This window comes from Saccharopolyspora hattusasensis, assembly GCF_050972075.1.
Lineage (GTDB): Bacteria > Actinomycetota > Actinomycetes > Mycobacteriales > Pseudonocardiaceae > Saccharopolyspora > Saccharopolyspora hattusasensis.
In genome coordinates, this window is the sequence record NZ_JBPCDC010000001.1 from 223,877 (window position 1) to 279,691 (window position 55,815).

The following is a 55,815-nucleotide window of genomic DNA, read 5'->3' on the forward strand; positions in this document are numbered from 1 at the left end:
TGGTCTCCGGCGAAACCGTGCATCGAGCCACGCCGCAGACGTTGGTGGTGCTGACCGCGCAGGAGGCGCAGATCGCCCGGTTGGCCCGCGACGGCCACACGAACCCGGAGATCGGCGCCCAATTGTTCCTCAGCCCCCGCACCGTCGAATGGCACCTGCGCAAGGTGTTCACCAAGGCTCGCCATCGGTTCGCGCCGGGAACTCCGCCGAGCTCTGCCCAATGCGGCACTGGTCAACTCACCTGGCTAGCAAATCCGATCCGGGCCCGCCCGACGTCGCCGGAGGAGCCCGAGTACGTCCAATTAGGACGAAATCGGATCAGCCGACGTAGACGTCGAGCTGCATCCCCATCTGCCGGTGGTTGCCGACTGGGCACCAGAAATCGTATACGCCGCGACGCAATGTCACGTTGAGATCCGCCGCTTGGCCCGCCTGGACGACGGGAGTACGCGCGTTCGTGACCCCTGGCCCGCTGATCTGCAGGGCGTGCGGGGCCCGCCCGTCGTTGACGGCCCGGAACGTGTATTGCCCCGGCGGCAGGAAAGCCGGCTGCAAGAGCCGGAATTCGACCATCTTGACGACCACGAGGTGCGGCCCGCCGCCGCCCGCGTGCGCCGTCGGCGCCGGGGATGCCGCAGCCGAAGCCCCGGTGCAGACGGCCGCGACCAACACGACCACGCCGAGCAGCACGCCCAGCAATGCTCGCCTCGTTCCGCTGGATTTCCTGCCGAGAGACCTGTTCTCGTTCACCTTGATCAGCATTGCCGACCCCCCACGAGAAATTCGGCACCGGTCTGGAAAAAGCGATAATTTCGAGAAAACCATTACCAGCCCGGGTGTTCTTACGCTGCAAGCGCACCTAGGGTAAATCCGCGGTTCGTCCGTTTGGTGTCGCATGTTCCAGGTGTGCCTGGAGGAGTCGCAGTTGCTGCTTTTGCGGCCGAATGTGGAGTCGGCCGAACGTCCCGGCGACGATCGCACGGCAAATCTAGGTATGGAAGTCGGTAGTTCTTACGCCGTTTTTCGCCGCGACTTCGCGCATGGTGGATCGATCGTCCCCGATTCCCCGATGCTCGAGGTCGACATGTCCCTGTTCAACGACCACCGACAACCCGACAACGCTGCCCGCCCGCGACACCTGGCATCTGGCGCGAGAACGAGGTCAGTCCTCGGAGACCCTCGCGTGCTCGATGATCCATGTCGCGACCTGGGCGCGGGAGGTGACGCCGCGTTTGGCGAATATGCGTTCGACATGACTTTCCGCCGTGCGCACTGCGATCATCAGCTCGGCTGCGATCTCTTCGGACAACGGGGGGACGTGCATGAGCGCCTCCGCCGCGATGTTCAGCCGCTGCCGGCTCGTCGCCAGGATGCGCAGCTTCGGTGCCTCCTTCAGCAGTGCGTTTGCCATCCCGGCGCACTCCTGGGACATGGATTCGCAGTTGTCCAGCACCAGCAGCGCACGCCTGTCCCGGAAATGCTCGGCGAGCAGGACGAGCGGATTGCGGCGCGAGGATTCGCGGATCTCCACGGCCTCGGCCACGGTCCGAGTCAGCAGCTGCGGGCCAGACATCTTGGTGAGGTCGACCAGCCACACCCCGTCCGGGAAGGCCCGGGGCAGGCTGGCGGCCACCCGCAGGGCCAGCCTCGTCTTGCCGACACCACCTACGCCGATGAGCGTCACGAGCCGCGAGCGGGCCAGCATCGACTTCGCTTCGGACAGTTCACGACTCCGGCCGACGAAGCTGGTCGTGTCAACGGGAATGTTTCCAACCGCAGGTCGCGACACGTTCGCCCCCGATCGGCGAAGATCATTTCGAGCCGAGCAGCAAGCCCCCACGGGGTTGTGCATGCATTTCCGGCAGCGTATGCCACCGACTTCGCGGGCACCACCACGCGGCGAGCACCGGTTGGCAATTCCCGTGCCAGGGCCGGACGTCGGCAGAACCTTTCCACGGGAGCATGATGCGAACTTCCGAATGCGAGTTGACCAATTCGTCCTCACAGTGGCAGCTGCTGTTGGATCGTGCCGCGTCCCCGATGGCCTTGCTGGACCCGTGCGGTCACTTCGTGCACGCCAACGAGGCGCTCTGCGCGGTGCTCGGGTACGGGCGGGACAGCCTGCTCGACCGCCCGCTCGACGACTTCACCGTCGGAGAGGTTCGAGGCGACGGAGCGGTGGTCGATCGGCGCTTCAGACGGTCCGACGCGAGCACCTTGTGGATGCGCCAAAGCACCTCACCGATCCTCGATCCGGACGGCGAACCGGGTTTGCTGCTCTCGCAGTTCCACGAGATCGCAGACCATCCGGAGACCAACGTCCTCTGGTGCCGGGTGTTCGCCAACGCCCCCATCGGCATGGCGCTGCTGGACCTCGACGGCCGCTGGACCGATGTCAACGACGCATGGTGCGACCTGCTCGGGTACAGCAGGCACGAGATGCTGGGGATGCGCTACTCCGACGTCACCTACGCCCAGGACCAGAAACACGGTTCCGCGGCGCTGGCCGACCTGGTCGAAGGCAAGCTGCCCACCGTCAGCCTGAAGAAGCGCTACCGGCACAAGGATGGTCACCCGATCTGGGTGCTGGTCCGGACCAGCGTGGTCACCGGCGCCGATGACCGCCCGGCGTACCTGGTCAGCCAGTGCGAGGAGCTCAGCGAACGCTGCGTCACCGACGCCCACCTCGCCCACCTCGCGCTGCACGACCCGCTGACCGGGCTGGCCAACCGGGCCCTGCTCGCCGACCGCCTGGCGCACGTCCTCGCAGAACTCGAACGGGCCGGCGGCGTGGTCGCCGTGCTCGTCGCGGACCTCGACGAGCTGAAGCCGGTCAACGACACCTACGGGCACGCCGCAGGCGATCTGCTCCTCACCACTATCGCCGACGAGCTGCTGAACGCGGCTCGCCCAGGGGACACCGTGGCCCGGGTCGGCGGCGACGAATTCGCCGTCGTCAGCACGCATCCAGACGTCCGGGCAGCCGAGGAGTTCCGGGACCACGTCGCCCAGCGCCTGCGGACCGAACGAGAGACGCCCGACTACCGCCTGCGGATCCGGGCCAGCGTCGGGCTGGCCACAACCGCCGATCCGGCCACCCAGCCGGCGGCGCTCCTGCACGATGCGGACCAGGACATGTACCGGCGCAAGCAGGGGATGCGCGGCACCGCGGGGGAAACCCCCAGTTGCCCGAGCTGCCAATGCCGCGAGGAGGTGCACGGAACCGCCCGATGACGTACCGCAAGCCGCTCCGCGGCTTCGGTGATCAGTGCGCGAACGCCGTTCCCGGGGTTCGGACACGGTCGACCTCCGGCCGGTACAGCATCAGCACCGCGGCATCGCCGATCCAAACCGCGAACGCCACGCCGGTGACCATGGCGGCGACCATGACGAACGGGCCGGTCAGGAAGAAGGCCGTGACACCAGCGATCAACCCGATTAGCGCCACCACGAAGCCGAACCACCCGACCCACGGAGCGAGCAGCTCGCGGCGCACCATCGCGGCCCCGGTCGTCGAGGCGAACAACGCCACCAGCAGGCCGATAGGACCGAGCGACAGCCGGTGCAACTCGGAGAGCACGAACACCGACGACTGGCTCGCGGTCGTCACGTCCCGGCTCATCGAGGCCAGCGCGATCACCGGGAGCATGCTTAGCGCCGTCGTCGTCGACAGCACGACACCCGCGGCGAACACCACCGGCGAGAACGCCTCAGCGCCGCCCTCGGCGCGCTGCAACAGATGGCGCAGGTGCCCGACGAACCACAGGAACACCACCGCCGCGAGCGTCCCGAACAGAGCTGCCAGCGACACAGTCACCCAGTTCGCGGCCACGTAGAAAAAGGTCAGGACCGGTTCTTCACCGGTCGGTGCCGACGGGTTGAGGAACAAGCTGGCCAGCAGCAACACTGCCGCCGCCAAACCGCTCGTCGCTCCGACGCGCTCCCATGCACGTTCGTTCATCGCAGCCTCCTCGAGTCGGATACCGCAAGCCACCGGGTTACCCGCATGCCGAGGTGAAACCACCACCGAACGCACGTGCTCGCCGTCCGGGAAGAACCGGCGAGGCAGTTCGCTGCGATAGCGAGAAATCACCTCAGCGGTGCCAATGGGCCTCAGCGGTGCCAATGGGCTCTGCCGCCCGGCGGCGCGAGTCCGCGATGCTTGTTTTCAACGGAGTCCGACGGCTCCCGGACGAACGTGGAGAACCGGCGATGGTTGCGACGAAGCACTGGACCGTCGACGTCTACTTCGACGAGGACGTCGACCACACGCACGCCGAGGCGCGGCTGCAGGCGCCGGCCGCCGGGGACCTCCACGGCAAGGGATCGGCGCGGCGCAACCCCGAGGACCGGAGCGTCCCGGAGATCGGCGACGAGCTGGCCGCCGCCCGAGCCCTGTTCGACCTGGCCCGCCGGCTGCTCAAGACCGCCGAGCACGACGTCGAGCAGATGACGGGCCAGCCCGCCCACCTCCACACCTGATCGGGCCGATGGAGGTGCGCGAATTCCTCGAACGTCCGCTGCTTGGCAAGGGCAGCGGCCCCGCAGGGCCGCTGCCGGTGGTCAGGACGTGACGGCGCACTGACCGCGATCTTCGCGCACGGGTCCCGTCGCGTTCGGCCGGACGTCGAAGTCGAAGATCGCCGCCGGGACGTAGAGGGTGCAGCAGGCATTGGGGATGTCGACGATGCCGCTGATCCGTCCCTCGATGGGCGCCGATCCGAGCAGCAGGTACGCCTGCTCGCCGGTGTAGCCCCACTTCTTGAGGTATTCGATGCCGTTGAGGCAGGCGCGGCGGTAGGCCACGGTCGCGTCCATGTAGAGGTTCGTGTCCGTGTCGTGGTCCACCGAAATCCCGGAGAACGACAGGAACTCCGAGTACCGCGGCTCGACGTTGCCCGGCATGAACAACGGGTTGGTGCTGATGCCGAACTTGTTCATGCCGTCCTTGATCAGATCCACGTGCAGGTCGATGAAGCCGCCCATCTCGATCGCACCGCAGAAGGTGATCTCGCCGTCGCCCTGGCTGAAGTGCAGGTCGCCCATGGACAGCTTCGCACCCTCGACGAAGACCGGGAAGAAGATCCGCGACCCGCGGGTGAGGTTCTTGATGTCCTGGTTGCCTCCGTTCTCCCGGGCCGGAACCGTCCGGGCTCCTTCGCGGGCGATCCGCTGCGCCTCGCTGCCCTCGGCCTGGCCGGCCAGCGCGCCGGGCTCGGTCGGCGGCAGGGCGAGCGGGGGCACCCGGTTCGGGTCGGTGTCGATGAGCGCCTGCTCCCGCCGGTTCCACTTGGCCAGCAGATCGGCCGACGGAGCCGTACCGATCAGGCCGGGGTGGGTGATGCCGGTGTAGCGGATCCCCGGCAAGTGCCGGGAGGTGCACTGCTGCCCGTGGAAGTCCCAGATCGCCTTGTAGGCGTCCGGGAAGTAGTCGGTCAGGAATCCGCCGCCGTTGGCCTTCGCGAACACGCCGGTGTAACCCCAGCCCTGCCCCGGAGCCTCGCCGACCTCCTGCGGCACCGGACCCAACTCCAGGACGTCGACGACCAGGAGGTCACCGGGTTCGGCGCCTTCGACACCGAAGGGGCCGCTGAGCATGTGTGTGAGGTCCAGGTTGACGTCCCGGACGTCGTTGGCGGAATCGTCGTTGCCGAGTTGCGCGTCGGTCCACTCCCGGCATTCGACGCGGAACTCCTGGCCGGGACGGACCATCGCGGCCACCGGGACGTCCGGGTGCCACCGGTTGTGCCCGGGCACGGCCTGCTCCCGCATCGACTTCGACTGGTCGACGCTGAAAACCACTTCTGGCATGGGAATCCTCCTCACTGATGTGCCGTCCGGCGCGCTGCGGACATCGCCCGGGTGCCCGACCGCAGGCCCCGGACCGACCACACGCCGGTGGTGAACAACCACAGCGCGACGAATACGACGACGCCGAAGACCAGTAGCGCCAGCGCGATGGCGTTCGGGTTCTGCCAGTGGCCGGTAAGGATCAGGAACGACGGGATCGCGCCGGTGACCCAGCCTTCGATCGCCGCGACCCAGCCGGTAAAGCGGGTGAGCCGTTCGAACTTGAGGCCCAGCAACAGGAAGAACAGCAGCCACAGAAATGACCAGTACAACCAGATCACGCCGAACGGGCTGTCCCCGAGCAAGCGGAAATTCGCGTACGAGTAGCCGAGCGCCATGATCGCGACGAACAGCGAGAACCAGCCGACGCCGCTGCTGTCCAAGTCGCCGAGCAGCCCGATTCCGACGTAGAGGTAGGTGAAGCCGAACAGGTAGATGCCCGATGCGCTGAGGATGGTGACAGGATCCGCGAGGTGCGTGCCGATCAAAATCGTCGGCGTGATCACCTGGAGCCCGCCGACGAAGAGGTTGAACACGGCGATCGCCTTCGGATCCGCCTTGCCCAACAGCATGACGCCGTTGAGGAACAGCACGGCGCCGACGTAGAGCAATCCCACATATGCCACCGGTGACACCTCCACTGGTGCCCGGGATCAGTCAGGGACGTGGAAGCCGGGACAGCACCGGGTGCGGCGCAGGCCGCGGACGCCCCGGCGGCACCTCGGTGACCACCTCCGGTTCCGCGCCGCTTCGTTCCTCGCGCTCGAGCGCGGCAGCGAACTGCCTGGGCACGGTGGTGAGATGCGGCGCGGAGAGGACCCTCCGGGCGGGTCGACTGCATCCGGGACAGTCGTGCGAATCCGATGCGGTTCCGATCGGCTGATGCGTCTCGAAGCGACCGCACCGAGGGCAGTCGTACTCGTAAGTCGCCATGATTGGGCCGGTCCTTCCCCGTGGACCAACTCGTTCTCGCCCTTCGGCCGCCTACGGCGGCGATGGCACCGACTCGACTCGGCGCCCCAGAACCGAGGAGACGCCGGGTGCCGTCCGCTGTCAAGCGCGGGAACGGCGCACCGAACAAGCAGCTCCGCTCGCCGGGTGATCGGCTTCCGCGTGACACGGGGCACCATTGACTCTGAGTACGAACCTTGCCGATAATTTCCACCCATAAGTGTGAGCACCCCGTCGGAGCAGTCACAACGTGCAGGCGGCACCCGACACGATCAGAAATGGGTGGCTGCCGATGCGTCCCCAGCATGCCCCTCTCGGTCACGTAATCCTGACCGCCTGGATGTGCCCCGGCTGCGACGTCGCGGGGCGAACCTCGCCCGACAATGAACCGGAATGCTGGAATTGCGGCGGCCCGGTCGTGGTCACCGCCCGGCCCGCGGTGCCCGCAGCCGGCCGCGGTTCCGCCACCGGTTCGCCGGCCAGCGCGTGAGCCGCACTCCCGACCGCTTTCCGCGGCGGGGCACGGCATCCATCCCCCGCGCGCTCCGGCACCCGGACGATCGTTGACCGGGACAGTGCGCGAAATCGGTTTACCCGCAGTGGATATTCGACCGACTGCACAACGTGACCGGTAACTACAAAACGCACTCGGGGCGAAAGACCCGTTTTACACGCTGCCGTCGAGCCCTACCGTGGACGATGTTCCAAACAACACGGCAAACCCGACGACACGCCGACGCCTGGATCAGGGCGGAACCGATCGGGCTCTCCGCCCGAGCGTGCCACCTCGGCATTCCAGAAGTGCCCGGCCGTCCAGGGCTTCGCCACCGATCAACGGGGGACCACGATGAAGATCAGCGAAATCTTCAGCAACCGTCACGGCTGGGGCTGGGGCCACGGCTGGGGCTGGGGCTGGGGCTGGGGCTGGGGTCACGGCTGGGGCTGGGGCGGCTGGGGCCGCTGGGGCCGTCGCTGGTGATCAGGCCCTGACGTCCCGGGAGACCCTATTCCTTCCGAAAACCACATTCAACCCAACGCAGTCCTGCTGTTCGCGGTAGCTCTCGTCTTCACGGGCGGGAGCTACCGTTTTTCTGTGGACACCGCGGCTCCCCGACCGGGATGGTCCAAAGCTAAAGCTGGGAGATTCCAACCAGCGCTATTTGGGCGCTCCTTCAGACGAAGACCAGTGCAACCTGGGCGCGTAGTCGTCGAGGTGCCCAAGTTCCGAGGTGGGCCGTGCGTGTTTTTCGGTGCTATAGCGCCTGAAACCGCTCACAGAACTCATGCTGGCGGCTGGCGGCGTCGCCAATGTAAAGAGGCCGTTCGCTTCACAGCGGCTGGCGAGGCAGAGCCGGGCCACTCCCGCTGGGGAGGCGCCGATTTCGCGCGAAATCGGCGAGGGCCCTGGGGGGGAGGCGCCGATTTCGCGCGAAATCGACCGGTGGCGGAATCGTGCCCCGGCGCGGCCCACACCACCCGCCCGGTGTCATGATCCACCACGACCGTCAGCGAAACCGAACCCACCCGATAACCCCATAGCTAAAGCAAGGGGTCTGCGCACTACGTTTCCCCGATCAAGGCCGTTGCGGCGGCCGTGCTCTTCGTCCCGGCGTTCCAGTCCGGTCTCGCCCAGTGCGTGCACGCGATCTCGTCGTGGCCGACGGCCTTTGCAAAGGGAATCCCCGCGAAGAGCAGAAGCACGAATTCGTCCTAACTGGACATCACGCAGGATGAAAGTGCATGTCCTGCCTGACAGTACCCAATTCTTGTCTCGTTGTCATACCCGATCGGATATTGCCGGGGACCGGGTGGCTCGATACGTTGGAACGATCTGCGAGTAGACAACGTTGTCAACGGGAGGTCTCTTGCCACGCCCAAACGACGTCCCGATCAATCGTCGGCGCGCGCTCCTGGCAGGTGCAGGTGCTGCGATCGGAGCAGCCGCGATTCCGCCGCTTTCCGGTGAAGCCACCGCCTCTCGGGAAAACGCCGCGGCATTTCCGCTGGGGCCGTTCGAGAAGAGCCCGCACAATCCGATCCTGCGGCCGGATCCCGCCCACGAATGGGAATCCGCCTACCTCTACAATCCGTGTGCGATCCTCGTCGAGGACCAGGTCGCGCTGCTCTACCGGGCGCAGAACGCGGCGAAGACCTCTTGCATAGGTCTGGCGTTCAGCGACGACGGCGTGACCTTTCGCCGCCATCCCGAACCGGTGCTCACACCCACCGAGCCCTGGGAGATCCCGGGCGGCTGCGAGGATCCGCGAGTCGTGCGGATCAACGGCACGTACTACCTGACCTACACCGCCTACGACAGCCGGCGGGCGCTGCTCTGCATGGCCACCTCGACCGACCTGGTGCGCTGGGCGAAACATCCCCCGCTGTTCCCGAACCTGCCCGATCCCGGCCACGGGCCGGAACCCTGGAACAAGTCCGGTGCGATCGCACCGGTGCCGATCCAGGGCTGGTACCGGATGTACTTCGGCGAGTCGAACATCTTCTGGGCGCGGTCGAGGAATCTGCTCGACTGGGAGACGCCTGGCAACGACGATCCCGTTGCCACACCGGTGTTCCCGTGGGAGAAATCGCTCATCGAGCCCGGCCCGCCACCGGTGCTGACCGACGACGGCCGCCTGCTGCTGATCTACAACGGCCGGGCCGACGGCAGCGGCGGCTACCAGAAAGGGCAGTACTCCGGCGGGCAGCTGCTCATCGACCCGCAGAACCCGACCAAGGCCCTCGCCCGCCTCGAACGCCCCTTCATCTTCCCCACCGCCGACGACGAGCAGAACGGCCAGGTCAACCACGTCGTGTTCAGCGAGGGCCTGGTCCGGTTCCGGGACCGCTGGTTCCTGTACTACGGCATGGCCGACTCGGTGCTCGGCGTGGCCACGGCCCCGGCCTGATACCCCGATCCCTCCCGAAGAGGAGCATGATGAACGAATCGAGAAGGCGAATTCATCTGAGGCCGAGCAGAAAATCCCGGTTCACCGCGCTGCTCGCAATATCGGTTGTGGCGGCCGCCCTGCCGTCGGCTGCCGCAGCCGCGCCGGCCGGAACCGCGGCGATGGCCGGCGATCCGGCGCAGTACGTCAACCCGTTCGTCGGCACCAAGCCCGGCGGTCCGGACTTCGGCCACGGCGGCGGCGCGGGCAACACTTTTCCCGGTGCGGTGGCCCCGTTCGGCATGATGCAGTGGAGCCCGGACACGGAAACCTACCAGCACGGCGGATATTTCCGCGACGACAACCGGATCCGCGGCTTCAGCCTCACCCACATTTCCGGCGCGGGCTGCGGGGACTTCGGCAACATCCCGTTCATGCCCGTCCTCGGCGATCGCCCGGTGGACAACTACACCTTCTCCCACAGCAACGAATCCGCCGCACCCGGCACCTACGGGGTCACCTTCGACAACGGTCTGAAGGCGGAGCTGGCCGCCACCCAACGCTCCGGAATCGCCCGCTTCACCTATCCGCAGGGGCAGCAAGCCGCGCTGTCCATCGACGCGGCCAAGGCGTTCAACAACGCGACCGGTTCGCTGACCATCGGCACCAACACCATCAGCGGGTACAACGACAGCGGCGGGTTCTGCGGGGCGGACAACCGGTACAAGGTCTACTTCCACGCCAGCTTCGACCGCGATTTCTCGAGCACCGGAGTCGTCGAGTCTGGCGAGGTCGACCACAATCGCACCCAGATCTCCGGCGCATCAGCAGGAATCGCCGCGCAGCCGACCAAGTACGCCAGCCCGTCGTCCGCCCATTCCGGGGCCGGCGACGGGGCGCAGGCGTTCGTGAAGTTTGACACCAGCACCGATTCCCCGGTCGTCGCCCGGGTCGGAATCTCCTTCGTCAGCGCGGAGAACGCCAAGGCCAACGCGGAAGCCGAGCAGGGCACGAAGAGCTTCGACGAGATCCGCGACGGCACCCGCGCCGCGTGGAACGGGATGCTCGGCCGTATCGACGTCGGCGGTGGCACCGATGAGGACCGCCGACGCCTCTACACCGGCCTCTACCACTCGCTGCTGCACCCGAACGTCTTCAGCGACACCAACGGCCAGTACACCGGGTTCGACGGTCAGGTGCACGCGGCTACCGAAGGACATGCCCAGTACGCCAACTTCTCCGGCTGGGACGTCTACCGCTCGCAGATCCCGCTCGTCGCGCTGATCGCACCCGGCATCGCCTCCGACATCGCGCAGTCCGCGCTCAACCAGTCCGTTCAGGGCGGGTACTTCGACCGCTGGACGGTGGCCAACGGCGGCACCGGTGTCATGGTCGGAGACCCGCTGCCGATCATCATCGCCAGCTCCTACGCCTTCGGCGCCACCGACTTCGACGCAGCCGGGGCGCTCAAGAGGATGGTCGACGGCGCCGCGAACCCCAGCGAACGCGCGGGCCACAACCAGTACAACTCGCTCGGCTACGTGTCTCCGGGCGTGAACGGCGTGTGGGGATCGGCGTCCACCACTCTCGAGTACACCAGCGCGGACTTCGCCGTGGCGCAGCTGGCCGGCCGCATCGGAGCCGCGGACGTGCACGACGCGTTCATGACCCGCGCGCAGAACTGGAAAAACCTCTTCAACCCCGGCAACGAGTACCTCCAGCCGCGCAACGCCGACGGCTCCTGGCCATCGTTCGACCCCGTGCAGCACGACGAGTACGTCGAAGGCAACGGCGCGCAGTACACCTGGATGGTCCCCTACAACCACCGGGCGCTGTTCGACCTGATGGGCGGCGACGAGCGGGTCACCTCGCGGCTGGACGCCTTCTTCACCGAGCTCAACGGAGGTCCCGACGAGCCCACCGCCTACCTCGGCAACGAGCCCACGCTGAACACCCCGTGGGCGTACGCATATGCCGGGCAGCCGCACAAGACGCAGGACATCGTCCGCCGCGCGCTCGTGGAGTTGTTCAAGTCGACGCCGGACGGCGAGGTCGGCAACGACGACCTCGGCCAGATGTCGTCCTGGGCGGTCTGGGCCTCGATCGGCATGTACCCGCAGGCGCCGGGGCGGGCCGAGTTGGTGCTCGCCAGCCCGCTGTTCTCCTCGGTGGTCATCGACCGGGGCAACGGCACCAAGATCACGATCAACGCGCCAGGTGCCGCCGAGAACGCCAAGTACGTGCACGGCCTGAAAGCAAACGGAACCGAAAGCAGGAAACCGTGGCTCGGCGAGGATTTCGTCGCGGCGGGCGGGACGCTGGACTTCGCCTTGGGCGACGAGCCCGACATCACCTGGGGAAGCTCCCCGGCGGACGCGCCGCCGTCCTATGACGCGCCGCCCCCGGCGGGGCCGACGGGTGCGATCGTCGGCTTGTCCGGCAAGTGCGTGGACGTCGCCGACTCGGACACCAAGGACGGCACCCCGATCCGGCAGTGGACCTGCAACCAGACCGGAGCCCAGCGGTGGACCGACCACGGTGACGGCACCCTCCGCGCGCTCGGGAAGTGCATGGACGTCGGGAGCGGCGGCGCGGCGGCGCGACTTTGGGAGTGCAACGGCACCAAGGCTCGGCAGTGGGAACCCCAGCACCTCCCCGGCAAGTGAGGGACTTCCTAGCCGTTCACGACCGCATGATCGTGTTGAGACATTCGCATCGGCCCCGGACAGTGGTGTCCGATGTCGAGTCGGATGGCTGCGGGAATGGGGGCCGGAATGCGGGTCACAACAGCGGGGCTGGTCGTCGGAAGCGTGCTCGCCTGCGCGCTGACCTCGTGCTCGGAACCCAAGCCGTCCGTGGCGAGCGTGACGGCCTCGGTACCGGATCGGGCCGGCCAGATCGCCCCCAGCGAGCCTCTGGTCGTCTCCGCGCACGAGGGCACGCTCACCTCGGTCGCGATTACCACAGACGGGGGAACTGCGGTGCCCGGTTCGCTGAGCGACGGCGGCCGCAGGTGGCGCACGACGGTGCCGCTGGAGTTCGGCAAGACCTATCACGTGCGGGCCCAGGCCGAGGACGTGGACCGCAAGCCCTCAGTCCCGCTGAACTCGACGTTCCGCACCGCCACACCCGTGGACACCGTCACCGTGGAGAGGACCCGGCCCACCGACGGCGACACGGTCGGCATCGCGATGCCGGTGTCGATCTACTTCAGCAAGCCGGTGACCGACCGGGCCGCCGTCGAACGCCGCCTGTCGGTCGAGCCGTCGGTGCCGACCGAAGGCTCGTTCCACTGGATGAGCGACGAACAGATCAACTGGCGCCCCAAGGACTTCTGGCAACCCGGAACCAGCGTCCGGGTTCGCGCGCGGCTGTACGGCGTGGACACCGGCGGCGGCGTCATGGGAACCGCCGACCACGAGAGCAGCTTCCTCGTCGGACGGGACCAGCGTGCGGTCGGCAACGTCGAGGACCACACCTTCACCGTCTTCCAGGACGGCCAGCAGATCCGCCAGTTCCCGGCCTCCTACGGCAGGAGCGTCTACCCGACCCAGTCGGGCATCCACGTCGCCTTCGAGAAGCACACCTCGACGCGGATGCGCTCGGACACCTGGGGAGGCCCGCAGAAGGGCCAAGCCGGCTACTACGACGAGGTCCTGCCCAACGCGGTGCGAATCTCGAACAACGGCGAATTCGTGCACGTCAACGCCGCCACCGTCGGGCAACAAGGCGTCGCCAACGTCTCGCACGGATGCGTGAACCTGTCGCCGGCCAACGGAAAGTGGTACTTCGACTTCGTGCAGATCGGCGACCCGGTGGAGATCGTCGGTTCCGACCGCCCGCTGACCACGGCCGACGGGGACATCCCGGACTGGACGATCCCCTGGAACGATTACGTCAAGGGCAGCGCCCTCTACCAACCCCGCTGACCACAGCGCCAGGCTTGCCGTTTCCGCAGGTCCGGGGCCGTGCGTCTGTCGGGCTGCCATAGCTGCCCAAAACTCACGGTCCCGTGACCACCGCTGCGGTCAGCTGATCGCCGGCTTTCGGGGCGGGAAGGCCGCGATCGCGAAGGCGATGACGGCCGCTGCCGCGCCCATCGCCATGATCACCTGGAAGCCTTCCCGGGATGGCACCGTCAGTGCGCCGAACGCCGTCGTCAGCTGGGCCAGCACCGCACCCGCGACCGCGCTGGAGACCGACGTGCCGATGGCGCGCATCAGGGTGTTGAGGCTGTTGGCCGCTGCGGTCTCCCCCACCGGCACCGCCGCCATGATGAGCGCCGGCATCGCGCCGTAGGCGAGGCCGATGCCCGCCCCGATCACGCTGGAGACCAGCACGAGCTGCCAGACCCCGGACATCAGCACGATGCCCAGGCCGTAGCCGGTGGCGACCACGACGGCGCCCAGCACCAGGGTCACGTTGGGGCCCTTGGCCTTCGAAACGCGCGCGACAGCGGCGCCATCGCCATCATCACCAGTCCGGACGGCCCCATCACCAAGCCCACGACGACCATCGTCTGCCCCAGGCCGTAACCGGTGACCGCGGGCAACTGCAGGAGCTGCGGCAGGCCCAGGGACATCGCGAACATCGCGAACCCGACGAACCGGCCACCAGCAGCGCCAGGCTGGTCAGCAGCATGCGCCGTTTGCCGTACATGTCTCCCTGCCGCCCCACCACCGGGGTCGCAACGGCCCCGGCGAGCAGCGTCGTGGTGATGGCCCACGCGGAGTCGGCCGCCGACGCCCCCAGCAGCGCGGGCAGCACGGGCAGCACGGGGACCAGCGGGATCACCAGGGTCTGCATCACCGAGACCACGATCCCGCTGAAGGCCAGTACCACCACGACGCTGTTGGACCGCGGCGGGCTCGATACCGCGGTGTCGACGGGCTGGACTGGGGCGTTGGGCAGGTCGGGGGCCTCCGTAGGGCATGCGTGGGTGGTCACTCTGCGAGACCAGACATTAAATCAATTGCTTGACCTAAACCAGCGGAATCGGTTAACTGGTCGCCGACAGGCGACCGACCCGGAGGAGCATGCATGGCGGGCAACGTCGATAGCGAGCGAGCGCTGAGCTACCCGATCCCCGGCACGGCGGCGCTGGAGCCGCCGGCCGAGTGGGCGCAACTGCGGCAGGAATGCCCGGTAGCGCGGGTGACGCTGCCCAGCGGGGACGGGGCAGCGCTGCTCACCCGCTACGCGGACGTCAAACAGGTGCTGTCCGACCCGCGGTTCACCCGCCAGCTCAACGCCGACGGCGCGGCCCGGATCTCGGCCAACGAATCGGGCGGGGTGTTCAACAGCTCGATGGCCGACTTGCTGCCCCAGACCGGCGAGGGGCACCAGCGGTGGCGACGGATGGTCGCCAAATGGTTCACCGCGCGGCGGATGACCGCGCTGCGGCCCGAGATCGAGGCGATGGCCGATCGCCTCATCGACGACATGGTGGCGCGCGGCGCCCCGGCCGATCTCAAGGCGGGCCTGGGTTTCCCGCTGCCGGTGTGGGTCATCTGCAACATGCTCGGCGTCGCGGACAGCGACCGGGACAAGTTCGCGTACTGGTCCGACACGTTGCTCAACCTGACCCGGTACCGGCAGGAGGAGATCGACGCGGCGCAGGCCGAGTTTTTCGCTTACATGGCCGCCCACGTCGCCACCAAGCGGGCAGACCCCGGTGCGGACCTGCTCAGCGAGCTCATCACGGCCACAGACGCCGAAGGGCGTGGGCTGACCGACGGGCAGCTCGTGGCCACCGGCCAGGGCCTGCTGGTCGCCGGGCACGAGACCACCGCGAACATGATCAGCAAGATGGTGGCGATGCTGCTCTCCGACCGGCGGCGGTGGGAGCAGCTGCTCGCCGAACGGGCGCTGGTGCGCACGGCGGTGGAGGAAGCGCTGCGGTTCGACGCCAACCCCGGGTTCGGCATGCCGAGGTACATCAGCGAAGAGGCCGAGGTTTCCGGCACCAAACTGCCCGCCGGCACGACCGTGGTGTGCAGCATGGCCGCGGCCAACCGCGACGCCACGGCCTTCGACGGCGCCGATGAGATGGACCTCGGGCGCAGCCCGAACCCCCACCTGGCTTTCGGCGCCGGGGCGCACTCCTGCCTGGGGCAGGCGCTGGCCCGCACCGAACTGCAGGCCGTGCTCGACGTGCTGCTCCGGAGGCTTCCCACTCTGGAACTGGCCGTCGCGGTGGAGGACCTGAACCGGGTCGAGGGACTGGCCGTCGGCGTTCTGCGCGAACTCCCGGTGCGGTGGTGACGATGGCCGGGAGGACCGTTCGGGCGGACCGGGTGAACGCGACGCGGGAGCAGATCCTGACGGCGGCGGAACGGCTGTTCGCCGAGCACGGGGTGTTCGCGGTGTCCAACCGCCAGGTCAGCGAGGCCGCGGGGCAGGGCAACAACGCCGCTGTCGGCTACCACTTCGGCACCAAGACCGACCTGGTGCGGGCGATCGCGCGGAAGCACGCCGAGCAGATCGAACGGCTGCGGCTGGAGATGGCCGCCGAGGTCGAGGGCTCCACCGAGGTGCGGGACTGGGTCGCCTGCCTGGTGCGCCCCACCACCGAGCACCTGGCCGCTCTCGACAGCCCCACCTGGTTCGCCCGGTTCGGCGCCCAGGTGATGACCGACCCGGCGCTGCGCGAGATCATGATCGACGAGGCGCTCACCTCGCCGTCGCTGCTGCGGGTCCTCGACGGGCTCAACCGCTGCCTGCCCGACCTGCCGATCGACGTGCACCTGGAACGCGGCGACATGGCCCGCCAGCTGATGGTCCACATGTGCGCCGAACGCGAACGCGCCCTCGCCGATGGCACTGCCACGCCACGGCTGAGCTGGCACGACGCCGCGGCCGGGCTGATCGACGCGATCGTCGGGATGTGGCTGGCACCGGTCACATCACGCCCCTGATCGGCCCCCAAGCAGAGGAGAACTGCTCTTGAAGGTGACCGTTGACGAGGAAAAGTGCTGCGGGGCGGGGCAATGCGCGCTGCTCGCCCCCGAGGTGTTCGACCAGCGGGAGGCGGACGGCATCGTGATCCTGCTCGACGCCGAACCGGTCGAGTCGCTGCACACCTCCGTCCGCGAAGCCGCCAGCATGTGCCCGGCCGCCGCGATCGAGCTCGGCGAGAGCTCATGAGCGGTCCCGCCGGCGTGCTGGTGGTCGGAGCTTCCGCTGCCGGTCTTGCCACCGCAGAGGCGTTACGGCGCAAGGGATATCGGGGCGATCTGACCCTACTGGGGGCCGAGTCGCACCCGCCTTACGACCGGCCACCACTGTCCAAGCAGGTGCTATCCGGAACCTGGGATACCGAGCGGACCCGGCTCCGGCAGCCCGCGACGGTGTCCGGACTGGACGCCGAGATCATCCTCGGTGATCCGGCGGTAGGCCTGGACGTGGCGACACGCACCGTCCGCACCGCGTCCGGGCTCGCCCTGAGCGCCGAAGCGATCGTCGTGGCGACCGGGCTCCGGCCCCGCACGCTTCCCGGCCAAGGCGAACTGACCGGTGTCCACGTGCTGCGCACTCTCGACGATTCCCTGGCCTTGCGGCCTGCCTTGCTGGCCGCTTCGCGGGTCGTCATCGTCGGGGACGGCGTGCTCGGCACCGAAATCGCTGCCACCGCAAGGAAAATGGGCGCGGAAGTGACGCTGGCCGGCCCGCAGCAGGCGCCGCTGGAAAGCCAGTTCGGCTCGTTGGTCGGCAACCTGCTGGGCGAACTGCACGCCGAACACGGGGTCTGCCTGCGGTTGGGCACCGCAGTTACCGGACTGACCGGACGGCACGGCCGGGTCACCGGTGTGCGCCTGGACACCGGCGACGAGCTACCCGCCGACGTGGTCGTGGTGGCGTTCGGAGCCACCCCGGCAACGGAATGGCTGGCCGGCAGCGGACTTCGGGTGGACGACGGGCTCGTGTGCGATTCCCGCTGCCGGGCGGCGGAGGGGATCTACGGCGCCGGGGACGTGGCCCGCTGGCAGCACGACGCGCTCGGCGCCTCGCTGCGGCTGGAGAACCGGACCAACGCCACCCAGCAGGCCTACGCCGTGGCCGCCAACATCCTCGGCGAGGACCAGCCCTACGTCCCGGTCCCCCACTTCTGGACCGACCAGTTCGACACCAAGATCCAGGTGCACGGGTTTCCCGACGGGGACGCAGAAGTGACCATTGTGGACGGAAGCACGGCGGAGCGGCGATTCGTCGCGCGGTACCGGCACAACGGCAAGGTCCTCGGCGTGCTGGGCTGGAACATGCCCAAGCAATGCCGCCTGCGCCGCCAGGAAGTCGTCGATGCGCTCTCCGCGCCGGTCTCGTGATAACAGCTCAGGAAGGCAAGCGATGACCGATGTGCTGAATCCGGTTGGCGAGAACTCCGCGGACGTCCCAGAGTATCCGATGGCACGGGCGGCGGGCTGCCCGTTCGATCCGCCGCCGGAGCGGATGACGGACCGGCGATCTCCGACGAGCTACGGGCGCAGTCCCGGCAGGTGATCTAGATGATTGATTCCGTGAAGATCACGTGAACGGAGGAGTCGGTGAGCGGGTAGAAGAGGAGGGTGTTCAAGATCAATATGTAAATAAAGAACTAAACACCCTCCTGACTGCACCTACGTGCTCGTCGACGACCACGTTGTTCCCGCCCGCACAGGGCGAGGTCGTCAACCGCTACTCACGGACAGTGAGCTCATTGCCGACGGGTTCGGGCTCCACGCCGCCCGAGCCGTCGGCGGAAGCGGTCGCGACGTCTCGGGCAGCCGGTCGTGCGGTGTCCACATCGGACGGTTGGGTGTGCGCGGTGCAGGACCAAGGCCCGTGAGCGTTTTTCGGTGCTATGGCACCCAAAATCACTCACGGCCAGGTGGCGACCTTCGCCGCGGCGGCGCGTCGGGTCGGTAGCGGAAAGTCCGGCCGCGAGCGTCCGCGACGGCGCCCGGCCTGTGGACCAGCGGGGGGCTCGGCGAGAGCGCGCTGGACGGTTCGCCGGCGCGAGCCTGGAGGAGCCGGGGCAGAACCGCCGCACGGCCGAGCACCCAAGCCTCGACCTCGCGGCCGCCGACATCCTGAGGCCGTTACCCGCTCGCGTCAGTCGGCATGCGTGCCGGCCGCAGCGGCCTGCGGGATCGGCTCGCCGCGCGGCGGGATCGCGTCCGCATCGGCCGGGTCGATCGTCCCAAGCGAACCATCGGCCGCACTCCGCGCGATGGCCAACATGGACCGCAGAGCCGAATCGATCTGCGCCTGCTCATGCTGCGGGCCCATGTCGCTGAGTTCGATGAGCACGCTGCCGCTGCCGCGCAGGCCGTAGGCGTTGCGGGCGATGCCCCGGTAGTCGCCGCCGGGGTACTGCGAAACGTTCGCCCCGCCATCGGTCATCGACCGCTGCGCCACCACCGAGATCTGCTTGGCCAGCTCGAGGTTGCTCGGCGTAACGCCCGGGTTCGTCGGCCACATCAGCGATGCGGTGATCTCGCGTCCGCCACCGTCGGCGTAGCGACCCTGCATGTGGTAGTCGACCACGATCGGCGGCTGGAACTCCGCGTAGTGGCGCTGGATCAGGCCCGCTTCGGTAGCGGGATTGTTCTCGGGCGCGACCGCCGGGTCGTGGTAGCGGTTGATGTCGTAACCCTTGCCCGCCGCGCCGTAATCCGGAGCCGCGTCGGGGGCGTAGTTGTACCGCCAGTTCAGCTCGTGGCCGTCCGGGTTGGCCCGCACCACGATGTCAACGGTCACCTGCGACCGCAGCCAGCGCTGGTAGCGGCTCTGGCCGACCCCGACCTCGCGCAGGAACTCCAGCGCGGCCTGGGTGCCGAGCGGCTCGTCGCCGTGCTGCTGGGTGACGTAGAGGACGCGCAGCGGCCCGTCGCCAATCCTCGCGCTCCACACCGGCCGGCCCTGGTTGGACTTGCCGATCGCGGCGACCTCGATCGCGCCGTGGCTCCGCCTCTGGAGTTCGTCCAACTTCCGGGCCAACTCGGCGGTGCTGGGCCGGGGATCGATCCGGCCGGGCGGCGCCGCCTGGGACGGCGCGACGAACCCCAGCACGGAAAGGACTGCTACGACAACGGAAAGCAGCGCTATGCGCGTCGACTTCGCCATGACGCAGGAGTCTGCCCCGCCGAACGACCGAACCACAAGATCGGCAGCCCGATTGCGTTACGCATGCAACGAACCGACGGCGGTACGGCCAAGCGCCGCTCAACCGCACCACCGCGAAAAAGCAGCCTCCTAGCTGGCCTGCTTCTCGTAGCCGACGAGACGGACGCAGACGGTGAGCCCCTCGATCGCCCGCTCCAGCTCTTCCAGCCCCGGGTAGCTCGGCGCGATGCGGATGAAGGCGTCGCGCGGGTCGTTGCCGTACGGGTGCGTCGCGCCGGCCGGGGTCAGCGCGATGCCGGCCTCCTTGGCACGGCACACGACCTCCTTGGCGCACCCGTCCTGCACCTCCAGGGACACGAAGTACCCGCCCTTGGGCGAGGCCCAGGTGGCGAGCCCGGTCCCGCCGAGTTCCGCCTCCAGGATCCGCGCCACCGCCTCGAACTTGGGCTGCAGCAGGGCGCGCTGGCGCTCCATGTGGGCCCGCACCCCGTCCGCGTCCCGCAGGAAGATGGCGTGCCGCAGCTGGTTGATCTTGTCGGGGCCGATCGACCGCTTGGAGTTGTTGCCGAGCAGCCACTGCACGTTCGCGGGCGACGAGCCGAAGAAGGCGACGCCCGCGCCCGCCGCGGTGATCTTCGAAGTGGAACCGAACACGAAGACCCGGTCGGCGTTCCCGGCCTCGTCGCAGGCTGCGAGGAGGTCGGCGATCTCGACGGGCTCTTCAGTGAGGTGGTGGGCGGCGTAGGCGTTGTCCCAGAAGATCCGGAAGTCGGGCGCGGCAGTGCTCATCGATGCCAGCCGCGCCACGGTCTCGTCACCGTAGCTGACGCCGTCCGGGTTGCTGTACTTCGGAACGCACCAGATGCCCTTGATCGCCGGGTCCTCGGCGACGAGCCGCTCCACGACGTCCATGTCCGGGCCGTCAGCGGTCATCGGCACCTGGATCATGTCGATCCCGAACCGCTCGCAGAGCGCGAAGTGCCGGTCGTAACCGGGCACCGGGCACAGGAACGCAATCCGCTCCTGGTCCACCCAGCGCGATTCGGCGTCCGGCAGGACGCTAAGCAGGGCGTGCACCAGGCAGTCGTGCATGAGTTCAAGACTGGAGTTCCCGGCCGCGAGCAGCTGCGCGACCGGCACCTGCAGCACCCCGGCGAAGATCTCCCGGAGCTCGGGCAGCCCCTGCAGCCCGCCGTAGTTGCGAACGTCCGTGCCGTCGGCGGCGGTGTGCCGCCCGCCGGGCAGGCTCAGCAGGTCATCGGAGAGGTCGAGCTGCTCCGGCGAGGGCTTGCCCCGGGTGAGGTCGAGCGAGAGCAGGCGTTCCGCGAGGTCCTGGTAGTCCTGGCGAGCCCGCTCAAGGAGCCCGGTCAGGGCGTCGGCGCTCAGCTCGGTGGTCATGGTGCTTCCTCTCCCAGGTGCCACATCGACGGTGTTGCGCCCGCCGAGCTTACAAACCGGCCGCCGCCGGAGTCAGGAAAGATCCGGGCGTCGTCCACCGGTGCGTACGAGGCGAGCCGGGCGGCGAGGTCTTCGGCGGGCAGGTTGGTGTAGTCGCCTCCACCGCCGTTGGTGGCCCCGTCGAACAGCGCGCTTTCGAGCAGATGCCGGCGCTGTGCGCGGAGTTCCGCAAGCGAGTGCTTACGAGCCACGTACATGGTCACCAACAAGATCGGCCGGCTGTCGCCGATGATGCGGGACTGGGCGGCGTCGCGGGGCGCGATCCTGCGCGGCTTGATCCTGGGCTTCGTCATCGGCGTGCTGCCCGGCGGCGGTGGCGTGATGTCCTCGCTGGCCTCCTACGCCCTGGAGAAGCGCCGGTCGCTGTATCCCGAGAGGTTCGGCAAGGGAGCCGCCGAAGGCATCGCCGGTCCGGAGACGGCGAACAACGCCCCGTCGGCTTCCGCGTTCGCCCCGCTGCTGACGCTGGGCATACCGTCGGACAGGGCGTCGCCGGCGGGGGCGGTGCTGCGCGCCGCCCGATCGGCTGACGTGCGGGGCAACCACCCGGCCGTCGGGTTTTGCCGGTTACCGATCAGTAGTATCGTTGCGTGACCGACATCACCAACGTTCGAACCGTTGGGGGCATTGATGACCACAGTGGACAGAAATCGCGAAGTTCGGGTTGACGCCGCGCAGGCCCGGCAGGTGGCCGAGGAGGCCCGCGAATCCCGCTGGGACCGGCCGAGCTTCGGCAAGGAGCTGTTCCTCGGCAGGCTGCGGCTCGACCTGATCGACCCGATGCCCGACGGCCAGAGCTCACCCCAGGGGGAGGCGTTCCTCGAGCGGTTGCGCGAGTTCTGCGAGACGGAGGTCGACGGACGCCAGATCGAACGGGACGCCCGGATCCCGGACGCGGTCATCAACGGACTGAAGGACATCGGCGCCTTCGGCATCAAGATTCCCGCGGAGTACGGGGGCCTGGGGCTGCCGGCGGTCTACTACCACCGGGCGCTGATGCTCGTCGCCACGGCCAACCCGTCGATCGGCGCGCTGCTGTCCGCGCACCAGTCCATCGGCGTGCCCCAGCCGGTGAAGATGTTCGGCACCGCCGAGCAGAAGCGGCAGTTCCTGCCGCGCTGCGTCCGCGAGATCACCGCGTTCCTGCTCACCGAGCCCGACGTGGGCAGCGATCCGGCGCGGCTGGCCACCAGCGCGGTGCCGAGCGCGGACGGCCGGAGCTACACGCTCAACGGGGTCAAGCTCTGGACGACCAACGGCGTGCTCGCCGACCTGCTGGTGGTGGTGGCGCGGGTGCCGCGCTCTGAGAGGCATCGCGGCGGCGTCACGGCATTCGTCGTCGAAGGCGACGCCGACGGCATCACCGTGGAGAACCGCAATTCGTTCCTCGGGCTGCGCGGCATCGAGAACGGCGTGACCCGCTTGCACGACGTCGTGGTACCCGCGGAGAACCGGATCGGCCGCGAGGGCGAAGGCCTGAAGATCGCGCTGACCACGCTGAACACCGGGCGCCTGTCGCTGCCCGCGATGTGCGCCGCCGCCGCGAAGTGGTGCCTGCTGATCGCCCGCGAGTGGTCGGCGCAGCGGGTCCAGTGGGGTCGGCCGATCGGCGAGCACGAAGCGATCTCCGACAAGGTCTCCTTCATCGCAGCCACGGCTTTCGCCCTGGAGGCCGTGCTCGAACTCTCCGGCCGGCTGGCCGACGCCGACCGGCACGACATCCGCATCGAAGCGGCCCTGGCCAAGCTCTACGCCTCGGAGATGTCCTGGCTGGTCGCCGACGAACTGGTGCAGATCCGCGGCGGGCGCGGCTACGAGACGGCCGACTCGCTGGCCGCGCGGGGCGAGCGCGGGGTGCCCGCCGAGCAGCTCCTGCGCGACCTGCGGATCAACCGGATCTTCGAGGGCTCCAGCGAGATCATGAAGCTGCTGATCGCCCGCGAAGCGGTCGACGCGCACCTGTCGGTGGCGGGCGACATCATCGACCCGAAGGCGGACCTCTCCCGCAAGGCGCGCGCGGCCGCCCGCGCCGGTGGCTTCTACGCGCGTTGGCTGCCGACGCTGGTGGCCGGGAAGGGGCAGCTGCCGGGCGGCTTCGGCGAATACGGGCCGCTGGCCGAGCACCTGCGGTTCGTGGAGCGGGCCAGCCGGCGGATCGCGCGCCAGACCTTCTACGGGATGTCGCGCTGGCAGGGCAGGCTGGAGCACCGGCAGCTGTTCCTGGGCCGCATCGTCGACATCGGCGCGGAGCTCTACGCGATGAGCGCCAGCTGCGTGCACGCCCGCTCGGCAGGCCAGGACCCGTCGGCGGTGGAGCTGGCCGACGCGTTCTGCCGCCAGGCGCGCCGCCGCGTCGAGACGCTGTTCCGGCAGCTCTGGCACAACACCGACGCCGCCGACCGGGGCCTCGCGCAAAGGGTGCTGGACGGCCGCTATTCCTGGCTGGAGGAGGGCATCCTGGACGCCTCTTCGGACGGACCGTGGATCGCGGAATCAACACCGGGACCGTCACAGCACGATAACGTCCGCCGGACCGTGCCGCGCACATGACAATCCACTGTGGACTAATATCCGGGAACCGCACCGGCTGCCGCGCGACCACGCCTATTGACCAAGGCGAGTGACGCCAGTTACATTCCCGCCGCAAAAAGGACTTTTGCACCGGGATTCGCACGGTGACTCCCCGGACGGCGGCATGCGCTTGTCCGAACACCGCCGAACGGCACGGAAGGGCAAGCGCATGAGCCAGGCGACGCGGCCTGAGCACAACGACGAACCAGCCAAGGAAGGCACCGCGCAGACCGACGTCGGCGAGATCGTCGCCGCACACGACGAAGAACGCCCAGCCCGGCAACTGTCCCGCCGCCCGGACCTGCTCGTCTACCTCGTCGCCCTCGCGGTCGCCGCGCTGGTGCTCAAGCAGGTCTTCTACCCGCTCACCAAGGGCAACCAGTACTACCTGGTCATCTTCCTCGGCTGCACGCTGCCGCTGGTGTTCCTCTGCTACCGGCCGGGCAGTCGCCGCCCGAAGGGCGACCGCGACGACCCGGCCTGGTACGACTGGGTGCTCTCGGCGATCGCCCTGCTCGTCGGGTTCTACCCGGTGCTGCCGGTCCCCTCCGGGGGCTTCGACGCGTTCCTCGACCGCCAGGGCAGCTTGTCCACCGTGGACATCGTGGCCGGGGCGCTGCTGCTCCTGCTCGTCCTCGAAGCGACCCGGCGCACCACCGGCTGGATCCTGCCGGTGATCTGCGCGGCGTTCATCGGCTACGCCTACTACGGCGGGTTCCTGCCGCAGAACTGGGGAATCGCGCACGCGGGCGTGGACTTCAGCCAGATCGTCAACGCACTCTACAACGACGCCAGCGGATTCTACGGCACGCCGCTGGACGTCGCCGCCAGCTACATCGTGCTGTTCACCATCTACGGAGCGGTGCTCAACGCATCCGGCGCCGGCCAGTTCTTCGTCGACTTCTCCTTCGCCGCGTTCAAGCGTTCCCGCACCGCGCCGGGCCGCACCACGGTGCTGTCCGGGTTCCTGCTCGGCACCGTGTCCGGATCGGGCACCGCGACGGCGGTCAGCCTCGGCGCGATCACCTGGCCGATCCTGCGGCGAGCCGGTTATCCGCGGGAGAACGCCGGCGGGCTGCTGGCGGCGTCGGGCATCGGCGCGATCCTGTCCCCGCCGACGCTGGGTGCGGCCGCATTCATCATCGCCGAATACCTCCAGACCTCCTACCTGACGGTGCTGATCTGGGCCACCTTCCCGACGGTGCTCTACTACCTCGGCATCGTGTTCGCGGTGGAGGCCGACGCTCGCCGCTTCGGCGCCAAGGCAGTCAACACCGAACACGGCAGCGCGTGGCGGCTGCTGCTGCGCGGCGGTTACCACTTCCTGTCGCTGGCGATCATCGTCGTGTTCCTCGCCCTGGGCATCCCGCCGTTCGCGGCCGTCGTCTACGCGACCGGGGTCGCCGCGCTGTTCACGCTGATCTCGGGGCTCGTCCGGGCCGAACACGGCCCGGGTCCGGCGGCGTTGAAGTGGTTGCGGGACATCGTGGACGCGCTGTCGGCCGGGGTTCGTGGCGCGCTGCCGGTGGTGGCGGTGTGCGCGGCGGCCGGGATCATCACCTCGACGATCACCAAGACCGGGCTGGGCCAGGAACTCGCCGACGCACTGGTCTCCGCCGCCCAGGCGATCACCAGCAACCCCACCGCCATCCTGGTGTTCACCGTGGTGTTCGCCGCGCTCGCGGTCGGCGTGCTGGGACTCGCGGTGCCGGTGACGGCGTCGTTCATCATCGCGTGGGTGGTGATCGGGCCCGCGCTCGGCGCCCTCGGCGTCGCCGATGCCGAGCGGGCCATGTTCATCTTCTACTACGCGGTGCTCTCCGAGGTGACGCCGCCGACCGCGCTAGCCGCGGTCGCCTCGGCCGCGATCACCGGCGGCCGGATCACCGCGACCATGATGCAGGCCTGGAAGTACACGCTGCCCGCGTTCCTGGTGCCGATCGCGTTCGTGCTGACGGACAACGGATCCGCGCTGCTGCTGCAAGCCGATCCGCTCACCATCGTATGGGTCGCCGCGGCGTCCATCGTGGCCGTCGCCGCGCTCAGCGTGGTGACCGGCGGCTGGCTAGCCGGCCCAGTACGCCGCCCGGTGCGCCTGCTGTTCGTGCCGGGCGCATTGTGCCTGCTGTACCTGGAACCGCCGGTGGTGGCGACCGGCCTCGGCTTCTGTGTGCTCGGTCTGGTCGCGCAGCTGGTCCTGCGCCGCAGGGAAACGATCAAGGAGGTCCGTGATGCGGATTAGGGGATTACTGGCGGCGACCGCGGCGGCGGTGCTCGTGCTGTCCGGCTGCGGCGGCAAGCAGGTGCAGGACAACCAGGCCGGCGGGGGCCAGTCCTGCGAGGCCGCCGACGGCCGGTTGACGATCGCCACCGGCAACACCGGCGGCGTGTACTACGTGCTCGGCGGCGGTCTCGCACAGCTGATCAGCAACAACACCAAACTCCGTGCCACCGCGGCGGAAACCGGCGCGTCGGTGCAGAACATCCAGCAGCTGGCGGCCGGCGACTACGACATCGCATTCACGCTCGCCGACACCGCCGCCGACGCGGTGCAGGGCAAGGAGAGCTTCGCGGGCAAGCCGCAGCAGATCCAGGCCCTGACCCGGCTGTACCCGAACTCGACGCAGGTCGTGGTGCGCGCCGACTCCGGCATCAACAGCGTGGCCGACATGCGCGGCAAGCGGATCTCCACGGGCTCGCCGAAGTCGGGCACCGAGGTCATCGCCAACCGGGTGCTGTCGGCGGCCGGGCTGAACCCGGGCACCGACATCCAGGCGCAGCGCCTGGCACTGGGCAAGGCGGTGGACGGCATGAAGTCCGGCACCGTCGACGGCCTGTTCTGGTCCGGTGGCCTGCCGACCCCGGAGATCACCGACCTGACGACCTCGCTGGGCGGCGCGGTGAAGTTCATCGACATCACCCCGCAACTACCCGCGATGCAACAGATCAGCCCGGTCTACGAGGCGAGCACCATCCCGGCCGCCACTTATAAGCTGCCGGCGGACGTCCCGACGATCGCGGTGCCGAACCTCCTGGTGGTCCGCGGGGACTTCCCGGCGGGCAACGCCTGCGCGATCACGAAGCTGATCTTCGACAAGCGAGCGGACCTCGAGCAAGTCCACCCCTCGGCCAAGGAGATCACGAAGGACAACGCCACCAAGACCGACCCGATCCCGCTGCACCAGGGCGCCAAGCAAGCCCTCGGCGGCTGATTCCCGTTACAGCAGGCCGCGTTTGGCGGCCTGCACGCCGGCGCCGTTCCGCCTGTACCCAAACCAGGTACAGGCGGAACGGCTCACGGCGTGGGATCAGCCGCAGGTCGCGAGCATTTCCTGCAGCGCCTTCTTCTCCGGCTCGGTGACGGTCAGGTCGTAGGAGCGCTTGACTGTGATCCAGCTCGTCGCGTAGCTGCACCAGTTGGCGCGCTCGGGCTTCCACTGGGACGGGTCCTGGTCGCCCTTGCTGCGGTTGGAGCTCGCGTCGACGGCCACCAGCTGCGGCAGCTGCATGTCGTTGGCGAACTGCTCGCGGCGCTGGTCGTCCCACTTGTTCGCGCCGCTGCGCCAGGCGTTGGCCAGCGGCACCATGTGGTCGATGTCGATCGCCGACGGGTCGGTCAGCTGCTGGCCGCTGTAGACGCTGGTCCACGTCCCAGAAGTAGGTTCGCAGGCGTTGTTGGAGCGGACGTTCTGACCGTCCCGCGCCAGCACCGCCTCGCGGGTGTTGCAGTTCTTCCCGGCTTCCGGCTTCGTGATCCAGTGCTTGAACCGCTCCCGCGAGTAGCCATCCATCGAAACCGACTGGGCGACGCGGAGTTCGGCGAGCTGCTCGGCGGCGGGGCCGGCGGCGGACCCGGCGGCACCGCCCTGCGGGTCGAAGAAGCCGGACTCGAAAACCACCCACATCAGGCCCAGCAGCGCGGCCGCCACGACCGACGCCCAGACGGACTTCTTGGCAGCCATGCGTCTCCCCTGCTCCGGCGGCGGTGTCGCCGTCCATTCGATCACCCCGCGGTGCGGCCGCACTCCGCCGGGTGAGTAATCTGACATCCTGCCCCGCCTGGCGGCGGATTCCAACTCTCAGAACGGCGAGAATTAAGGTCCGTGTTGCAGGTGAAACCGCAGGCAGACCAGACGAACTCGGCTTGGTTCGTGCGCGAGTTGTTGTCTATCCGCCCGCAGTCGCTACAGCTCAGACTGGTGTAGGGGCCGGTACGTCCTGCACTCGGCTTGGTGCTTTGTGTTCGGTGCGCTGCGCAGCAAATCCCATCCTTTGGGCGCGCACGGTTGACTCCGGAATTGGCGCACCTCTCCTCCGACCTGAAGGCCGGGAGCCCTACGGCCTCTCGGTGGCCCGGCACACCGACGTTCAGGCGCTCGCCCCGGTTCGCGGGATGTACCGGGGATGTAGCGCAACAGCAGGCCCGCCCCCAGCAGGCCGAGCACGCCCATGCCCGCTCCGGCGAAACCGACGCCGACCAGCGCGGTCAGCCCGGACACGGTGACCGGCCCGACCGCTTGCCCGAAGTCCGCGGTGAACCGCCAGGCGCCGAGGAACGGTGCCGGACCAGGCTGCGGCGCCAGGTCCGCGCCGAGCGTCGGTCTGGCGTGATCGCTGGTGTGCGGGATGCGCGGAGGTTATCGCCTGGGGTGCAGGAGGATCTGCGGCGCAGGGTGGTCGCGGCTGTGCATGGTGGATGAGGCAGGTCGAGGCGGCGCGGGTGTTCGCGGTAGCGCCGCAGTCGGTGTCCGGATGGGTGCAGGTGTGGCGGAAACAGGGTTCGAAGGGTCAAACACGACCCGCTCGCCAATTGTGGTGCCGATTCGCCCGGCAGCCGACCTGATCGACCTACTCGCCTCGTACGGCGTGAGTTGTCTCTACGAGGCGAAGCCGGGGCATTTCGAGCGCGTCCGGGTGGCCTGAAGGTGTCATGTCGTTCTTCCTGAAGCGCAGGGCGGTCGGTGACCGGGCGCGTGGGGGCATTCGCGCCCGGTCACCGGGGGAAGGTCTGGTGCGGCGGAGGCCGGGGGGAGGCGCCGCAGCGGCCCGGCTGGGAAGGTCAGGTCTCGTGAGTGATCCTTCCGGTAAGAACCGGAAGGATCACTCACGAGCGTTCAGGCACACAGGTGGTGCCGCCCGGTGGGCTCCTCCTGGGGCGCCGAGCTGGCCTGGGTCGGCTGTGGAGATCCCGGTGGTCTGTGGGGGTGTTCTTGTTCCGCCTGGTGTCTTCGTTGCGGGTTTCGGCTTCGATGTCGGCTATGAGGTGCCAGACCGTGTAGGCGGCTTCGCCGCCGCCTCCGGCGTGCTGGCCGGATCGAGAACGCGAGGGCTGTTGCGGGTAGCTGGGTGGTGAGTATGGCGAAGAGCAGGGTGAACAGGACGAACGTGCTGAGCTGGATTCAGGACATCGGTGGTTCTTCTTCGGTGGGGCGAAGGGGGTGCCAATTTCGCGAGAAATTGACGTTCACCCGGGTGACGGTCAATTTCTCGCGAAATTGCCACCACCTGCACGAACGCACTGCGGCGATCACGAAGCGCGACGATGCCCCGTCACCCGGGGTGGGCGCAATTTCTCGCGAAATTGCGCCGTCCTCGGGTGACCACAGGCGGGTGGTGAGGGTGTGCCGGCAGCGCATGCAGGTGCGGATGCAGTCCCTTTTCGGGCTGGTCGTGCAGCTCCGCTACGTTCGGCTGGGGTGGTGTGGACCCGCAAGGCGGTGGCCGAGTTGATCCGGGTGCGGCACGGCGTCGTGTTGAGTTTGCGCACCGTCGGCGACTATCTGCGCTGTTGGGGTGTGTCGCCGCAGAGACCGGTCCGCAGGCTTACGAGCGGGGCCCCGAGGCCGTGTGCCGATGGGGGGAGGACTATCCGGCCATCGTTGCTCGCGTTTGCCGCGAGGGCGCGGTGATCTTGTGGCTGGACCAGGCCGGGATCCGCTCTGATGCCGCAGTGGGCCGAACCTGGGCACCGGCCGGCCCGGACACCCGTGGTGGGCAAGACCGGGGAAACGGTTCAGCGTGAACGCCATGTGCGCGATCGGTAACAAGGGGCGAGCTGTACTTCACCGTCTACACCGGGTCGTTCAACGCCGGCGTGTTCGTGCCGTTTCTGGACCGTCTGACCCGTCACCTGGACCGTACGGTCCAGGTGATCGTCGACGGTCGTCCTGTCCACCGCCGCAAGACCGTCCGCAAGTGGGTGGACGATCACGCTGCGGCGATCGGGATGCACTTCCTGCCCGGATACAGCCCGGAGCTCAACCCCGACGAGATCCGGGGTGCCGACCTCAAAAGGACCATGTCCACCGGCACAGCACCGAAAACCCGCTACGAGTCGAAACAAGCGGTCCGCTCCTTCCTCCACCGACTCCACAAGTCGCCTGGCCCGAGTTCGCTCCTACTTCGGCAAACCCGAAGTCCGCTACGCCGCCTGACATCACACATTTGCCCTACGAATCAACAAGCGGCTCGGGGTTGGGCTGGGGTGTGGGTTGTGGTTACCGCACGTCCACGCACGTCCACGCACGTCCACGCACGTCCACGCACGTCCACGCACGTCCACGCACGTCCACGCACTCCACGCACTCCACGCACCTCCACACGGGTTACCGCCGACGGCGACCCGAGAAACCGGGAACTGGGATGTCCTTTTAGGACTTGGAAGTTCGACGCGCTGGTTCGTGCGCCAGTCACCGGCGACAGGGGGCTGGCCACGCGGCGCAGATCGACGTGCCGACGCCGGGTGAACGCGATCATCACCAGGCGATCGTCGAGCGGGCCGCACCCGGTGTCAACCGCCGCACCGGCCGTCCCACCACGCGGACTCGCGCACCGAAATCCGGCCCGGAGCTCGAAGGTTCCATGAACGGCGGGTGAAAAACGGCAAACGGCTTGGGAAAAATACACTCGAAACGGACATCTGGCACATCGTCGCAGACCAGCCGTCGATCCTGGCGGCGTGAACGGGGCGTCGAACCGGACGAATCTTGACCGCCGCAACAACCGAAACCTATGGTCCAGACCACGGCTGAGCGTGGGGTCCGCCCGGCTGACCGGTGGTCGCCGGAATGTTCTCTCTCCCCTTCCTCCGCCAAGTTCCACCCCAGCAACCGCCGGTCAGGCACCACCCACCTGACGAGGCGGTCTCACCAAAGGAGCTGAGATGAACAAGAACCCGAAGCTCTCCGCCGCCGTGGTCGGTGCGGCGCTCGCCCCCTTCCTGATCACGATCCCGGCCGGCAGCGCCAGCGCGCACGGCTACATCGACTCGCCGGCGAGCCGGCAGGCCCAGTGCGCCGCCGGAACCGTTCCGTGCGGCGCGATCAAGTACGAGCCGCAGAGCGTCGAGGGCCCGAGGGGCCTGACCAGCTGCAGCGGCGGCAACGACGGATTCGCGGAGCTTGACGACGACAGCAAGGGCTGGACCGCGACGCCGGTCGGCAACTCGGTGACGTTCAACTGGACGCTGACCACCGCGCACCGCACGACGACCTGGGAGTACTTCATCGGCGGCAACCGGGTCGCCGTGTTCGACCAGGGCGGCCAGCAGCCGCCGTCGCAGCTGTCGCACACCGTCGACCTCGGCGGCGTCAGCGGCAAGCAGAAGGTGCTGGCGGTCTGGAACGTCGCCGACACCGCGAACGCCTTCTACGCCTGCGTCGACCTCGACGTCGGCGGCAAATGACCGTCCGACCGGCGTTTCCCCGAAACCGGCGGGCCCGCGCTCCACACGGAGCCGGGCCCGCCGCGTCCTCACACCGGGGCGGGCCGGCCGAACCGGGCGTCCACTCTGGACGCGAACCGGACGACGGGTCGGGCCGGCGGGGCCAGGCCGAACTCGCCCAGCAGGCCGGCATCGGTGAACTCGAGCAGCTCGGCGGAATCCAGCGCCCAGGGCTCGTGCACCACCGGGACTTCGACGGGCCAGCGGTGCCACGTCGAGAACATCCGCCAGCGCGCGGTGAGGAACCGGTCCGCGCTGGTCGGCGCGACGCGCTCGCGGCGCCGGATGCGCATGCTCAGGCCGATGCCGGATCGCTCGACACGGTAGGCGGTTTCGGTTGCGGTCGTCGAGCATTCGACCGCCGCCGACCGGTACGGAAGATGACCGACCGCCCTGGCGAGGCGCACGAACGCCGGATGCGAGGCCGCCAAGGACAGGAACACCAATCCGCGGCGGCCGTGCTCGTCGACGGCGAAGGTCCGCACGTTGACCTCGGTGAACCGCATCCTCAGCGGACTGGTGACCACCATCCCGAGACCGACCACGCCGACCCACGCCGTGCCGTCGAACACATCCGGCCGGGTGCGCGGCGGCAGCACCGCCTCGATTTCCCGTGCCGCGCAAGGCCAATGCACGAACACGACGTCGCGCCAGACCTGACAGGTGAACGACCAGCGCACCTGGTGGGGCGCGGCCAGTGTGATCGGTTCGAGTCCCATGGCTCACATGATGACTTCCAGCAGCGCGGCGTAGAGCGTCAGTCCGGGACCGAACGCCAGGGCCGCGATGTGGCTCCCGGGCCGGAGTTCGCCGCCGGCCCGGAGTTCTTCGAGGACCATCAGCAGCGTCGCGGAGGAGCAGTTGCCGCGCTCCGCGAGAACATCCCGCGACGGCTGCAGGGCCGAGGGAGGCAGGCCGAGGGTGTCTTCGACGGTGTCGAGGATGCGCGGGCCACCCGGGTGCACCGCCCAGCCGCGGATGTCGCTGCGCCGCAGGCCGTTCCGGCCCAGCAGGTCGTCGAGCACCGCGCCGAGGTGCCGGGCCAGTACGTCCGGCACCTGCGGCGAAAGCCCCATCCGGAAACCGAGATCGGTGATGTCCCAGGTCATGTGGGTGCTCGCGCTGGCGTCGGTGAAGGCGGCGATGTCGACGACAGCCAGCCCCGCCGAGTGCGGCTGCAGGACCGCAGCCGCGGCCGCATCACCGAAGAGCGCATGGGAGACGACCTGCTGCGGGTCATCGGTCGGCGGCTGGATGTGCAGGGAGGTCAACTCGACGGACAGCAGCACCGCGGCTCGCCCGTGCGCCGCGACGAAGTCCGCGACGCCGCCGAGGGCCGGAAGGGCCGCGTAGCAACCCATGTGGCCGACGAACAGCCGCCGCAGGTCCGGGCGCAGCCCGAGCGAGGCGGCGAGCTTGATGTCCAGCCCTGGCGTTCCGTACCCGGTGCAGGAGACGACGGTGAGCAGGCCGACATCGTCGCCGTCGATGCCGGCGTCGTCCAACGCGGCGGCGACCGCCTGGTGTCCCAGACGCGGGGCTTCCTCGCTGAAGCGGCGCATCCGGGCCGCCGTGGACCAGCCGGACAGGTCCTCCTTGATCGGGTTGGCGACTGTGTGGCGGCGACGCACCCCGGCGCCCGCGAACACCCGCCGGGCGAGGCGGCTGGCGCGGAAATGCTCCTGGAAGAAGTCGTCCCACAGCACCTGCTGCTCGGTGGTGTCCGGCAGCGCCGAGCCGAAGCCGGCGATCAACGGCGTCACCAACGCGGCGACTCGGTCTCGTCGTCGGGGTCGCCGCCGAGCGCGGCCACCCCGAGCCAGTCGGCGCAGACGTCGGAGGTCGCCGGTTGCAACGCACCGCACCGCGCGTCGCGGTAGATCCGCTCCAGCGGGTGCCCGCGCCGCGTCGCCGACGCCCCGGCGGCCTCCAGCACCGACGAAGCCACCGATGCCGCGGTGTCACCGGCGACCAGCTTCGCCCGCCACACCCAGCGGTTCGTCTCCGGCTCCCCCGGCCGCTCCGACACCCGCCGGGCCGCCTCCCGCACCACGGCGTCGGCCGCGGCGACCGCCGCGTCCGCCCGCCCCATCCGGGATCGCACGGTCGGCAAGGTGTGCAGTCTGCGCTCATGCAGGTGCATGCCGCCCACGCGCAGCGCCGACCGCGCCACGCCTACGTACACGGCGGCATACGACGCGACAAGCCACTGCGGCATCGCCTGCGCCGTCAGCAGCGTGATGCCCTCGATCCCACCCAGCAGCGCATCCGCGCCGACCGACACCTCGAAGTGCACGTCGTGGCTTCCCGTGGCGCGCATGCCCATCGAATCCCAGGTCGGTTCCACCCGGATGCCGTCGCCGGTCGGGACCACGAAGTAGGACACCTTCGGCTCGGCGGCGTCGACGTCCCTGGCGGTGACCAGGTAGGCGTCGGCATGCCCGGCACCAGAGACGAAGGCCTTGCTGCCGTTGATCCGATATCCACCGTCGCAGCGGCGGAAGGTGGTGGCGGTGCGCGACAACCTCGAACCCGTGCCCCGTTCGCTCATAGCCACCGCGTAGAGCGCGCCGTCGGCCGCCGCGGCGAGCAGCCGATCCCGCGCGGCGAAGCAGCTTTCCGGCGCGCCGAGTTCCCGCAGCAGTTCTTCGGGCGTGTGCGCCAGCGCGCCGGTGACCGAGGCGTGCATGTTGAAGATCAGCGCCGTCGAACCGGCCCCACCGGCCAGTTCGGCCGCGAACGCGGCGTAATCGGCGAACGATGCGCCGAACCCGCCCAGTTCCGCGGGAACCATGAGCCCCAGCAGGCTGCGAGCACGCAGGTCGACGAAGTCCTCGCTGGGAAAAGCGCCGGAGGCGTCGTAGTGCTCTGCGCGCGCGGCGATCCGCGGAACCAGGTCGCGCGCCGCTTCCTGCGCGGCGGCCGGTGAAAACGGTTCTACGACCGGGAACAGCGACAACAGCCCTCACCCCTTCTTCCGGCCGATGCCCTGGAACAGCACCGCTGTCGACGAGAACGGGACCATCCGAACGCCTCTCCCTCGTCCTGCGGCCCAGGTCAGCAGGTCCACCAGCGACGGGCGCACCCCGCGCAGGGTCAGCGCGACGCCGTGCCGGGCCGCTTCGGTGATCAGCTCGCCGCGGTCGACCAGCAGCGCCGGATCGTGCACTCCGCGCACTGCCACGTGCGGAACGCGTTCGGCGATCCCGATCGCCACCAACCGGCACAAGGCCGTCGCCGCCAGCGTGTCGAGCACCAGCAGGCCCCCGGGCCGCAGCAACCGGCAGGCTTCCCTTACCGCGGCGGGCAAATCAACCACGTGTTCCAGAACCTCCCCTGCCACCACGCAATCCGCGCACCCGTCCGGCAGCGGGACCGCGAGGACATCCCCGGCGACCGGCTGCACCCCGTGCTCGGCGGCCTGCCGCAACGCGGTCCGCGACCGATCCACACCGACATGCCAGTACCCCTTTCCCGCCACGTGCGGGGCCAGCAGTCCCGCGCCGCAGCCGAGGTCCACCAGCACCGCTCCGGTTCGCGCCGCGGTGGGGACGAGCGCGCCGCGAGCGGCGGCGAGCCAGTGCAACATCGCGAAGACGCCACGCGGCTGCCACCACTGGTCGGCGAAGACCTCGTACAGCAGAGGATCGTTGCGCCGCACGGTCCGGCCGGAACGTGCCATGCGCTCCAGGCTGGCACACTCGGCCGGGTGCGGCATTTCGCAACTGCGTCCTCGCTGATCCGGGCCTCGCACCCGGTCCCGGCGCTGGCCGTCACGGCGATCACCACCGGGCTCGCGGTGACCGTCGGGCGCGATGCGGGCGGCTTGGCCCTGACGGCGGCGGCGGTGTTGGCCGGGCAGTTGTCCGTCGGGTGGCTCAACGATCTGGTGGACGCCGACCGGGACGCCCGGGTCGGGCGGCGGGGCAAGCCGGTGGCGGCGGGCGCGGTCTCCCGGCGGACGGCGCTGGTCGCCGTGCTGGTGTCGGCTCCGGCGGCCGTGGTGCTGTCGCTGCCGTTCGGCGCCGTCGCGACGATCGCGCACCTCATCGCGCTGGTGTCCGCGTGGGCCTACGACCTCGGTTTGAAGTCCGGTCCCTTTTCGGTGTTCCCGTACGCGCTGTCGTTCGGGCTGCTGCCCGCGTTCGTGATGTTCGGCGGCGGCGGGCCGCCGCCGTTCTGGCTCGTGCTCGCGGCAGCGTTGCTGGGTTCGGCCGCTCATTTCGTTAACGTGCTGCCGGACCTCGGTGATGATGCGGCCACCGGCGTCCACGGCCTGCCACACCGGCTGGGCGCGGCGCGGAGCACCGCGGTGGCCGCATGCCTGGTCCTGGCCGCGTCGGCGACGCTGGTGGACGTTTCATGGGTGATCCTGCCGCTGGCGGCGGCCGTGCTCGGCGCTGGTCTCGCGCTTGGCCGCCGCCCGGGTTCCCGCACCGCGTTCCACGCGGTCGTCCTCGTCGCACTGCTCGACGTCGCGATGCTCCTGAGCGCCGGAGCCCAACCCACCTGATCAAGCACAGTGGACTATCCCTTGTGGACAAATCCGGCGAGGACGGCGAACGCGATGATGTTGTCGCGGTAGCTGCGCTCGCGTGATCGAAGCGACATCGCGCACGAACTGCGCACCCCGCTGGTGAACGTCCGCGGCTGGCTGGAGGCCGCCCAGGACGGCCCTGACCCGCACCGCAAACGAGCCTGGAACAGTCAGGTCAGACCAGGAACGAGAACAGCGGGGAGCCCGGGGAGACCTGCTCGATCTGCAGTGGGGAGCCCTTCATCCGCGTCAGCAGACCGTCCAGCTCGTCGGCGCGGTCGAGCTCGATGCCGACCAGCGCCGGGCCGGTCTCCCTGTTGTTCTTCTTCACGTACTCGAACGCGACGATGTCCTGGCCGTCGTCGAGCACATTGTCCAGGAAGTGCCGCAGCGCTCCCGGTTCCTGCGGGAACGTGACCAGGAAGTAGTGCCGGAGCCCTTCGTGCACCAACGAGCGTTCGACGACCTCGCCATAGCGGCTGAGGTCGTTGTTGCCGCCGGAAACCACGCACACCACCGGCCCCCGGGGCGGGCGCACCAGCGGCAGCCGGGCCGCCGCGCTGGCCAGCGCCCCGGCGGGCTCGGCGATGATCCCCTCGGTCTGGTACAGCTCGATCATCTCGGTGCACACCGCGCCTTCGGGCACCGCCACCAGTTCGTCGACCAGTTCGCGCACCACGCGGAAGCCGGCTTCGCCGACGCGCCCGACCGCAGCGCCATCGACGAAGGTGTCCACCGACGGCAGGGCGATCGGCCTGCCATGGTCCAGAGCGGCGCGCATGCTGGCCGCCCCGGCCGGCTCGGCCCCGATCACCCGTACCTCGGGGAAATGCTCCTTGAGCCACAGCACCACGCCGGCCAGCAGCCCGCCGCCGCCGACCGGGACGATCACGGTGTCGATCGGGCCGTCGTGCTGCTCCGCGATCTCCAGTCCGACCGTGCCCTGCCCGGCGATGGTCCGCGGGTCGTCGAAGGGGTGCACGTAGACCGCACCGGTGCGGTCGCTGTCCTCTTTGGACGCCGCGCTGGCCTCGTCGAAGGAGCTGCCCGTGATCACCGGCTCGACCCATTCGCCACCGATCTCGGCGATCCGCCGGCGCTTCTGCCGAGGCGTGTTCGCCGGCAGGTACACCCGGCCCTTGATCTTCAGCTCGCGGCAGGCGAACGCCACGCCTTGCGCGTGGTTGCCGGCGCTCGCGCACACCACCCCGCGCTTGCGCTCGTCGGCATCGAGCGAGGAGATCAGGTTGTACGCGCCGCGCACCTTGTAGGAGCGGCAGACCTGCAGATCTTCCCGCTTGAACCGAACCAGGACGCCAAGTTCGCCGGTCAGGCGGCTGCTCGTTTCCAACGGAGTTCGTCGGACCACCTGCCGCAGGCGGGTACCGGCGCGGAAGATCGCTGCGGGAGTCAGCTCATCGGACACCAACCGATACTAAATGCGCTGGTCGGCAAGCCCCCGTTCGGGTGCGTCGGCGCGGGGCCCATCGGCCCTACTACCGCGCGCTGGCGGATGCGCATTGTGGTGCTGAGGAGGCGATTGGAGATGGCCAGGACGAAGCAGTCGGTCGTGGTGGGAGTCGACGGTTCGGAATCGTCCTCGCAGGCGGCGCTGTGGGCCACCGCCGAGGCGACGCGGTTGGCCGTTCCGGTGCACCTGGTCGTGGTCAACGACGATCCCGCGCGGGAAGGGTTCGCCAAGCAGGCGGTCCGCGACATCGCCGAGCGCTGCCACCGCGCGCGGCCCGAGCTGACGATCACCGATGAGGTCGCCGTCGGACACCCGGCCGAAGAACTGGTCCACCGCTCCGAAAGCGCCCAGCTGGTCGTCGTCGGATCTCGCGGGCACGGCGTGTTCCGGGACGTACTGCTCGGCGCGATCAGCACTTCGGTGGCCGCGCACGCCCGCTGTCCGGTCGTCGTGGTACGCGGTGCCGCAGCGGCGTCAGGCCCGGTCGTCGTCGGTGTCGACAACTCGCCGGGGAGCCACGTCGCGGTGCACTACGCCTTCGACGCCGCGAATCGGCGGCACACCGGCCTGATCGCGGTGCAGGCGCTGCCCGATGCTTTCTTCACCGTCGGCACCTATCCCCTGCCCGACCGGCAGGAGATCCAGAACCGGGCCGACCTGCACCTCGCCGAACAGCTCTCCGGCTGGTGCGCTGATTACCCCGACGTCACAGTGCGGCGCGAGGTGGCCAACCAGCACCCCGTCGCGACGCTGTGCGAGGCCGCCCGGCAGGCTCAGCTGCTCGTGGTCGGTCACCGCGGCCGTGGCGGCTTCGCGGGACTGCTTCTCGGCTCGGTCGCCAACGGCGTCCTGCACCACGCACCGTGCCCGGTGGCGGTGATCCGCACCTCGGCGGGTAGTTCGCGCTACGCCTCCGGCGGCTGGCGCCAGACGGCGCGGTAGCGCTCGGCGGCGTCGGCATCGCGCTGCCCCCGAACCGCCGAGCCGTGGCCGGGTGGATAGCCGTAGCGGACGAGCCGCGCGTCGACGCTGTCCACCGCGCTGGTCACCACGATTCGACCCACCACGAGAATGCCCAGCAGCAGCGCGCCCGCGGCGATCGGCCACGACCCGCCCAGCAGGCCGAGCCCGAGGAACAACGCGAGTCCCAGCGGCGCGATCTGGATCAGGCCCCGGACCAGCACCCGCAGCACCCACGTCTTGCAAGTGGCATCGCGCAGCACCCACTCCCGGTAGAGCTCGGGGAGCTTGCCGCCGTACTGGTAGTGCAACCACCGGGCGGGATTCGGGCGCTTCACTGGCATTCGCCCAGCCTACGACGGGCCCCTTCCGCACTCCCCAGGATGATCCCGATCGAGCAGCGGTTCGCCGTCGGCGCGGTCGAGGACCTCGAAGGCGCGATCCGCGACCAGGTTGCCGAGCACGACCCGCGAACCCGTCAGCGGCCGCGTACGTTAATTTCAATCAACACTGAAGCGATAGTTGTAATCAGCAAAATATCCGACGATGTGCGCGAACTAGAATCAGGAGTGCCTCCCCCAGCGTCGCCGAAGGCGGTGGCCGCCATGCCTCTCCTGACAACCGACCGCCTGATCGTGCGCGACTGGACTACCAGCGATAGCGACGTGCAGGCCGCGCTCGCGCTTTACGGCCGCCCGGAGGTGACCGAGTGGCTCACACCGGTCGTCGCCAACGTCGCCGATCTCGCCGCGATGCGCGCCGTCGTGCACGCCTGGATCGAGTCGCAGCCGAACCTGGTGCCGCCCACCGGGCGGTGGGCGATGCAGCGCCGGTCCGACGACATGGTGGTCGGCGGGCTGGTGCTGCGGATGCTCCCACCGTACGACCACGACCTGGAGCTGATCTGGCAGCTGCACCCGGAGGTCTGGGGCCACGGCTACGCCACCGAGGCCGCCACCGCGCTGCTGCGCTGGGCGTTCACCTTCGACATCGACGCGGTCTTCGGCCTGGCGCTGCCGGACAACACCCGCGCCATCGCCACCGCCGAACGCATCGGCATGGAGTGGGTCGGCGAAACCACGAAGTACTACGACACCTCGCTGCAGGTCTACCGCATCCGGCAGGGGGACCTGCCCAGCGGACCGACTCCCGGCCCACCCCAGGACTGACCGAAAATCCACTGTGGCCTTTTGCACCGTCCGCAGTGGACGAACGCATCTGTTACCGTGCGTCGTCAGATCATCCGCTATCGGATGATCTGCTGAATGCCCTGGTGAGTGGGATGCTGAAAGGGTCACCGAGGTCCGAGCAGCGCCTGGGGCGCACCCGCCGGAGGTACCAGTGCCACCGCACCGCAACGCCCGAGCGGCCGCCCGCAGGCCAGCAAGCCGCCGGCCCGCCGCACCTCGCCGGTCGGCGGACCGCGGCCGGTCGGCGGACCGCGCCCGCGCCAGCGCTCGCACCGCGGCGACCGTGCTGTCCGTGCTGGTCCTGGCGGTGACGGGATACGCGTGGTCCAACTACCGGCACCTGCTCGACGGCCTCGCGACCAGCGACGTCACCGACGGGGCCGGGGCCGACGGGGCGACCGACATCCTGCTGGTCGGCATGGACAGCCGAACCGACGCGCACGGCAAACCGCTGCCCGAGAACGTGCTCCGGGAGTTGCACGCCGGGGCCAACGACGCGGCGCTGACCGACACGATCATCCTGCTGCACATCCCCAACGACGGATCCAGCGCCGTCGGGTTCTCCTTCCCCCGCGACGCCTACGTGCAGATCCCGGGCTTCGGCCGCCACAAGATCAATTCTGCCTACGGCAGGGGCAAGGAAGACGCCATCGCGGTGCAGACCAAGCGCGGCACCGCCGACCCCGCGGAGCTGGCGCGGCTCGGCGGCGACGCCGGGCGGAAGCTGCTGGTGCGCACCGTCGAGCAGCTGACCGGCGTGTCGGTCGACCACTACGCCGAGGTCAACCTGCTCGGCTTCGCGCGGATCACGGAGGCCGTCGGCGGCGTCCCGGTGTGCTTGCTGGCGCCCGCCCGGGACTCCTACTCGGGCGCGAACTTTTCAGCCGGGCCGCAGACGATCTCCGGCCCGGACGCGCTCGCATTCGTGCGTCAGCGACACGGGCTGCCGCGCGGCGACCTGGACCGCGTCGTGCGCCAGCAGGCCTTCCTGGCCGGGCTCACGCAATCGGTGCTCTCCGGCGGTGTGCTGGCCAACCCTTCCCGGCTGCACGAACTGATCGGGTCGCTGCAGGAATCCGTGGTGCTGGACCGGGATTGGGACGTGCTGGCGTTCGCCGACCGGCTGCGCGGGCTGGCCGGCGGCGCGGTCCGGTTCACCACCATCCCCATCGAGAACGCCGACTACCAGACCCCGGAGGACGGCGACGCCATCCTGGTCGATCCCCGCAAGGTGAAGGCCGCGATCAGCAGCACGATCGACCCGTCGACGGCCGAAGCCGGGCAGCCCGGCGAGACGAAGTCCCAGTCCGCGGCCGCGAGGGTGGACGTGCTGAACGCGACGAAGACACCGGGGCTGGCCCAGCGCGTGCGGACCGAGCTCGCCAACCGGGGCGAACAGGTGGGTCAGGCCGGCAACGCGCCCGCGCGGACCAAGTCCGTGGTGCGCCACGGCCCGGGGGACGACGCCGACGCCAACCGGATCGCGACGCTGCTGGGAGGCCTGCCGATCGAGGCCGACGAGTCCATGCCCCGCGGCCGGGTCCAGGTGGTCATCGGCGGCGACTACCACGGGCCCGCCGCGCCGGGCTTCGCGCCACCGCGCGCCGTGCAGCTCGACGGACCAAACCGGCAGCAGAACACAGGTTCCAGCCCGGACTCGATCACCGCCAACGGCGTCCCGTGCGTCAATTGACCGGGCAGCGCCGGTGGTGAGGCGGCCCCCTCGCCCGTCTCACCACCGACCAAATCACCGCTGGCCAACGATACGCCGCAGCGGTGGTAGTTGCGAGATCAAAAACCGCTCACCGGTGGGTCGCGGTGCCCACCCACAGCGCCACGACCAGCATCGACAGGACGACCGCCAGACCGGTCAGGCCCCACCCCAGGGAGGCAGCGGCGGCGAGCACGCCGACCAGTAGCGGGCCGCCCGCGTCACCCAGTTCGCGCCCGACCTCCGCCGAACCCATCGTCTGGCCAAGCCGCTCCCGCGGCGTCGAGGCGGCCAGGTGCGCGAAACCCAACGGTGTCACGACCCCGGTGCCGAAACCGATCGCAACGGCGGCCACGAGGACCCCGAGCAGGCCGGGAACGACCGCGGCCACGAGCAACCCGACCACCGCGACCGCGAGGCCGCCGGCCATGCCGGGCACATCGGGCAGCCGCCCCGCGTCGCGCGCTCGGCCGGCCCACGGCTGCACCAACGCCGCGGTCGCCGCGAGCACCGACACCGCCGCGCCGGTTGCCAACGGGCCCAGCCCGCCGACCGCGCCCACCACCGGCAGGAACCCGACGCCCACCGCCAGCGCCGCCGTCGCGCCCGCCAGCGCCGCGGTCGGCCGCAGGAACCCGGGAGCGGCCAACCGGCGGGCCAGGTCGAACAGGGTTTGGCGGGTCCGCGGCAGCGGCGGCACCGCCGGCACTGCCAGCGCCGCCCACGCGAGCACCGCGAGCGCGAGCCCGGCGAGCGTGCCGAAGAGCAGGTCGAACCCGCCGAAGGTGATCAGGACGCCGCCGAGGACCGGGCCGAGGGCGTACCCGAGGGCCTTCCAGGCGCCGTAGCTGCCGAACGCGCGGCCGTGCTGGGAGTCCGGCGCCAGCCGGGCGACCAGCGTCCCCGCGGCCGGGGAGAACGCGGCGGCCGCCGCGCCCTGGCCGAAGCGCGCGAGGCCGACCGCAGCCGGGTCACCGGCGAAGACGAACGCCGCCGAGGCCGCCGCGAACGCGAGCAGCCCGCCGAACAGCACCGGCCGCGGGCCGATCCGGTCGGTGACCGCGCCGAAGACCGGCTTGAGGACTACCTCGGCTCCGTCGTAGACGGCCAGCAGCAGGCCCAGCGCCAGCAGGGACGCGAAACCGGTGTAGGCGCCCAGCCCGGCGGCGATGCTGTGCGCGCCGAAGGCGGTCACGAATCCGGCCGCGTACAGCGGGAGAACCTGCCCGGCGCGTTGACCGGTCACCGGCTCGGTGCCGGACATCCGGCCACCTCCTTGTCGTCCATTTCGGCGCGTTCGGTCACATCTGGTGCAGTGCTCGGAAGACCTGCTCGGTGTAGTCGGCCAACCGGTCGGCGCAGTGCCGCAGCTGCTGCTGAGCCTCGGCGGCCGCCGGGGCGCCGAACACGTCGCGCGCCTTTAGTTCGCGGTACCAACGGCGCAGCCGATCCAGGCTCTGCTCCTCCTCTTCCAGCTCGGCCATGGTCAGCTTGCCGTTGCGCAGTTCCTTGTCGATCTCGGCGTCGAACTTGCCGCAGTCGGCCAGGAACTCCGCCCACTCCTCCTGCCGCTCGGCCGTGAACATCTCCGTCAGCCGCGCCGAATCGGGTTCGTCACGTCCCGTGGCGGCCAGCACCACGACCTCACCGGAGCCCCGCTCGGCGAGCTCAATGGCCCGCGCCACGCCGGCGGCCACGCCAGGCACGTCCGGCAGCGTCCAGGTGCCCTGGCCCAGCGAGAGCGCCCCGACCCGGCGCAACTCCCGCCACACCGCTACGCGGTGCCGCGACGGCTGCGCGGGCAGCCGCACGACGAGAACCAGCCACCTCATCACCTGCACGTCCGTCACGAGGATGAATGTATCACGCGTTACATCGCACCTCCTACTACACCGCGCGGCCGGCGTGACGTCGCCCATATGGGGGCTCGAGCGGCATTGCTTCGAACCTGCGTGCGGTAGTTTTCCGGCATGCCGAATCCGCCGTCCTCGCCCACCGAAGCCTACGAAGTACTGCTGGAGGGCAACCGCCGGTTCGTCGACAACGCGCGCCTGCACCCGAACCAGGACGCCGACCACCGCGCCGCCCTGGCTCCGGCGCAGCGGCCATTCGCGGTCCTCTTCGGCTGCTCCGACTCCCGGCTGGCCGCCGAGATCATCTTCGACCAGGGGCTCGGCGACCTATTCGTGGTCCGCACGGCGGGGCACGTCATCGGCTCCGAGGTGCTCGGCAGCATCGAATACGGCGTCGGCGTGCTCGGCGCACCCCTGGTCGTGGTGCTCGGACACGACTCTTGCGGCGCGGTCACGGCCGCGCGGGAAGCGTGCATCGAAGGCACCGCGCCGCACGGCTACATCCGCGACGTCGTGGAGCGGGTGACGCCGAGCGTGCTGGCCGCCCGCGCCGGCGGCGTGACCGAGGTCGACGACATCGTGGACGTGCACATCCGGCGCACCGGTGACCTGATGCTGGAGCGCTCCGCGCTGCTGGCCAACGCGGTGGCCGAGGGTCGTTGCGCGATCGCCGGGCTCTCCTACCGCCTCACCGACGGCACCGTCCGGCTCGTCGGCAGCCACGGCCCGCTGCTGCCCGCGGACTGACCCCCGGGATCCACTGTGGCCGCCTGCTGGCGTCCACTTCGGACATCGCTGGGCCTGGCCGCTCGGCCAGCCGATCCTGGTCGATCACGTTAGCCTGCGAAGGCACGGATCGGGCGAAAGGATCCAGCCTGGTGACCGTCCAGCCGCGTCGAGTGCTACTGATCAGCGCCACCATCGGCGAGGGCCACAACGCGACCGCCCGCGCCGTCGAGGAGGCGGCCAGGCAGGTGTGGCCGGGGTGCGAGATCGCCTGGTTGGACGCCCTGCGCGCGATGGGCCGGTGGGTGCCCGCGGCGTTCAACTGGATCTACGTCACCAACGTCGAATCAACGCCGTGGCTCTACGACTTCTTCTACGAGTCGCTGTGGCGCTACCGCTGGTTCGCCAACGCCTCCCGCCGGTTCGTCGGCGCGTGGAGCGGGCGGCTGCTGCGCCGGTCCATCGCTGAGCACGCCCCGGAACTGATCGTCTCGACCTATCCGCTGGGCACCGCCGGGCTCGACTGGCTGCGCCGCCGGGGCGGCCTGGACGTGCCGGTGGCGGCGGTCGTGTCGGACTTCTCGCCGCACCCGTTCTGGGTCTACCCCGAGGTCGACCTGCACTACGTGATGAGCGAGGCGAGCCTGCGGGCGATGCGGCGGGCGGAACCGGACGCCGTCGGCGCGGTCTGCGTGCCGCCGGTCGTGTCGTCGTTCCGGCCCGCCGACCGGGCCGCGGCGCGGCGGTCGTTCGGGCTCCCGGAATCCGGTTTCACGGTACTGATCTCGTGCGGCTCGCTCGGGTTCGGTTCCGTCGAGCGCGCAGTGGATGCGGCGCTGCTGGCCGAGGGGGTCGAGCGGGTCGTCGTGGTCTGCGGTCGCAACGCCGCGCTGCGACGGCGCTTCGCCGACCGCGCGGACGATCGGATCGTCGCGCTGGGCTGGGTCGATGACATGCCCGGTCTGACGGCCACCGCGGACGTGGTGGTGACCAACGCGGGTGGGGCCACGGCGCTGGAGGCGCTGGCCTGCGGGCGTGCCGTGGTGATGTTCGAACCGATCGCCGGGCACGGTCGCGCGAACGCCGAGCTGATGGCCGACGCCGAGCTGGCCGAGCTGTGCCCGCGGGAGAGCGATCTGACCGGGACGTTGCGCCGCTGGGCCGCCGAGCCGGACGAGCTCGCGCAGCGGGAACACCGGGCGCTCAAGCACAGCCAGGCCGCCGACTTCGCCGACCAGGTGGCCGCGCTGGCGCACCTGCCCCGCCACCACGGCCGCCGCCCGCTGCGCCCGCAGGACGCGTTCTTCGTGTACGCCACTACCCCGGTCGTCTCCCAGCACACCGGCGCGATCCTGCGCATGGAAGGACCGAACCGGTCCACATCGGACCTTTGCGAAGAAGTCGGTCGGCGAATCTCCCAACGTGCGGCTGGATTACCGATGCTGAACCGACGGCTGATCGTTCGGCGCGGTCGTCGGCCACAGTGGATTCACAGCGACGCGGTCGACGTCGTTGATCACCTGCGGTGCCGCGAGCTGAACAGCGGGCAAAGCGCGGGCCCGATCATCGAGGAGTTCTTCGGCACCCCGGTGCGCACCGACCAGCCGCCCTGGGAACTGCTGCTGCTCAGCGACGTCGGCACCGGCCACGCCTCGTTGCTGGCGAAGATGCACCACGCGCTGGGCGACGGTGTCGCGGTGACCAGCACGCTGCTGCGGTTGCTCAGCGATGGCCCGCACGCGGCGACATCGCCGAGTCGCGCCGACCAGCCGTGGTACCGCCGGGCCGGGAAGGTCGCGCGCGGATTGGTGAGCCTAGCCGGGGCCGGACCCGCGCCGACCAGCCATCTGGCGGGGCGCAGCACGCCGAACCGGTCGTACGCGGGCGTCGAGCTCCCGGCCGCCGAGGCGCGCGCCTGCGCACGCGCGCACGGGGTGAGCAGCACGGCGTTCCTGCTCGGCATGGTGGCCGAGGCGCTGCACCGGACACTCGGCGACACCACACCGGGCCAACGGTTCCGGGTCATGGTGCCGCGCACCGCACGCACCGGGCGGGGCGGCGCGGGCACCGGCGCGCCCGGCAACCACACCGTTTCGCTATCGCTCGACCTGCCGGTCGGGCCGATGCCGCCGGCTCGCCGCCTCGCCGAGGTCACCGCCGGACTTGCCGAGCCGGACCGCACCGGCCAGCCCGCCGCTGCCAGCGCCGTGCTCGCGGCACTTGGCGTGCTGCCCGCGCCGCTGCACGCTTGGGTCGTGCGGCAGATCTACCAGCGTCGCTTCTTCAACGCCGTGGTGTCCGTGATGCCGGGACGGCGTCGTCCGACCCACCTCGGCCAGACGCTGATCGCGGGCGTCGTGCCGGTGCTGTCGCTGGCAGACGGCGTGGGCGTGGCGATCGGCGCTGTCAGCTGGGGCGAGCGGATCGGGTTCGGGATCACCACCGACACCGGGCTGGCGCCGGAGGCCACCGAGCTCGCCGGTCACCTCCGCGACGCCTTCGCCGAGCTGCGAGGAGACCGGCGGTGAGCGCGCAGGGCACCGTGCTCGTCGTGGCCGTTCCGGCGGCCGTCCTAGGTGCGGCCAGTTTCGGGCTGGCCAGCGCGATCCAGCACCGCGTCACCAAGCAGGTGCCGAAGGTGCGCACGCTGAGCCCCCGCTTGCTGTTCGACCTCGTCCGCAAGCCGATCTGGGTGCTCAGCATCGGCACCGTGATCATCGGGCTGTCGCTGCAGGTGGTGGCGCTGGCCTTCGGACCGCTGGTACTGGTGCAGCCGTTGCTGGTGACCTCGGTGCTCTTCGGCGCGGCGTTCGCGGCATGGCTGGCGCACCGCAAGATGGACCTGGTGCTGGCGCTGGGAGGGCTGGCCTGCGTCGGCGGGCTGTCCGCGTTCCTGGTGCTGGGGCGGCCGTCCGGGCAGGGCAACGAGTTCACCGGGGCGTCGATCCTGCCGTTGGCGCTGGCGCTCGGGCTGCTCGTAGTGGTCTCGCTGCTGGCCGCGCGGTGGCTGCCCGGCGAGGTCGGGGTGATCGGCATGGCAGTGGCCACCGGCGTGTTCTACGGCGTGACCGCCGGTTTGATCAAGGTCGTGGCCGGGCACGTCCGCAGCGGCGGGCTCGCCGAGCCGTTCCACCACTGGTCGCTGTACGCGGTGTGCGTGATCGGGCCGATGGGGTTCCTGCTGAGCCAGCAGACCTTCCAGCGGGGCCGGTTGATGTCGCCCGCACTGGCCGTGATCACCACGGTGGATCCGCTGGTGGCGGCCGCGATTGGGGTGAACTGGCTGGGCGAACGCATCGAGTCCTCCCCCGCGATCCTGGTCGGCGAGGTGATCTCCGTCGTGGTGATCATCGGCGGGATCGTGGTACTTACCCGCCGGGGCGAGCAGCTGCGCCGCGCGATGGAGGAACGCGAGCGCAACGACGGCACGACGGATTCGTCGTGGGGCTGACGGTGCGCGGGCGCACCGCGCTGGTGACGGGCGCGTCCTCGGGCATTGGCGCGGCGACCGCCGCCGAGCTGAGCTCCCGCGGGTGCCGGGTCCTGCTGGTCGGCCGCGACGAGCACCGGCTTGCCGAGGTCGCCGAGCGCACCGGTGGCGAACCGGTGCCCGCCGACCTGACCGATCCGGCCGGGCTCGACCGGGCCGCCGCGGCCGCCCGCGCGGTCGATCTGCTGGTGCACAGCGCGGGCGTCGGCTGGGCCGGAGACCTGAGCGCGATGCCGCCGGAGCGGATCGAGGCGCTGACGGCGTTGAACCTGACCGCGCCGATGCTGCTGACCCGCGCGGCGCTCCCCGACCTGCGACAGCGGTGCGGGCACGTCGTGTTCGTCGCCTCGATCGCCATGGTGGGCGTGCCCGGCGAGGCGGTCTACTCGGCGACCAAAGCGGGCTTGCGTGCCTTCGGCGCGAGCCTCCGCTACTGCGACGGGATCGGCGTGACCACGGTGTTCCCCGGCGCGGTCCACACGCCCTTCTTCGCCGGGCGCCGCTACGACCGCCGCTTCCCGCGGATCGTCGGCCCGCAGGAAGTGGCCGAGGCGCTGGTGCGCGGCGTGGAGCGGGACGCGGAAGAGGTGTTCGTCCCGAAGTGGCTCACCGCGCCCGCTCGGCTGCAGGGCTTGCTGCCCGGCACGTTCCACCGGCTCGCCCGCCGCTTCGGCTGAGTTCCGCCGCCCGCACCGCCACGCAAAACTGCGCACTTTCTTATCCAGTCACCCCCGCAACGCGCGGATCGACTCGCGTAGCGAGCCCATGGTCGCCAGCACGGCGGTCGGTTCGTAGCCACAGTGCGCCATGCAGTTGGCGCAGCGCGGATCACGGCCGCGCCCGTAGGCGGACCAGTCGGTGTCGGCCAGCAGCTCCTGGTAGCTCCCCGCGTAGCCGTCGTTCATCAGGTAGCACGGGCGCTGCCAGCCGTACAGCGAGTACGACGGGATGGCCCAGGCCGTGCACTTGAAGTCGACCTTGCCCTCCAGGAAGTCCAGGAACAGCGGCGAGTGGTTGAAGCGCCACTTCTTGCGTCGCCCGTCGGCAAAGACCTTCCGGAACAGCTCGCGGGTCTCCGTCACGCCCATGAAGTGCTCCTGGTCGGGTGCCTTGTCGTAGGCGTAGGCCGGCGAGAGCATCATCTGGTCGACCCGGAGGTCGTTGTTGAGGTACTCCAGCACCTCGATGACCGACTGCGGGGTGTCGGAGGTGAAGAACGTCGAGTTGGTGGTCACCCGGAACCCGCGCCGCTGGACCTCCTTGATGTTGTCCACCGCCTGCGCGAACACGCCCTGCTTGCACACCGACTCGTCGTGCCGCTCCGCCAGCCCGTCGATGTGCACGGCCCACGCGAAGTACGGCGACGGCCGGAACTTGTCGATCTTGCGGGGCAGCAACAGCGCGTTGGTGCACAGGTAGACGAACTTCTTGCGCCTGACCAGCTCGTCGACGATGAGCTCGATCTCGGGGTGCATCAGCGGCTCGCCGCCGGCGATGGACACCACCGGCGCGCCGCACTCCTCCACCGCCGCGACGGCCTGCTCGACCGGCATCCGCTGCTTGAGCACGCTCGCCGGATGCTGGATCTTGCCGCAGCCCGCGCAGGCCAGATTGCACGCGAACAGCGGCTCCAGCTCCAAGGTCAAGGCGAACTTCTCGCGGCGCGCGAGCTTCTGCTTCACCAGGTAAGCGCCGACGCGGATCGCCTGGCGCATCGGAATGCCCATCAGGACACCTCCTCGGGTGCGGCGGATCGGATCTCCGGCAGGACGGTGCGCTCCCGCAGGACGGTGCGCTCCCGCAGGACGGCGCGGCCCCACCGCGGCAGGCACGAGCCGATGGCGTGCAGCCGGGCGAGCGCGGTCAGCGCGCGATCCGGCGTGCCCGGCCGGAGCAACGGTTGCCGTGCGGTGTCCACCACGACCCGCACGACGCCGAGCGGACGTCCCCCTGCCGCCTCGGCCAGCGCTGCCGACTCCATGTCGACGGCGAGCACCCCGGCACGGGCCAGCTCGGCGCGCTGGGCGCCGTGCACCACGCGACCGGCAGTGGCGATCGGCCCGCAACGCACCGGGAACCCGGCGCGGCGCAACTCCGCTGCCAACGCTGGTGCCGCTGGACAGCGCACGGTGCCGCGCTGACCGCGGAGCTCATCGGCCACGATCACATCGCCGGTGCAGACCTCGGCGCCGACCCCGCCGGCGAGCCCAGCGACGACCAATACGTCGAAGTCCGCCCCGGCGAGCGAGGCCGCGCTGCGGGCGCTGCGGCGCGGCCCGTAGCCCGTGCGGTGCACGGTTCCGGGGCCCAGGGCCGCCCGCAGGGCTCGGGCTTCGATACCCAGCGGGGCGCAGACCAGCAGCCGCATCGCAGTCATCTCAATCCCCAGCACGTTGGTACCGCCCGAGCGCCGTGAGCGGGAAGATCACCCGGTACAGGTGGTAGTTGATGTAGAAGTCGCCGGGGAACCCGGTGCCGGTGAACTGCGGTTCGTCCCAACCGCCGTCCACCCGCTGGGTGCGGGCCAGGTACTGCACGCCGCGGTGCACCGCGTCGGTGCCGTGCCGGCCCACCGCCAGCAGCGCCAGCAATGCCCAGCCGGTTTGCGACGCCGTGGAATCGCCCCGGCCGATCCACTCCGGGTCGCGGTAGGAACGCAGGTCCTCGCCCCAGCCACCGTCGGCGTTCTGGTGGCGTTCCAGCCACCGCACCGCCCGCCGCAGCGCCCGGTGATCGGGTTCGAGGCCCGCCCGGACCAGCGCCGGGACCACGGCTCCGGTGCCGTAGACGTGGTTCGCGCCCCAACGGCCGAACCAGGACCCGTCCTTCTCCTGGTTGTCCAGCAGCCACTTCACGCCCCGTCGCAGCACCCGGTCGTCGTGCCCCAGCGCGGCCAGCGCCTCCACCACGTGCGCCGTCACGTCGGCCGACGGCGGGTCGATCACCTCGCCGAAATCGCAGAACGGCAGCTTGCGCACCAGCGTCCGGGTGTTGTCGGCGTCGAAGGCACCCCAGCCGCCGTCGCGGGACTGCATGCCGCGCAACCAGCGGACACCGCGCTCGATGGCGCCGCGCACCGCCTCCGGGTCCGGGTGCTCGATCCGGTTCAGCGCGAGCAGCGCTTCGGCGGTGTCGTCGATGTCCGGGTAGCCGTCGTTGTCGAACTCGAACGCCCAGCCTCCTCCGGGCGGCAGGTCCGGGCGGCGCACCGACCAGTCGCCCTTGACCCGGATCTCCTCGGTCAGCAGGAAATCGGTCGCCCGGCGCAGCGACGGATGGTCGGCGGGCACCCCCGCATCGCGCAGCGCCTGCATGCCGAGCACGGTGTCCCACACCGGGGACTGGCAGGCCTCCAGCCGCCGCACCGGACCGGCCGGGGTCTGCTCGCGGATCAGGAAACCCTCCAGCCCGGCGAGCCCGTGCCGCAGCACCGGGTGGTCCAGCGGGTAGCCGAGCAAGTGCAGCGCCAGCAGCGAGTACACCCACGGCGGCTGGATCCCGCCCCAGGAGCCGTCGGCTTCCTGCCGCGCCACGATCCACTCCGCCGCGCGCAGCATCGCGTGCTTGCGCAGCGCCTTGAGCGGGCGTCGGTGGTAGCGGTGCAGAACCTGGCCCAGGGCGTGGAAACCGTACTTCCACGACCACTGTGGACGGACCCGTTCCGCCGCGCGTCCGGTGCGCAGTTCGCGCACGTCGATGCCGAGGTTCCGGCATGGCCGCAGCGTGCACACCACGGTCAGCGGGACGACGGTCTGCCGCGCCCAGCACCCCCAGTCCGCGACGTTCAGCGGGAACCACCTCGGCAGCAGCACGAGTTCCGGCGGCATCGCGGGCAGTTCGTCCCAGGACCATTCGCCGAACAGCGCCAACCAGATCCGGGTGAACACCCGGGTGGCCTCCAGCCCGCCACGCGCCAGGATCCAGTCGCGCGCCACCGCCATGTGCTCGGCGTCGACGGCGTCACCGGCGAGCTTGAGCGCCGTGTAGGCCTCCACCGTGGTGGACAGGTCGCCGGGTCCGCCGTAGAAGTTCGCCCAGGTGCCGTCAGGGCGCTGCTGTGCGCGGATCCAGCGGGCGGCCTGCTCGGTCTCGGCGGCGGTGCGGATGCCCAGGAACTGCCGCAGCAGCAGGTCCTCGACGTCCATCGTCACGTTGGTCTCCAGCTCGCCCTTCCACCAGCCGTCGGGGTGCTGGAGGGAAAGCAGGTAGTCGCGGCCGGCGGCCAGCGCGATCCGGGCATCGGCTCGCGCGGCGGAAGCCGAAACCATGCCGGTGCGGATAGGCTGCTGCAACTGATCGGTCAAAGCTTCCTCCGTACGATGAACTCGGCCAGCTCGGTCAACGACTCGGTCACGTCGCCATCGGGCAAGTACTCGTCGGCGGCGGCCAGCCGCCGCTCGCACTCCTGGCGGGTCCAGTCCGCCGAGCCGGCCCGCTGCACCATTTCGGCGGCCTCCTGCAGCTGGTCCTCGATGAGCGGTTCGGCCTGCGCGTACAGCCGGTGCAGCCGATCGCCGGCGGCGGTCCCGGAGCTCAGCGCGTGCACGACCGGCACCGACTTCTTGCGGGCCCGCAGGTCGGACAGCACGGGCTTGCCGGTGACGTCGGGGTCGCCCCACAGGCCGAGCAGGTCGTCGACGAGCTGGAAGGCCATCCCCAGTTCGGTGCCGTAGGCGTGCAGCCGGGCCACGGTTTCCCGCGGCGCGCCGACGTGGAGCGCGCCGATGGATGAGGCGCAGGCGAGCAGCGCGGCGGTCTTGTCGTGCGCCATCTGCAGGCATTCGTCGAGCCCGACCTCGGCGCGGCACTCGAAGCCCAGGTCGGCGGCCTGCCCGGCGATCAGGACGCGGGTCGCGATGGACAGCGACCGGGCCGCTGCCGCCGCATGGCGCGACGGCGATTCCAGCAGTATCTCGTTGGACAGCGCCAGCAACGCGTCCCCGGCCAGCAGCGCTGCCGGTTTTCCGAAGACGGTCCACGCGGTCGCCCGGTGGCGGCGGGAGGTATCGCCGTCCATCACGTCGTCGTGCAGCAGGGAGAAGTTGTGCACGAGTTCCACCGCGGCCGCCGCGACGATCGGATCCCCCGCGGTGGCAACGCTGCGCGCGGACAGCAGCACCATCGCCGGCCGCAGGGCCTTCCCGCCACCACCTCCCGGGGAGCCGTCGGCGTCGCTCCAGCCGAAGTGGTACTCGCACACCCGGCGGGTGTCCGGGTCGAGGCGGTTCACTGCGTTGCGCAGCACTGGATCCACCGCCTCCCTGGCGGTTTGCAGGGCTGGTGGCAGAACGGTCGTCATGCGGTCACCTCCACACCATGTTGCGAGCGCTGGTCCAGATCCACTACCTCGGCGGCGCGGGTACCGCTGAGCACCGCTCCCTCCGTCGTGTCGGGCCATCCGGTGGCGGTCCACGCCCCGGCGAGCACCAGGCCGGGCACCGCGGTGCGGGCCTGCGGCCGGAGCGCGGCGGTGCCGGGCGCCTGCCGGAAGGTCGCGCTGGGCTCGCGGGTGACGAAGAAGTCGAGGACCCGCGCGCTGCGGGCGTACGGGAAGACCTGCCGCAGCGCGGGGATGAACAGGTCGTGCAGGTAATCAGTGCGCGCCTGGACGTGCTCTTGCGCGGCGGAAAGCGAGACGGCCAGGTACTGCCCGCGGGGTGCGCCGGAGGTGGCTGTCCGGTCGAAGACCCATTGCACCGGGGAGTCCAGCACGGCGGCCATCTCAAGGCTGGTGACCGGCCGGTCGTAGAGCACGTGAACGTTGACGATCGGTGCCGCGGAGAGCTTCGCCCACGTCGCCACGCCCGGTATGGGGAGGTCCGCCACAAGCGTCGCCGCAGCGCGGTGCGGGACCGCGACGATGACCGAGTCCGCGGTGAGCACCGATTCCCCGGTGTTCTCGCGCACCGGGACCTGAAAACCCGCGCCGGACCGGCGGATCGCCCGGGCCTTGCAGCGGAGGCGGATGCCGACACCCGCTTCCAGCAACGCGCGGTGGGCGGCTTCGCCATGCAATTGTCCCAGCGGCACCCGGGGAATCCCGATGTCGGCGCTGTCGGATGTGTCCAGCACGCCCGTCCGGAACACCTTGGCCGCCAACGCCATCGACGCGTCCGCGGGCTCGGCGTTGAGCGCCGCCAACGCCAACAACCCCCACAGCGCATCGACGGCGCGCGGCGACTCGCCGCGCTGCCTCAGCCACTGCCCGAGGCTGATGTGGTCCAGCGCGGGGTCGGCCGGATCGAGCCGCCGAAGCGCCAGCGCGGTGCGCGCCACCCGCATCCGTTCCGCCGCGGTCAGCATCCGGTATCCCAGCAGCGTCGGGGTCAGGTGTGCCGGTGCCGGGAGGTCCCAGCGGCGCAGCACCGAAGCCTGGCCGCCGGGACTGAGCACCGGGACGTGGAACCGGGGTTGCACGCTGATCGAGTCGGCGACGCCGAGCCGCCGCAGCAGGCCGGTGTAGGCGGTGTAGCAGCGCAGGAAGACGTGCTGCCCGGTGTCCACGACGAGGTCGCCGCGTACGAAGGAGTAAGTCGCGCCGCCCAGCCTGGGGCGCGTCTCCAGCAGCTCGACCTCGAATCCCAGTTCGGCGCAGCGCAGCGCCGCCGTCACCCCGGCCAGCCCGCCGCCGACCACCACCACGCGCCCCCGGCTCACGGTGCCATCCCCGCCAGCGACCGCGCCGCGACGCCCGCTTTCCGCCAGCCGGACAGCGAGGTCCGCTGGTGCAGCGCGGCACGCGGGTCGGCGGCGATGCGGGCCAGCAGTTCGTGGTAGATGCCCGCCATCGACGCGCAGCACGCCCGGCTGCGCCGGTCGAGCATCGGCAGCAGCCGAAGCCCTTCGGCGTACCATTGCTCGGCGCGGGCGGCCTGGAAGCGGATCAGCCGGTCCCACCTCTCCGGGTCCTCGACCCGCCCGTTGCCCGGCTCCAGCCGAACGCCGAACCTCTCGAGGTCCTCGGCAGGCAGGTAGACCCGCCCGGCCAGCTGGTCCTCCTGGATGTCGCGCAGGATGTTGGTCAGCTGCAGCGCGACACCGAGCGCGTCCGCGCGTCGCTCGGCCGTGGGCGGGTCGATGGTGCCGAACACGCCCAGTGCCAGCCGTCCGATCGATCCGGCCACGCAGCGGCAGTAGTGCAGCAGCTCCTCGAAGGTGCCGTAGCGCACGCCGCGGACATCGGCCTCGCAGCCGTCGATGAGCTCGTCGAAGGCGGCCAGTGGCACCGGCAGGCGCGCCGCCGAGTCCGCCAGCGCCACCAGCACCGGGTCGGCGGCGCCGATGCTCGCCGCGTGGATCGCCTCGCGGGCCTGCTTCAGGCTGCGCAGCTTCTTCTCGCGCGGCAGGTCGCCGTCGCCGATGTCGTCCACGCGGCGGGCGAAGGCGTAGACCGCCGACAGCGCCCGCCGCTTCGGGCCGGGCAGCAGCCGGATCCCGTAGGAGAAGTTTCGCGCCTGTTCCCGGGTGATGCGCTCGCACTCCAGGTAGGCGTCCCGGATCCAGACCCAATCGGTCACCAAATGCCTCCCAACACGTACAACCGCCCCCATTCGGCGAAGGTCCGCCCCCGCCCCGGCCGCACGTCGAAGCCGAGCGGATCGTGCTTTGCCGCAGCGAACGCGGCCGCCGTGGCACGTCCGCCCGCGACATAACCGGCCACCGCTATCCGGGCCATCCCGGACAGCTCCCCGACCAGCGGCGCGCCGGCGTCGAGCATCCGGCGCGCGCGGTCCACTTCGTACTTCACGAGCCCGCATAGCATCGTCGAGGCGCGGTCGGCGACCAGTTCCGGTTCCTCGCAGCCGAAGCGCTGCATGTCGTCGGTCGGCAGATACACCCGATCCTGGCGGTAGTCCTCGGCGATGTCCTGGCAGTGCTCCAGGATCTGCAGCGCGCTGCAGATCCGGTCGGACAGCGTGATCAGCGCGGGTTCGGCCCGCCCGAAGACGTGCAGCACCGCTTCCCCGACCGGGTTCGCGGACAGGGCGCAGTAGTCGAGCAGGTCCGGGAAGCTGCGGTAGCGCCGGACCTGCTGGTCCTGCCGGTTGGCGTCGATCAACTTGACCAGCACCTCGTGCGGAATGGCACACTCGGCGACCGTCGGTGTCAGCGCACGCAGCATCGGAATCCGAGCCGTTCCCTGGTAGGCGCGCTTGAGATCGATTTCGAGGAAGTCGAGCAGCGCCCCGCGGTTGCCGGGAGCCTCGTCCCCGGCGTAATCGACCAGCCGGAAGAAGCCGTACAGGGCGTGCAGGTGCCGCCGCAGCCCGCGCGGCAGGATCCGGGCGGCGACCGGGAAGTTCTCCGACCGCATCCGGGCGAGCACCGCGGCACT

54 protein-coding genes and 1 pseudogene (2 of these 55 only partly in view) are annotated in these 55,815 nt (G+C 69.9%); 28 read left to right on the forward strand and 27 right to left on the reverse strand.

All coding sequences use genetic code 11. From position 1 onward, the window contains the following. Positions 1-413, forward strand: partial view of a helix-turn-helix transcriptional regulator gene (locus ACRXBZ_RS01130; RefSeq protein ID WP_433877355.1) — the final stretch only. It extends 2,530 nt beyond the left edge of the window; only the last 413 of its 2,943 coding nucleotides appear in the window; the start codon falls outside the window, past its left edge; its stop codon occupies positions 411-413. On the opposite strand, the gene ACRXBZ_RS01135 is transcribed toward ACRXBZ_RS01130, so the two are convergent. Then, a complete protein-coding gene (locus ACRXBZ_RS01135; protein ID WP_433877356.1) occupies positions 319-762 on the reverse strand; it encodes a hypothetical protein in 444 nt (147 codons plus the stop codon). The genes ACRXBZ_RS01130 and ACRXBZ_RS01135 overlap by 95 nt on opposite strands. 400 nt (positions 763-1,162) lie before the next feature. Next, positions 1,163-1,789, reverse strand: a complete 627-nt coding sequence (locus ACRXBZ_RS01140; protein ID WP_433877357.1) for an ATP-binding protein — start codon at positions 1,787-1,789, stop codon at positions 1,163-1,165. A gap of 176 nt (positions 1,790-1,965) precedes the next feature. Between ACRXBZ_RS01140 and ACRXBZ_RS01145 the strand changes: the two genes are divergently transcribed. Further along, positions 1,966-3,234 carry a diguanylate cyclase domain-containing protein gene (locus tag ACRXBZ_RS01145; protein ID WP_433877358.1) on the forward strand — a complete coding sequence of 423 codons (1,269 nt, stop codon included), beginning with the start codon at positions 1,966-1,968 and terminating at the stop codon, positions 3,232-3,234. Between the two features lie 31 nt (positions 3,235-3,265). Here ACRXBZ_RS01145 and ACRXBZ_RS01150 read toward each other — a convergent pair whose 3' ends face one another. Next, positions 3,266-3,961 carry a hypothetical protein gene (locus tag ACRXBZ_RS01150; RefSeq protein WP_433877359.1) on the reverse strand — a complete coding sequence of 232 codons (696 nt, stop codon included), beginning with the start codon at positions 3,959-3,961 and terminating at the stop codon, positions 3,266-3,268. 251 nt (positions 3,962-4,212) lie between these two features. Between ACRXBZ_RS01150 and ACRXBZ_RS01155 the strand changes: the two genes are divergently transcribed. Continuing rightward, positions 4,213-4,482: a DUF1876 domain-containing protein gene (locus tag ACRXBZ_RS01155; protein ID WP_168589030.1), complete on the forward strand. Its 270-nt coding sequence runs from the start codon at positions 4,213-4,215 to the stop codon at positions 4,480-4,482. 81 nt (positions 4,483-4,563) lie between these two features. On the opposite strand, the gene fmdA is transcribed toward ACRXBZ_RS01155, so the two are convergent. The 3 genes from fmdA to ACRXBZ_RS01170 are packed head-to-tail and all read right to left on the reverse strand — an operon-like array spanning position 4,564 to position 6,783. Further along, complete coding sequence (gene fmdA, locus ACRXBZ_RS01160) at positions 4,564-5,811, reverse strand: formamidase (protein ID WP_433877360.1); 1,248 nt, start codon at positions 5,809-5,811, stop codon at positions 4,564-4,566. A gap of 11 nt (positions 5,812-5,822) precedes the next feature. Beyond that, positions 5,823-6,476 (reverse strand): AmiS/UreI family transporter, encoded by a 654-nt coding sequence (locus ACRXBZ_RS01165; protein ID WP_246868601.1) that lies wholly within the window; start codon positions 6,474-6,476, stop codon positions 5,823-5,825. A 31-nt stretch (positions 6,477-6,507) separates the two neighbouring features. Continuing rightward, positions 6,508-6,783, reverse strand: a complete 276-nt coding sequence (locus ACRXBZ_RS01170) for an FmdB family zinc ribbon protein (RefSeq protein ID WP_433877361.1) — start codon at positions 6,781-6,783, stop codon at positions 6,508-6,510. A gap of 865 nt (positions 6,784-7,648) precedes the next feature. On the opposite strand from ACRXBZ_RS01170, the gene ACRXBZ_RS01175 reads away from it, so the two are divergent. The 4 genes from ACRXBZ_RS01175 to ACRXBZ_RS01190 all read left to right on the forward strand — a co-directional run bounded on the left by ACRXBZ_RS01175 (position 7,649) and on the right by ACRXBZ_RS01190 (position 13,615). Then, on the forward strand, positions 7,649-7,780 hold the full coding sequence (locus ACRXBZ_RS01175; RefSeq protein WP_256413603.1) for a hypothetical protein: 132 nt from the start codon (positions 7,649-7,651) through the stop codon (positions 7,778-7,780). An 886-nt stretch (positions 7,781-8,666) separates the two neighbouring features. Continuing rightward, complete coding sequence (locus ACRXBZ_RS01180; protein WP_433877362.1) at positions 8,667-9,707, forward strand: glycoside hydrolase family 130 protein; 1,041 nt, start codon at positions 8,667-8,669, stop codon at positions 9,705-9,707. Between the two features lie 29 nt (positions 9,708-9,736). Continuing rightward, positions 9,737-12,352, forward strand: a complete 2,616-nt coding sequence (locus ACRXBZ_RS01185; protein ID WP_433877363.1) for a GH92 family glycosyl hydrolase — start codon at positions 9,737-9,739, stop codon at positions 12,350-12,352. A gap of 72 nt (positions 12,353-12,424) precedes the next feature. After that, positions 12,425-13,615 carry a L,D-transpeptidase gene (locus ACRXBZ_RS01190; protein WP_433877364.1) on the forward strand — a complete coding sequence of 397 codons (1,191 nt, stop codon included), beginning with the start codon at positions 12,425-12,427 and terminating at the stop codon, positions 13,613-13,615. Positions 13,616-13,714: 99 nt separating this feature from the next. On the opposite strand, the gene ACRXBZ_RS01195 is transcribed toward ACRXBZ_RS01190, so the two are convergent. Both ACRXBZ_RS01195 and ACRXBZ_RS01200 read right to left on the reverse strand, forming a co-directional pair. Beyond that, the gene (locus tag ACRXBZ_RS01195) at positions 13,715-14,107 is read right to left on the reverse strand and encodes an MFS transporter (RefSeq protein ID WP_433877365.1); all 393 of its coding nucleotides are present in this window, start codon (positions 14,105-14,107) and stop codon (positions 13,715-13,717) included. Positions 14,108-14,180: 73 nt separating this feature from the next. Beyond that, on the reverse strand, positions 14,181-14,633 hold the full coding sequence (locus tag ACRXBZ_RS01200; RefSeq protein WP_433877366.1) for an MFS transporter: 453 nt from the start codon (positions 14,631-14,633) through the stop codon (positions 14,181-14,183). 93 nt (positions 14,634-14,726) lie between these two features. Between ACRXBZ_RS01200 and ACRXBZ_RS01205 the strand changes: the two genes are divergently transcribed. The 5 genes and pseudogenes from ACRXBZ_RS01205 to ACRXBZ_RS01225 all read left to right on the forward strand — a co-directional run. Beyond that, positions 14,727-15,950, forward strand: a complete 1,224-nt coding sequence (locus tag ACRXBZ_RS01205; protein WP_433877367.1) for a cytochrome P450 — start codon at positions 14,727-14,729, stop codon at positions 15,948-15,950. A gap of 2 nt (positions 15,951-15,952) precedes the next feature. Next, complete coding sequence (locus ACRXBZ_RS01210) at positions 15,953-16,603, forward strand: TetR/AcrR family transcriptional regulator (RefSeq protein ID WP_433877368.1); 651 nt, start codon at positions 15,953-15,955, stop codon at positions 16,601-16,603. A gap of 28 nt (positions 16,604-16,631) precedes the next feature. Further along, positions 16,632-16,832 carry a ferredoxin gene (locus ACRXBZ_RS01215; protein WP_433877369.1) on the forward strand — a complete coding sequence of 67 codons (201 nt, stop codon included), beginning with the start codon at positions 16,632-16,634 and terminating at the stop codon, positions 16,830-16,832. Continuing rightward, entirely contained in the window at positions 16,829-18,010 is a 1,182-nt protein-coding gene (locus ACRXBZ_RS01220; RefSeq protein ID WP_433877370.1) for an NAD(P)/FAD-dependent oxidoreductase, read from the forward strand. Before ACRXBZ_RS01215 ends, ACRXBZ_RS01220 begins: the two co-directional genes overlap by 4 nt. Before the next feature lie 281 nt (positions 18,011-18,291). After that, positions 18,292-18,383, forward strand: a pseudogene (locus tag ACRXBZ_RS01225) (IS982 family transposase); the annotation flags it as partial. Positions 18,384-18,776: 393 nt separating this feature from the next. Here the strand turns inward: ACRXBZ_RS01225 and ACRXBZ_RS01230 are convergent. The 3 genes from ACRXBZ_RS01230 to ACRXBZ_RS01240 form a co-directional block, all read right to left on the reverse strand. Further along, entirely contained in the window at positions 18,777-19,790 is a 1,014-nt protein-coding gene (locus ACRXBZ_RS01230) for a M14 family zinc carboxypeptidase (RefSeq protein WP_433877371.1), read from the reverse strand. Between the two features lie 129 nt (positions 19,791-19,919). Next, entirely contained in the window at positions 19,920-21,188 is a 1,269-nt protein-coding gene (locus ACRXBZ_RS01235) for an aspartate aminotransferase type Ic (RefSeq protein WP_433877372.1), read from the reverse strand. After that, positions 21,185-21,445, reverse strand: a complete 261-nt coding sequence (locus tag ACRXBZ_RS01240) for a hypothetical protein (RefSeq protein ID WP_433877373.1) — start codon at positions 21,443-21,445, stop codon at positions 21,185-21,187. The genes ACRXBZ_RS01235 and ACRXBZ_RS01240 overlap by 4 nt, the downstream gene beginning before the upstream one ends. Here ACRXBZ_RS01240 and ACRXBZ_RS01245 point away from each other — a divergent pair. From ACRXBZ_RS01245 to ACRXBZ_RS01260, 4 genes are all read left to right on the forward strand, one after another. Beyond that, a complete protein-coding gene (locus tag ACRXBZ_RS01245) occupies positions 21,444-21,842 on the forward strand; it encodes a tripartite tricarboxylate transporter permease (protein WP_433877374.1) in 399 nt (132 codons plus the stop codon). The two genes, ACRXBZ_RS01240 and ACRXBZ_RS01245, sit on opposite strands and share 2 nt — an antisense overlap. Before the next feature lie 36 nt (positions 21,843-21,878). After that, positions 21,879-23,798, forward strand: coding sequence for an acyl-CoA dehydrogenase family protein (locus tag ACRXBZ_RS01250; RefSeq protein ID WP_433877375.1), 1,920 nt, complete (start codon positions 21,879-21,881; stop codon positions 23,796-23,798). Positions 23,799-23,988: 190 nt separating this feature from the next. Next, complete coding sequence (locus tag ACRXBZ_RS01255; protein ID WP_433877376.1) at positions 23,989-26,061, forward strand: TRAP transporter permease; 2,073 nt, start codon at positions 23,989-23,991, stop codon at positions 26,059-26,061. After that, entirely contained in the window at positions 26,051-27,031 is a 981-nt protein-coding gene (locus ACRXBZ_RS01260) for a TAXI family TRAP transporter solute-binding subunit (RefSeq protein ID WP_433877377.1), read from the forward strand. Before ACRXBZ_RS01255 ends, ACRXBZ_RS01260 begins: the two co-directional genes overlap by 11 nt. Positions 27,032-27,127: 96 nt before the next feature. Here the strand turns inward: ACRXBZ_RS01260 and ACRXBZ_RS01265 are convergent, their stop codons facing one another. Continuing rightward, positions 27,128-27,781, reverse strand: a complete 654-nt coding sequence (locus ACRXBZ_RS01265; RefSeq protein ID WP_433877378.1) for an HNH endonuclease family protein — start codon at positions 27,779-27,781, stop codon at positions 27,128-27,130. A gap of 324 nt (positions 27,782-28,105) precedes the next feature. On the opposite strand from ACRXBZ_RS01265, the gene ACRXBZ_RS01270 reads away from it, so the two are divergent. The 4 genes from ACRXBZ_RS01270 (at position 28,106) to ACRXBZ_RS01285 (ending at position 31,503) form a co-directional block, all read left to right on the forward strand. After that, the gene (locus ACRXBZ_RS01270) at positions 28,106-28,519 is read left to right on the forward strand and encodes a hypothetical protein (RefSeq protein WP_433877379.1); all 414 of its coding nucleotides are present in this window, start codon (positions 28,106-28,108) and stop codon (positions 28,517-28,519) included. A gap of 999 nt (positions 28,520-29,518) precedes the next feature. Continuing rightward, positions 29,519-29,728 carry a helix-turn-helix domain-containing protein gene (locus ACRXBZ_RS01275; RefSeq protein ID WP_433883772.1) on the forward strand — a complete coding sequence of 70 codons (210 nt, stop codon included), beginning with the start codon at positions 29,519-29,521 and terminating at the stop codon, positions 29,726-29,728. 146 nt (positions 29,729-29,874) lie between these two features. Next, entirely contained in the window at positions 29,875-30,684 is an 810-nt protein-coding gene (locus tag ACRXBZ_RS01280) for a transposase (protein WP_433883773.1), read from the forward strand. 297 nt (positions 30,685-30,981) lie between these two features. Then, the gene (locus ACRXBZ_RS01285) at positions 30,982-31,503 is read left to right on the forward strand and encodes a lytic polysaccharide monooxygenase auxiliary activity family 9 protein (RefSeq protein WP_433877380.1); all 522 of its coding nucleotides are present in this window, start codon (positions 30,982-30,984) and stop codon (positions 31,501-31,503) included. 68 nt (positions 31,504-31,571) lie between these two features. Here the strand turns inward: ACRXBZ_RS01285 and ACRXBZ_RS01290 are convergent, their stop codons facing one another. The 4 genes from ACRXBZ_RS01290 to ACRXBZ_RS01305 are packed head-to-tail and all read right to left on the reverse strand — an operon-like array spanning position 31,572 to position 35,224. Next, positions 31,572-32,261, reverse strand: a complete 690-nt coding sequence (locus tag ACRXBZ_RS01290) for a DUF2071 domain-containing protein (protein ID WP_433877381.1) — start codon at positions 32,259-32,261, stop codon at positions 31,572-31,574. 3 nt (positions 32,262-32,264) lie between these two features. Next, the gene (locus ACRXBZ_RS01295) at positions 32,265-33,305 is read right to left on the reverse strand and encodes a type III polyketide synthase (RefSeq protein WP_246868604.1); all 1,041 of its coding nucleotides are present in this window, start codon (positions 33,303-33,305) and stop codon (positions 32,265-32,267) included. Beyond that, positions 33,302-34,501 (reverse strand): acyl-CoA dehydrogenase family protein, encoded by a 1,200-nt coding sequence (locus ACRXBZ_RS01300; RefSeq protein WP_433877382.1) that lies wholly within the window; start codon positions 34,499-34,501, stop codon positions 33,302-33,304. Before ACRXBZ_RS01300 ends, ACRXBZ_RS01295 begins: the two co-directional genes overlap by 4 nt. A gap of 6 nt (positions 34,502-34,507) precedes the next feature. After that, positions 34,508-35,224, reverse strand: coding sequence for a class I SAM-dependent methyltransferase (locus ACRXBZ_RS01305; protein ID WP_433877383.1), 717 nt, complete (start codon positions 35,222-35,224; stop codon positions 34,508-34,510). Positions 35,225-35,251: 27 nt separating this feature from the next. Between ACRXBZ_RS01305 and ACRXBZ_RS01310 the strand changes: the two genes are divergently transcribed. Continuing rightward, positions 35,252-36,055, forward strand: coding sequence for a UbiA family prenyltransferase (locus ACRXBZ_RS01310; protein ID WP_433877384.1), 804 nt, complete (start codon positions 35,252-35,254; stop codon positions 36,053-36,055). Positions 36,056-36,254: 199 nt separating this feature from the next. On the opposite strand, the gene ilvA is transcribed toward ACRXBZ_RS01310, so the two are convergent. Next, positions 36,255-37,508, reverse strand: coding sequence for a threonine ammonia-lyase IlvA (ilvA, locus tag ACRXBZ_RS01315; RefSeq protein WP_433877385.1), 1,254 nt, complete (start codon positions 37,506-37,508; stop codon positions 36,255-36,257). A 117-nt stretch (positions 37,509-37,625) separates the two neighbouring features. Between ilvA and ACRXBZ_RS01320 the strand changes: the two genes are divergently transcribed. Beyond that, positions 37,626-38,492 carry a universal stress protein gene (locus ACRXBZ_RS01320; protein ID WP_433877386.1) on the forward strand — a complete coding sequence of 289 codons (867 nt, stop codon included), beginning with the start codon at positions 37,626-37,628 and terminating at the stop codon, positions 38,490-38,492. Here ACRXBZ_RS01320 and ACRXBZ_RS01325 read toward each other — a convergent pair. Next, positions 38,456-38,854 (reverse strand): DUF5313 family protein, encoded by a 399-nt coding sequence (locus tag ACRXBZ_RS01325; protein WP_433877387.1) that lies wholly within the window; start codon positions 38,852-38,854, stop codon positions 38,456-38,458. The genes ACRXBZ_RS01320 and ACRXBZ_RS01325 overlap by 37 nt on opposite strands. A 261-nt stretch (positions 38,855-39,115) precedes the next feature. Between ACRXBZ_RS01325 and ACRXBZ_RS01330 the strand changes: the two genes are divergently transcribed. Together ACRXBZ_RS01330 and ACRXBZ_RS01335 are read left to right on the forward strand one after the other, a co-directional pair. Then, positions 39,116-39,679 carry a GNAT family N-acetyltransferase gene (locus ACRXBZ_RS01330; RefSeq protein ID WP_433877388.1) on the forward strand — a complete coding sequence of 188 codons (564 nt, stop codon included), beginning with the start codon at positions 39,116-39,118 and terminating at the stop codon, positions 39,677-39,679. 172 nt (positions 39,680-39,851) lie between these two features. Next, positions 39,852-41,393, forward strand: a complete 1,542-nt coding sequence (locus ACRXBZ_RS01335) for an LCP family protein (RefSeq protein WP_433877389.1) — start codon at positions 39,852-39,854, stop codon at positions 41,391-41,393. Positions 41,394-41,502: 109 nt separating this feature from the next. Here ACRXBZ_RS01335 and ACRXBZ_RS01340 read toward each other — a convergent pair whose 3' ends face one another. Further along, positions 41,503-42,675: an MFS transporter gene (locus ACRXBZ_RS01340; protein ID WP_433877390.1), complete on the reverse strand. Its 1,173-nt coding sequence runs from the start codon at positions 42,673-42,675 to the stop codon at positions 41,503-41,505. A 37-nt stretch (positions 42,676-42,712) separates the two neighbouring features. Then, the gene (locus ACRXBZ_RS01345) at positions 42,713-43,243 is read right to left on the reverse strand and encodes a Chromate resistance protein ChrB (protein WP_168589061.1); all 531 of its coding nucleotides are present in this window, start codon (positions 43,241-43,243) and stop codon (positions 42,713-42,715) included. A 138-nt stretch (positions 43,244-43,381) separates the two neighbouring features. Between ACRXBZ_RS01345 and ACRXBZ_RS01350 the strand changes: the two genes are divergently transcribed. The 4 genes from ACRXBZ_RS01350 (at position 43,382) to ACRXBZ_RS01365 (ending at position 48,157) form a co-directional block, all read left to right on the forward strand. Then, positions 43,382-44,011 (forward strand): carbonic anhydrase, encoded by a 630-nt coding sequence (locus ACRXBZ_RS01350; RefSeq protein ID WP_433877391.1) that lies wholly within the window; start codon positions 43,382-43,384, stop codon positions 44,009-44,011. A 131-nt stretch (positions 44,012-44,142) separates the two neighbouring features. Beyond that, positions 44,143-46,518 carry a wax ester/triacylglycerol synthase domain-containing protein gene (locus tag ACRXBZ_RS01355; protein ID WP_433877392.1) on the forward strand — a complete coding sequence of 792 codons (2,376 nt, stop codon included), beginning with the start codon at positions 44,143-44,145 and terminating at the stop codon, positions 46,516-46,518. Continuing rightward, a complete protein-coding gene (locus ACRXBZ_RS01360) occupies positions 46,515-47,441 on the forward strand; it encodes a DMT family transporter (RefSeq protein WP_433877393.1) in 927 nt (308 codons plus the stop codon). Before ACRXBZ_RS01355 ends, ACRXBZ_RS01360 begins: the two co-directional genes overlap by 4 nt. Beyond that, positions 47,432-48,157: an SDR family NAD(P)-dependent oxidoreductase gene (locus ACRXBZ_RS01365; protein WP_433877394.1), complete on the forward strand. Its 726-nt coding sequence runs from the start codon at positions 47,432-47,434 to the stop codon at positions 48,155-48,157. The genes ACRXBZ_RS01360 and ACRXBZ_RS01365 overlap by 10 nt, the downstream gene beginning before the upstream one ends. A 48-nt stretch (positions 48,158-48,205) precedes the next feature. Here ACRXBZ_RS01365 and hpnH read toward each other — a convergent pair whose 3' ends face one another. The 7 genes in view from hpnH to hpnC are tightly spaced (at most 32 nt apart) and all read right to left on the reverse strand, a layout consistent with a single transcriptional unit that may run on beyond the window. Continuing rightward, entirely contained in the window at positions 48,206-49,207 is a 1,002-nt protein-coding gene (gene hpnH / locus ACRXBZ_RS01370; protein WP_433877395.1) for an adenosyl-hopene transferase HpnH, read from the reverse strand. Then, positions 49,207-49,857, reverse strand: coding sequence for a phosphorylase family protein (locus tag ACRXBZ_RS01375; protein ID WP_433877396.1), 651 nt, complete (start codon positions 49,855-49,857; stop codon positions 49,207-49,209). Before ACRXBZ_RS01375 ends, hpnH begins: the two co-directional genes overlap by 1 nt. A 1-nt stretch (position 49,858) precedes the next feature. Then, positions 49,859-51,748, reverse strand: coding sequence for a squalene--hopene cyclase (gene shc, locus ACRXBZ_RS01380; protein ID WP_433883774.1), 1,890 nt, complete (start codon positions 51,746-51,748; stop codon positions 49,859-49,861). Between the two features lie 32 nt (positions 51,749-51,780). Next, positions 51,781-52,779: a polyprenyl synthetase family protein gene (locus ACRXBZ_RS01385; RefSeq protein WP_433877397.1), complete on the reverse strand. Its 999-nt coding sequence runs from the start codon at positions 52,777-52,779 to the stop codon at positions 51,781-51,783. After that, on the reverse strand, positions 52,776-54,137 hold the full coding sequence (gene hpnE / locus ACRXBZ_RS01390; protein WP_433877398.1) for a hydroxysqualene dehydroxylase HpnE: 1,362 nt from the start codon (positions 54,135-54,137) through the stop codon (positions 52,776-52,778). Before hpnE ends, ACRXBZ_RS01385 begins: the two co-directional genes overlap by 4 nt. Continuing rightward, a complete protein-coding gene (hpnD, locus tag ACRXBZ_RS01395; protein ID WP_433877399.1) occupies positions 54,134-54,997 on the reverse strand; it encodes a presqualene diphosphate synthase HpnD in 864 nt (287 codons plus the stop codon). Before hpnD ends, hpnE begins: the two co-directional genes overlap by 4 nt. After that, positions 54,994-55,815, reverse strand: the 3' portion of a protein-coding gene (gene hpnC / locus ACRXBZ_RS01400) for a squalene synthase HpnC (RefSeq protein ID WP_433877400.1). The gene runs 87 nt beyond the window's last position; the window shows 822 of its 909 coding nt (coding positions 88-909); its start codon lies off the right edge, out of view; the stop codon is at positions 54,994-54,996. Before hpnC ends, hpnD begins: the two co-directional genes overlap by 4 nt.

Bases quoted from the DNA above. Each gene is read 5' to 3' on its own strand.
- ACRXBZ_RS01135 (WP_433877356.1), bottom strand. From the start codon at position 762: ATGCTGATCAAGGTGAACGAGAACAGGTCTCTCGGCAGGAAATCCAGC.
- ACRXBZ_RS01145 (WP_433877358.1), top strand. From the start codon at position 1,966: ATGCGAACTTCCGAATGCGAGTTGACCAATTCGTCCTCACAGTGGCAG.
- ACRXBZ_RS01150 (WP_433877359.1), bottom strand. From the start codon at position 3,961: ATGAACGAACGTGCATGGGAGCGCGTCGGAGCGACGAGCGGTTTGGCG.
- ACRXBZ_RS01155 (WP_168589030.1), top strand. From the start codon at position 4,213: ATGGTTGCGACGAAGCACTGGACCGTCGACGTCTACTTCGACGAGGAC.
- fmdA (WP_433877360.1), bottom strand. From the start codon at position 5,811: ATGCCAGAAGTGGTTTTCAGCGTCGACCAGTCGAAGTCGATGCGGGAG.
- ACRXBZ_RS01170 (WP_433877361.1), bottom strand. From the start codon at position 6,783: ATGGCGACTTACGAGTACGACTGCCCTCGGTGCGGTCGCTTCGAGACG.
- ACRXBZ_RS01175 (WP_256413603.1), top strand. From the start codon at position 7,649: ATGAAGATCAGCGAAATCTTCAGCAACCGTCACGGCTGGGGCTGGGGC.
- ACRXBZ_RS01185 (WP_433877363.1), top strand. From the start codon at position 9,737: ATGAACGAATCGAGAAGGCGAATTCATCTGAGGCCGAGCAGAAAATCC.
- ACRXBZ_RS01190 (WP_433877364.1), top strand. From the start codon at position 12,425: ATGTCGAGTCGGATGGCTGCGGGAATGGGGGCCGGAATGCGGGTCACA.
- ACRXBZ_RS01205 (WP_433877367.1), top strand. From the start codon at position 14,727: ATGGCGGGCAACGTCGATAGCGAGCGAGCGCTGAGCTACCCGATCCCC.
- ACRXBZ_RS01210 (WP_433877368.1), top strand. From the start codon at position 15,953: ATGGCCGGGAGGACCGTTCGGGCGGACCGGGTGAACGCGACGCGGGAG.
- ACRXBZ_RS01220 (WP_433877370.1), top strand. From the start codon at position 16,829: ATGAGCGGTCCCGCCGGCGTGCTGGTGGTCGGAGCTTCCGCTGCCGGT.
- ACRXBZ_RS01230 (WP_433877371.1), bottom strand. From the start codon at position 19,790: ATGGCGAAGTCGACGCGCATAGCGCTGCTTTCCGTTGTCGTAGCAGTC.
- ACRXBZ_RS01235 (WP_433877372.1), bottom strand. From the start codon at position 21,188: ATGACCACCGAGCTGAGCGCCGACGCCCTGACCGGGCTCCTTGAGCGG.
- ACRXBZ_RS01245 (WP_433877374.1), top strand. From the start codon at position 21,444: ATGGTCACCAACAAGATCGGCCGGCTGTCGCCGATGATGCGGGACTGG.
- ACRXBZ_RS01240 (WP_433877373.1), bottom strand. From the start codon at position 21,445: ATGTACGTGGCTCGTAAGCACTCGCTTGCGGAACTCCGCGCACAGCGC.
- ACRXBZ_RS01250 (WP_433877375.1), top strand. From the start codon at position 21,879: ATGACCACAGTGGACAGAAATCGCGAAGTTCGGGTTGACGCCGCGCAG.
- ACRXBZ_RS01255 (WP_433877376.1), top strand. From the start codon at position 23,989: ATGAGCCAGGCGACGCGGCCTGAGCACAACGACGAACCAGCCAAGGAA.
- ACRXBZ_RS01260 (WP_433877377.1), top strand. From the start codon at position 26,051: ATGCGGATTAGGGGATTACTGGCGGCGACCGCGGCGGCGGTGCTCGTG.
- ACRXBZ_RS01265 (WP_433877378.1), bottom strand. From the start codon at position 27,781: ATGGCTGCCAAGAAGTCCGTCTGGGCGTCGGTCGTGGCGGCCGCGCTG.
- ACRXBZ_RS01285 (WP_433877380.1), top strand. From the start codon at position 30,982: ATGAACAAGAACCCGAAGCTCTCCGCCGCCGTGGTCGGTGCGGCGCTC.
- ACRXBZ_RS01290 (WP_433877381.1), bottom strand. From the start codon at position 32,261: ATGGGACTCGAACCGATCACACTGGCCGCGCCCCACCAGGTGCGCTGG.
- ACRXBZ_RS01305 (WP_433877383.1), bottom strand. From the start codon at position 35,224: ATGGCACGTTCCGGCCGGACCGTGCGGCGCAACGATCCTCTGCTGTAC.
- ACRXBZ_RS01320 (WP_433877386.1), top strand. From the start codon at position 37,626: ATGGCCAGGACGAAGCAGTCGGTCGTGGTGGGAGTCGACGGTTCGGAA.
- ACRXBZ_RS01325 (WP_433877387.1), bottom strand. From the start codon at position 38,854: ATGCCAGTGAAGCGCCCGAATCCCGCCCGGTGGTTGCACTACCAGTAC.
- ACRXBZ_RS01330 (WP_433877388.1), top strand. From the start codon at position 39,116: ATGCCTCTCCTGACAACCGACCGCCTGATCGTGCGCGACTGGACTACC.
- ACRXBZ_RS01340 (WP_433877390.1), bottom strand. From the start codon at position 42,675: ATGTCCGGCACCGAGCCGGTGACCGGTCAACGCGCCGGGCAGGTTCTC.
- ACRXBZ_RS01345 (WP_168589061.1), bottom strand. From the start codon at position 43,243: ATGAGGTGGCTGGTTCTCGTCGTGCGGCTGCCCGCGCAGCCGTCGCGG.
- ACRXBZ_RS01350 (WP_433877391.1), top strand. From the start codon at position 43,382: ATGCCGAATCCGCCGTCCTCGCCCACCGAAGCCTACGAAGTACTGCTG.
- hpnH (WP_433877395.1), bottom strand. From the start codon at position 49,207: ATGGGCATTCCGATGCGCCAGGCGATCCGCGTCGGCGCTTACCTGGTG.
- ACRXBZ_RS01375 (WP_433877396.1), bottom strand. From the start codon at position 49,857: ATGACTGCGATGCGGCTGCTGGTCTGCGCCCCGCTGGGTATCGAAGCC.
- shc (WP_433883774.1), bottom strand. From the start codon at position 51,748: ATGGTTTCGGCTTCCGCCGCGCGAGCCGATGCCCGGATCGCGCTGGCC.
- ACRXBZ_RS01385 (WP_433877397.1), bottom strand. From the start codon at position 52,779: ATGACGACCGTTCTGCCACCAGCCCTGCAAACCGCCAGGGAGGCGGTG.